The organism is Gemmobacter caeni (assembly GCF_003054195.1).
Lineage (GTDB): Bacteria > Pseudomonadota > Alphaproteobacteria > Rhodobacterales > Rhodobacteraceae > Gemmobacter > Gemmobacter caeni.
Window position 1 is genome coordinate 217,682 of record NZ_QBKP01000006.1, and the last position, 56,372, is coordinate 274,053.

General features: G+C 66.1%; 55 protein-coding genes (1 of these 55 cut by a window edge). 21 read left to right on the forward strand and 34 right to left on the reverse strand.

The features are described from left to right. Nucleotides 1–68: 68 nt before the first annotated feature. The 13 genes from C8N34_RS11550 to C8N34_RS11610 all read right to left on the reverse strand — a co-directional run bounded on the left by C8N34_RS11550 (nt 69) and on the right by C8N34_RS11610 (nt 16,214). Nucleotides 69–1,748, reverse strand: a complete 1,680-nt coding sequence (locus tag C8N34_RS11550; RefSeq protein WP_170120553.1) for a hydantoinase B/oxoprolinase family protein — start codon at nt 1,746–1,748, stop codon at nt 69–71. After that, a complete protein-coding gene (locus C8N34_RS11555) occupies nt 1,745–3,772 on the reverse strand; it encodes a hydantoinase/oxoprolinase family protein (protein WP_108128974.1) in 2,028 nt (675 codons plus the stop codon). Before C8N34_RS11555 ends, C8N34_RS11550 begins: the two co-directional genes overlap by 4 nt. Beyond that, nucleotides 3,773–4,468 (reverse strand): ABC transporter ATP-binding protein, encoded by a 696-nt coding sequence (locus tag C8N34_RS11560; protein ID WP_108128975.1) that lies wholly within the window; start codon nt 4,466–4,468, stop codon nt 3,773–3,775. Then, entirely contained in the window at nt 4,455–5,177 is a 723-nt protein-coding gene (locus tag C8N34_RS11565; protein WP_108128976.1) for an ABC transporter ATP-binding protein, read from the reverse strand. Before C8N34_RS11565 ends, C8N34_RS11560 begins: the two co-directional genes overlap by 14 nt. Beyond that, nucleotides 5,165–6,100, reverse strand: a complete 936-nt coding sequence (locus C8N34_RS11570) for a branched-chain amino acid ABC transporter permease (protein ID WP_108128977.1) — start codon at nt 6,098–6,100, stop codon at nt 5,165–5,167. Before C8N34_RS11570 ends, C8N34_RS11565 begins: the two co-directional genes overlap by 13 nt. Continuing rightward, nucleotides 6,097–6,972, reverse strand: a complete 876-nt coding sequence (locus C8N34_RS11575; RefSeq protein WP_108128978.1) for a branched-chain amino acid ABC transporter permease — start codon at nt 6,970–6,972, stop codon at nt 6,097–6,099. Before C8N34_RS11575 ends, C8N34_RS11570 begins: the two co-directional genes overlap by 4 nt. 41 nt (nt 6,973–7,013) lie before the next feature. Then, nucleotides 7,014–8,303: an ABC transporter substrate-binding protein gene (locus tag C8N34_RS11580; protein WP_108128979.1), complete on the reverse strand. Its 1,290-nt coding sequence runs from the start codon at nt 8,301–8,303 to the stop codon at nt 7,014–7,016. 85 nt (nt 8,304–8,388) lie between these two features. Beyond that, nucleotides 8,389–9,765: a hypothetical protein gene (locus tag C8N34_RS11585; protein WP_108128980.1), complete on the reverse strand. Its 1,377-nt coding sequence runs from the start codon at nt 9,763–9,765 to the stop codon at nt 8,389–8,391. After that, a complete protein-coding gene (locus C8N34_RS11590) occupies nt 9,762–10,343 on the reverse strand; it encodes an amino acid synthesis family protein (protein WP_108128981.1) in 582 nt (193 codons plus the stop codon). Before C8N34_RS11590 ends, C8N34_RS11585 begins: the two co-directional genes overlap by 4 nt. Continuing rightward, complete coding sequence (locus C8N34_RS11595) at nt 10,336–11,175, reverse strand: UPF0280 family protein (protein WP_199750663.1); 840 nt, start codon at nt 11,173–11,175, stop codon at nt 10,336–10,338. The genes C8N34_RS11590 and C8N34_RS11595 overlap by 8 nt, the downstream gene beginning before the upstream one ends. Beyond that, on the reverse strand, nt 11,172–12,611 hold the full coding sequence (locus C8N34_RS11600; protein WP_108128982.1) for a 6-hydroxynicotinate reductase: 1,440 nt from the start codon (nt 12,609–12,611) through the stop codon (nt 11,172–11,174). The genes C8N34_RS11595 and C8N34_RS11600 overlap by 4 nt, the downstream gene beginning before the upstream one ends. A 118-nt stretch (nt 12,612–12,729) precedes the next feature. Further along, nucleotides 12,730–15,384 carry a molybdopterin-dependent oxidoreductase gene (locus C8N34_RS11605; protein ID WP_108128983.1) on the reverse strand — a complete coding sequence of 885 codons (2,655 nt, stop codon included), beginning with the start codon at nt 15,382–15,384 and terminating at the stop codon, nt 12,730–12,732. After that, complete coding sequence (locus tag C8N34_RS11610; RefSeq protein ID WP_108128984.1) at nt 15,381–16,214, reverse strand: FAD binding domain-containing protein; 834 nt, start codon at nt 16,212–16,214, stop codon at nt 15,381–15,383. The genes C8N34_RS11605 and C8N34_RS11610 overlap by 4 nt, the downstream gene beginning before the upstream one ends. A gap of 161 nt (nt 16,215–16,375) precedes the next feature. Between C8N34_RS11610 and C8N34_RS11615 the strand changes: the two genes are divergently transcribed. After that, nucleotides 16,376–16,798, forward strand: a complete 423-nt coding sequence (locus C8N34_RS11615; protein ID WP_054302614.1) for a MarR family winged helix-turn-helix transcriptional regulator — start codon at nt 16,376–16,378, stop codon at nt 16,796–16,798. On the opposite strand, the gene C8N34_RS11620 is transcribed toward C8N34_RS11615, so the two are convergent. Then, the gene (locus C8N34_RS11620) at nt 16,782–17,657 is read right to left on the reverse strand and encodes an SDR family oxidoreductase (RefSeq protein WP_108128986.1); all 876 of its coding nucleotides are present in this window, start codon (nt 17,655–17,657) and stop codon (nt 16,782–16,784) included. The two genes, C8N34_RS11615 and C8N34_RS11620, sit on opposite strands and share 17 nt — an antisense overlap. Nucleotides 17,658–17,833: 176 nt before the next feature. Here C8N34_RS11620 and C8N34_RS11625 point away from each other — a divergent pair, with 176 nt between their 5' ends. From C8N34_RS11625 to C8N34_RS11635, 3 genes are all read left to right on the forward strand, one after another. Beyond that, nucleotides 17,834–19,312 (forward strand): AMP nucleosidase, encoded by a 1,479-nt coding sequence (locus tag C8N34_RS11625; RefSeq protein WP_233557055.1) that lies wholly within the window; start codon nt 17,834–17,836, stop codon nt 19,310–19,312. A gap of 146 nt (nt 19,313–19,458) precedes the next feature. Next, a complete protein-coding gene (locus C8N34_RS11630; RefSeq protein ID WP_108128987.1) occupies nt 19,459–19,746 on the forward strand; it encodes an HU family DNA-binding protein in 288 nt (95 codons plus the stop codon). A 76-nt stretch (nt 19,747–19,822) separates the two neighbouring features. Next, on the forward strand, nt 19,823–20,698 hold the full coding sequence (locus C8N34_RS11635) for a DMT family transporter (protein WP_108128988.1): 876 nt from the start codon (nt 19,823–19,825) through the stop codon (nt 20,696–20,698). Here C8N34_RS11635 and C8N34_RS11640 read toward each other — a convergent pair. Then, nucleotides 20,695–21,303, reverse strand: coding sequence for a glutathione S-transferase family protein (locus C8N34_RS11640; RefSeq protein ID WP_108129031.1), 609 nt, complete (start codon nt 21,301–21,303; stop codon nt 20,695–20,697). The two genes, C8N34_RS11635 and C8N34_RS11640, sit on opposite strands and share 4 nt — an antisense overlap. 68 nt (nt 21,304–21,371) lie before the next feature. On the opposite strand from C8N34_RS11640, the gene C8N34_RS11645 reads away from it, so the two are divergent. After that, entirely contained in the window at nt 21,372–22,073 is a 702-nt protein-coding gene (locus tag C8N34_RS11645; protein WP_108128989.1) for a helix-turn-helix transcriptional regulator, read from the forward strand. Nucleotides 22,074–22,112: 39 nt separating this feature from the next. Here C8N34_RS11645 and aroC read toward each other — a convergent pair whose 3' ends face one another. Genes aroC through C8N34_RS11665 form a run of 4 tightly spaced genes read right to left on the reverse strand, consistent with a single transcriptional unit; the run spans nt 22,113 to nt 25,654 of the window. After that, a complete protein-coding gene (gene aroC / locus C8N34_RS11650) occupies nt 22,113–23,213 on the reverse strand; it encodes a chorismate synthase (RefSeq protein WP_108128990.1) in 1,101 nt (366 codons plus the stop codon). Nucleotides 23,214–23,271: 58 nt separating this feature from the next. Further along, nucleotides 23,272–24,210, reverse strand: a complete 939-nt coding sequence (locus tag C8N34_RS11655; protein ID WP_108128991.1) for an OmpA family protein — start codon at nt 24,208–24,210, stop codon at nt 23,272–23,274. 2 nt (nt 24,211–24,212) lie between these two features. Continuing rightward, nucleotides 24,213–24,923, reverse strand: coding sequence for a GNAT family N-acetyltransferase (locus tag C8N34_RS11660; RefSeq protein WP_108129032.1), 711 nt, complete (start codon nt 24,921–24,923; stop codon nt 24,213–24,215). 11 nt (nt 24,924–24,934) lie between these two features. Beyond that, nucleotides 24,935–25,654 (reverse strand): competence/damage-inducible protein A, encoded by a 720-nt coding sequence (locus C8N34_RS11665; RefSeq protein WP_108128992.1) that lies wholly within the window; start codon nt 25,652–25,654, stop codon nt 24,935–24,937. 107 nt (nt 25,655–25,761) lie between these two features. On the opposite strand from C8N34_RS11665, the gene map reads away from it, so the two are divergent. Further along, entirely contained in the window at nt 25,762–26,571 is an 810-nt protein-coding gene (gene map, locus C8N34_RS11670; RefSeq protein WP_108128993.1) for a type I methionyl aminopeptidase, read from the forward strand. Nucleotides 26,572–26,584: 13 nt separating this feature from the next. On the opposite strand, the gene msrB is transcribed toward map, so the two are convergent. The 4 genes from msrB to C8N34_RS11690 all read right to left on the reverse strand — a co-directional run bounded on the left by msrB (nt 26,585) and on the right by C8N34_RS11690 (nt 29,089). Next, nucleotides 26,585–27,022: a peptide-methionine (R)-S-oxide reductase MsrB gene (gene msrB, locus C8N34_RS11675; protein ID WP_108128994.1), complete on the reverse strand. Its 438-nt coding sequence runs from the start codon at nt 27,020–27,022 to the stop codon at nt 26,585–26,587. 136 nt (nt 27,023–27,158) lie between these two features. Further along, the gene (locus tag C8N34_RS11680; protein WP_054302478.1) at nt 27,159–27,533 is read right to left on the reverse strand and encodes a hypothetical protein; all 375 of its coding nucleotides are present in this window, start codon (nt 27,531–27,533) and stop codon (nt 27,159–27,161) included. 13 nt (nt 27,534–27,546) lie between these two features. Then, nucleotides 27,547–28,320, reverse strand: a complete 774-nt coding sequence (locus C8N34_RS11685; protein ID WP_054302479.1) for a DUF6478 family protein — start codon at nt 28,318–28,320, stop codon at nt 27,547–27,549. A gap of 133 nt (nt 28,321–28,453) precedes the next feature. Further along, nucleotides 28,454–29,089 (reverse strand): cation transport ATPase, encoded by a 636-nt coding sequence (locus tag C8N34_RS11690; RefSeq protein WP_242013781.1) that lies wholly within the window; start codon nt 29,087–29,089, stop codon nt 28,454–28,456. Between the two features lie 164 nt (nt 29,090–29,253). Here C8N34_RS11690 and accD point away from each other — a divergent pair, with 164 nt between their 5' ends. The 9 genes from accD (at nt 29,254) to C8N34_RS11735 (ending at nt 36,757) form a co-directional block, all read left to right on the forward strand. Then, nucleotides 29,254–30,168: an acetyl-CoA carboxylase, carboxyltransferase subunit beta gene (accD, locus tag C8N34_RS11695; protein ID WP_054302481.1), complete on the forward strand. Its 915-nt coding sequence runs from the start codon at nt 29,254–29,256 to the stop codon at nt 30,166–30,168. 60 nt (nt 30,169–30,228) lie between these two features. Next, nucleotides 30,229–31,506, forward strand: coding sequence for a bifunctional folylpolyglutamate synthase/dihydrofolate synthase (locus tag C8N34_RS11700; protein ID WP_108128995.1), 1,278 nt, complete (start codon nt 30,229–30,231; stop codon nt 31,504–31,506). Continuing rightward, nucleotides 31,506–31,946: a hotdog fold thioesterase gene (locus C8N34_RS11705; protein ID WP_108128996.1), complete on the forward strand. Its 441-nt coding sequence runs from the start codon at nt 31,506–31,508 to the stop codon at nt 31,944–31,946. The genes C8N34_RS11700 and C8N34_RS11705 overlap by 1 nt, the downstream gene beginning before the upstream one ends. Nucleotides 31,947–32,006: 60 nt before the next feature. Further along, nucleotides 32,007–32,933 carry an AEC family transporter gene (locus tag C8N34_RS11710; RefSeq protein ID WP_108128997.1) on the forward strand — a complete coding sequence of 309 codons (927 nt, stop codon included), beginning with the start codon at nt 32,007–32,009 and terminating at the stop codon, nt 32,931–32,933. A gap of 12 nt (nt 32,934–32,945) precedes the next feature. Then, complete coding sequence (fghA, locus tag C8N34_RS11715) at nt 32,946–33,776, forward strand: S-formylglutathione hydrolase (RefSeq protein ID WP_108128998.1); 831 nt, start codon at nt 32,946–32,948, stop codon at nt 33,774–33,776. Continuing rightward, nucleotides 33,769–34,215: a YaiI/YqxD family protein gene (locus C8N34_RS11720; protein ID WP_054302486.1), complete on the forward strand. Its 447-nt coding sequence runs from the start codon at nt 33,769–33,771 to the stop codon at nt 34,213–34,215. Before fghA ends, C8N34_RS11720 begins: the two co-directional genes overlap by 8 nt. A gap of 69 nt (nt 34,216–34,284) precedes the next feature. After that, nucleotides 34,285–35,223: a DMT family transporter gene (locus C8N34_RS11725; RefSeq protein WP_054302487.1), complete on the forward strand. Its 939-nt coding sequence runs from the start codon at nt 34,285–34,287 to the stop codon at nt 35,221–35,223. After that, entirely contained in the window at nt 35,220–35,846 is a 627-nt protein-coding gene (locus tag C8N34_RS11730; RefSeq protein ID WP_108128999.1) for an HAD family hydrolase, read from the forward strand. The genes C8N34_RS11725 and C8N34_RS11730 overlap by 4 nt, the downstream gene beginning before the upstream one ends. After that, entirely contained in the window at nt 35,843–36,757 is a 915-nt protein-coding gene (locus C8N34_RS11735; RefSeq protein WP_108129000.1) for an ornithine cyclodeaminase family protein, read from the forward strand. Before C8N34_RS11730 ends, C8N34_RS11735 begins: the two co-directional genes overlap by 4 nt. 60 nt (nt 36,758–36,817) lie before the next feature. On the opposite strand, the gene C8N34_RS11740 is transcribed toward C8N34_RS11735, so the two are convergent. Continuing rightward, entirely contained in the window at nt 36,818–37,246 is a 429-nt protein-coding gene (locus C8N34_RS11740) for a GNAT family N-acetyltransferase (protein ID WP_108129001.1), read from the reverse strand. Beyond that, nucleotides 37,243–38,388, reverse strand: a complete 1,146-nt coding sequence (gene dapE / locus C8N34_RS11745; protein WP_108129002.1) for a succinyl-diaminopimelate desuccinylase — start codon at nt 38,386–38,388, stop codon at nt 37,243–37,245. The genes C8N34_RS11740 and dapE overlap by 4 nt, the downstream gene beginning before the upstream one ends. Before the next feature lie 289 nt (nt 38,389–38,677). Here dapE and C8N34_RS11750 point away from each other — a divergent pair, with 289 nt between their 5' ends. The 5 genes from C8N34_RS11750 to C8N34_RS11770 all read left to right on the forward strand — a co-directional run bounded on the left by C8N34_RS11750 (nt 38,678) and on the right by C8N34_RS11770 (nt 45,839). Then, nucleotides 38,678–40,261, forward strand: coding sequence for a Hint domain-containing protein (locus C8N34_RS11750; protein WP_054302492.1), 1,584 nt, complete (start codon nt 38,678–38,680; stop codon nt 40,259–40,261). After that, complete coding sequence (locus tag C8N34_RS11755) at nt 40,258–41,295, forward strand: Hint domain-containing protein (RefSeq protein WP_108129003.1); 1,038 nt, start codon at nt 40,258–40,260, stop codon at nt 41,293–41,295. The genes C8N34_RS11750 and C8N34_RS11755 overlap by 4 nt, the downstream gene beginning before the upstream one ends. Nucleotides 41,296–41,376: 81 nt before the next feature. After that, nucleotides 41,377–42,072 carry a nitroreductase family protein gene (locus tag C8N34_RS11760; protein ID WP_108129034.1) on the forward strand — a complete coding sequence of 232 codons (696 nt, stop codon included), beginning with the start codon at nt 41,377–41,379 and terminating at the stop codon, nt 42,070–42,072. A gap of 30 nt (nt 42,073–42,102) precedes the next feature. Then, nucleotides 42,103–44,346, forward strand: a complete 2,244-nt coding sequence (rnr, locus tag C8N34_RS11765) for a ribonuclease R (protein WP_108129004.1) — start codon at nt 42,103–42,105, stop codon at nt 44,344–44,346. A 227-nt stretch (nt 44,347–44,573) separates the two neighbouring features. Beyond that, nucleotides 44,574–45,839 carry a lytic murein transglycosylase gene (locus tag C8N34_RS11770; RefSeq protein ID WP_108129005.1) on the forward strand — a complete coding sequence of 422 codons (1,266 nt, stop codon included), beginning with the start codon at nt 44,574–44,576 and terminating at the stop codon, nt 45,837–45,839. Nucleotides 45,840–45,851: 12 nt separating this feature from the next. Here the strand turns inward: C8N34_RS11770 and C8N34_RS11775 are convergent, their stop codons facing one another. The 9 genes from C8N34_RS11775 to C8N34_RS11815 form a co-directional block, all read right to left on the reverse strand. Next, nucleotides 45,852–46,049 (reverse strand): hypothetical protein, encoded by a 198-nt coding sequence (locus C8N34_RS11775; RefSeq protein WP_054302495.1) that lies wholly within the window; start codon nt 46,047–46,049, stop codon nt 45,852–45,854. Nucleotides 46,050–46,173: 124 nt separating this feature from the next. Next, a complete protein-coding gene (locus C8N34_RS11780; protein ID WP_054302496.1) occupies nt 46,174–47,388 on the reverse strand; it encodes a phenylacetate--CoA ligase family protein in 1,215 nt (404 codons plus the stop codon). Nucleotides 47,389–47,402: 14 nt separating this feature from the next. Continuing rightward, complete coding sequence (locus C8N34_RS11785) at nt 47,403–48,230, reverse strand: ABC transporter ATP-binding protein (protein ID WP_054302497.1); 828 nt, start codon at nt 48,228–48,230, stop codon at nt 47,403–47,405. 54 nt (nt 48,231–48,284) lie between these two features. Next, nucleotides 48,285–49,574 carry an ABC transporter substrate-binding protein gene (locus C8N34_RS11790; RefSeq protein ID WP_054302498.1) on the reverse strand — a complete coding sequence of 430 codons (1,290 nt, stop codon included), beginning with the start codon at nt 49,572–49,574 and terminating at the stop codon, nt 48,285–48,287. 94 nt (nt 49,575–49,668) lie between these two features. Beyond that, a complete protein-coding gene (locus tag C8N34_RS11795; protein ID WP_054302499.1) occupies nt 49,669–50,745 on the reverse strand; it encodes a branched-chain amino acid ABC transporter permease in 1,077 nt (358 codons plus the stop codon). A gap of 98 nt (nt 50,746–50,843) precedes the next feature. Next, complete coding sequence (locus C8N34_RS11800) at nt 50,844–51,830, reverse strand: branched-chain amino acid ABC transporter permease (RefSeq protein WP_054302500.1); 987 nt, start codon at nt 51,828–51,830, stop codon at nt 50,844–50,846. Nucleotides 51,831–51,911: 81 nt separating this feature from the next. Then, nucleotides 51,912–52,487, reverse strand: a complete 576-nt coding sequence (locus tag C8N34_RS11805; RefSeq protein WP_145693587.1) for a hypothetical protein — start codon at nt 52,485–52,487, stop codon at nt 51,912–51,914. Then, nucleotides 52,480–53,301 carry an ABC transporter ATP-binding protein gene (locus C8N34_RS11810; protein WP_054302502.1) on the reverse strand — a complete coding sequence of 274 codons (822 nt, stop codon included), beginning with the start codon at nt 53,299–53,301 and terminating at the stop codon, nt 52,480–52,482. The genes C8N34_RS11805 and C8N34_RS11810 overlap by 8 nt, the downstream gene beginning before the upstream one ends. After that, nucleotides 53,298–55,250 (reverse strand): long-chain fatty acid--CoA ligase, encoded by a 1,953-nt coding sequence (locus C8N34_RS11815; RefSeq protein WP_108129007.1) that lies wholly within the window; start codon nt 55,248–55,250, stop codon nt 53,298–53,300. The genes C8N34_RS11810 and C8N34_RS11815 overlap by 4 nt, the downstream gene beginning before the upstream one ends. A 192-nt stretch (nt 55,251–55,442) precedes the next feature. On the opposite strand from C8N34_RS11815, the gene C8N34_RS11820 reads away from it, so the two are divergent. Further along, a protein-coding gene (locus C8N34_RS11820; protein ID WP_108129008.1) for a hybrid sensor histidine kinase/response regulator crosses the window boundary here: on the forward strand, nt 55,443–56,372 show its 5' portion. Its footprint extends 996 nt past the window's final position; only the first 930 of its 1,926 coding nucleotides appear in the window; the start codon lies at nt 55,443–55,445; its stop codon lies beyond the right edge, outside the window.

Genomic DNA, 56,372 nt, shown 5'->3' on the forward strand with positions numbered 1-56,372 from the left:
CCGTCTCGCGTCAGATCACGGTCAACACCCGCAACAAGACCTGTCGAAACACCCGCAAAGCCGGTTCGCTACCCCTGCCCCCGTCCACGGGCTGCCGCCTCATCCTTGTAGCGCCCCAGGCGCAAATCCTCGGCCACCGCTCCGGGGGCCCGCGTGGCGGGGTCGCCGTAGCCGCCACCGCCAGGGGTGCGGACACGGACGCGGTCACCCGGCTGCAACGGCACATCCTGCGCCTTGGACAGATGTGGCGGCACCCAGACCTCGGTGCCCCGGATCACCTCGACCCGGTTCACCCCGCCATCCTGCCCGCCCAGCACGCCCTGAGGCCCGCTGCGCCCATGATCCATCACAAAGCTCGCCCGGGCCGTGCCACGCCGGAGTTCGATCTCGTAATCCAGCCCGAAGCCACCCCGGTGCCGCCCCGCCCCGCCCGAGCCTTCGTGCAACGCGTAGCGGCGGTACAGCACAGGGAAGTTCTGCTCCATGATCTCGACCGGCGGCGCCTTGGAAATGCCGATGGTGGAACAGCCGTTTGACAGCCCGTCATGGTCGGCATTGCCGCCGTAACCGCCGCCGGAAATCTGATACATCACATAGTCACGGCCCTTTTCCGGGTCATGCCCGCCAAGGCCGAAATTGCCGCTGGTCCCGGCCGGTGCGGCGGTCACCTTCTCGGGCAGCGCCTGCACCATGGCGGCAAAGACGGCTTCGGCGATGCGCTGGCTGACCTCGGCGGCGCAGCCCGATACGGGGCGCGGGTAATGGGCATCAAGGAAGGTGCCTTTGATGCCCCTCACCTCCAGTGGTTCAAAAGCGCCGGCGCTGATCGGCACATCGGGAAAGATATGCCGCATCGCCAGATAGACCGAGGACAGCGTGGTGGCGCGGACCGAGTTCATCGGCCCGGCACAGGGCGCCGACGACCCTGTGAAATCGAAAACCAGCCCGTCTTCGGCCTTTGCCACCGAAAGCGCGATTTCCAGCGGTTCGTTCACCACACCGTCGCTGTCCACCCAGGCTTTCGCGGCATAAGTCCCGTCGGGCACCAGCGCGATATTCGCGCGCATCTGCCGTGCAGCCAGCGCCCGCATCTCGGCAATCGCCCCAGCCACGGTATCGTCCCCGTAACGGTCCATCAGCGCACCCAGCCGTTCGGCCCCGACCAGAAGCGCCGCCGCCTGTGCCTTCACATCCCCGATGCGCTGGCCGGACACGCGGATGTTGGAACAGATGATCTGCCAGATCTCGCGGTCCATTTCCCCCCGCTTGAACAGCTTCACCGGCGGCAGGCGCAGCCCCTCTTGCTCTGCCGCCGTGGCCGAGGCGGAAAAGCCACCGGGCACCGCGCCGCCGGTATCAGGCCAGTGGCCAGTGTTCGACAGCCAGCACCAAAGCCGCCCACCCCGATAGAAGGGCAGCGCGAAGCGCACATCCATCAGATGCGTGCCGCCAAGGTAGGGGTCATTGACGATATAGATGTCGCCGGGCTCAGGGGCCGCTGTCTCACCGCGGGCAATGCGCCCTATCAGGTGGCGGGTGGAAAATTGCATCGTGCCCACGAAAACCGGCAGCCCCCGCGCGCCTTGCGCGATCAGGCTGCCATCTTCCGCCGAATAGATACCATCGGAACGGTCATCCGCCTCGGCAATGACGGGCGAGAAGGCCGCGCGCGAAAAGGTCAGGTCCATCTCGTCGCAGACCTGCTGCAACCCCGCCTGAATGACGGCGAGTGTCACCGGATCAATCATGCGCAGCCTCCGATTTGCAGGATCAGATTGCCCATCGCATCCGTCGCCATCCGGTCACCGGGGGGCAGAAGCGTCGTCGTATCCATCTGTTCGATGATGGCGGGACCATCCAGCGCCGCATCGGCGGGCAGCCATTCGCGGCGGTAGACCGGCACATCCTGCCAGCCGCCGAACCAGACCTGCCGCCGCCCCGTCAGGGCGCCCGCCAGATCGCGCCGCCCCGTCGGGTCGATCAGGCGCGAGAGGTCCAGATCAGGGCGGCGGCCGATAACGCTGCAATTCAGATTCACCAGATTGGCACGAATCTCCGGCAGATCGACGCGGAACCGGGCGTGATAGGCGGCCTCGAACCGCGCCTGAAGATCGGCGCGCGAGGGGGCGCCATCAGGCAGCGGCACACGCAGAAGGTGGGTCTGCCCGACGAATTGCATATCTGCGGAAAACTCGGCCTCCACCCCGGTCAGCGCCACCTCCTCGGCCGCGATCAGCGCGCGGCCCTGTACCTCTTGTCCGGCCCAAAGGGCATGGACGGCATCCATATCCACCGTATCCAGCGGGCGGTTCACCGTGCGCACGAAATCGTGGCGCAGATCGGCCACCGTGCAACCCAGCGCATTGGTGATCCCCGGCCGCGCCGGGATCAGCACACGCGGAATGGCGAGTTCGCGCGCCAGTTCCGCCGCATGCAGCGGCCCCGCCCCGCCAAAGGCGAACAGCGCGAAATCGCGCGGGTCCGCCCCCATGGAGATCGAGACCATACGAATCGCCCCCGCCATATGGGTATTGGCGATGCGCAGCACCGCCTCGGCCGCCGCCTCGACCGACAGGCCCAGCGGGCGGGCGATCTGATCTTCCATCGCGGCGCGGGCGGCGTCTGCCGCCTGACCAAAGCGTACGGTAGGCAGGCGGCCAAGGATCAGGTTCGCATCCGAAATCGTGACCTGCGTGCCCCCCCGGCCATAGCAGACCGGGCCGGGCATCGCGCCCGCGCTTTCCGGCCCGACCCGCAGCATCCCCGCCGCATCGACCCGCGCGATGGAGCCACCACCGGCGCCGACGGTGCGCACATCCACCATCGGCACATGGATCGGCATGGCATATTCCACCTCGATCTCGTTCGAGACCGGCGGGCGCGCATCGCGGATCAGCGCCACATCGGTGGAAGTGCCGCCCATGTCATAGGTGATCAGGTTCACCATCCCGGCGCGCTGCCCGGTATAGCAGGCCGCCATGACGCCAGATGCAGGGCCGGACATCACGGTCTTCACCGCTTCACGCGAGACATGGGCTGCGCTGACCATGCCGCCATTGCCGTTCATCACCAGAAGCTCAGCACGGTAGCCCCTGCCCTTCAGTTCCGCCGCGAGGCGCGAGACGTAACGCTCCAGCAAGGGCTGCACCGCCGCGTTCACCGCCGCCGTCACGCCGCGTTCGAACTCGCGGCTTTCCGACAGCAGTTGATGCCCGGCGGTGATGTAGGGCGTGGGCCAGAGGCCTGCCGCGATCTCCAGCGCGCGCAGCTCGTGCGCGGGGTTGGAATAGCTGTGCAGGAAGTGGATGACCAGACTTTCGCAACCCGCCGCCACCAGCGCGGTAATGGCGTCGCGCAACGCAGCCTCGTCCAGCGGGGTGATCACGCGGCCCTCGGCATCCATCCGCTCAGGCACTTCCAGCCGCAGGTCGCGCGGGATCACCGGCACGAAGCGGCCGGTCATGCCATAGGGCTGCGGCCGGGTGCGGCGACCCAGTTCCAGCACGTCACGGAAGCCTTCGGTGGTGATCAGCCCCGTGCGGCAAAGGTTGCGTTCCAGCACCGCGTTGGTGGTGGTCGTGGTGCCATGCACCACAAGCGCCACCTGCGCCAGATCGGCCCCGGCGGCATCAAAGGCCGACATCACCCCATGTGCCTGATTGTCCAGCGTCGTCGGCACCTTGGCCAGCCGCACCGCGCCCGAGCCGGGATCGAAGATCACCAGATCCGTGAACGTCCCCCCGACATCGACCCCTGCGACCAGCCCGGCCATCTACACCCCCACCCAGGTTGCGAATTGCGGTGATTGCGGCGTCAGCCCATGGGCCGGCAACACCTCGGTCACCCGGCCCTGCGCCATGAAGGCCACGCTGTCTGCGACCTCCAGCACTGCCTCCACCCGCTGTTCCACCAGCACCACGGCGACGCCGGTCGCCTTCAGCTTCAACACCGTGTCGCGGATCAGCCGGATCATCGAGGGCTGCAACCCCTCGGTCGGTTCATCCAGCAGCAAGACCTTGGGCTCCAGGCACAGCGCACGGGCCAGCGCGAGCATCTGCTGTTCGCCCCCCGACAGCGTGCGCGATTGCTGGTTCAGCCGTTCACGCAGGCGGGGGAACAGGTCCAGCACATGTTCCCGCACCGCACGGCCCTTGCGGCGGGTCATCAGCCCGATCTCGATATTCTCGGCCACGGTCAGCGGCCCGAACAGCCGCCGCCCCTGTGGAACCAGCGCCACGCCATGACGCGGCACCTCATGCGCGGGCAGGCCATGCAGCGCCTCGCCATCCAGATGGATGGTGCCCGAGGACGCCCGCAACTGCCCCATGATCGCCCGCATCAGCGTGGTCTTGCCCGCGCCATTGCGGCCCATGACGCAGGTGACCTTGCCGGGCGCGGCGCCAAGGCCCACCCCATGCAGCACCGGCGCGCCGCCATAGCCTGCGGTCAGCCCCTCAATCACCAGCATGGCTGCCCCCCAGATAGGCGTCCTGCACCGCCCGGTTGGCGCGGATTTCGGCCGGCAGGCCCGAGGCCAGCACGCGCCCCTGATCCAGCACCGTGATCCGTTCGGCCAGCGCCATGACCACATCCATGTTGTGTTCGATCAGCAGCACAGTCGTTGCGGGCACCAGCCCGCGCACCAGCGCCATGAACCCCTCGATCTCGCCCGCCGCAAAGCCCTGCGTCGGTTCATCGAGGATCAGAAGCCGGGGATGCAGCGCAAGGCCCATGCCGATCTCCAGCAACCGCTGGTGCCCGTAGCTGAGCGTTCCGGCAATTTGCGGCAGCAGATCCTCCAGACCCACCCGCGCCGCCGCCTCGGTCACCGCGCGGGACAAGTCGCGGGTATGGCCACGCTGCACCGCCAGCGCGAGGTTGTCGAAGACCGAAAGCCCGGCATAGATCGCGGTGATCTGGAAGGTATAGCCGATGCCCCGCCGCACCCGTTCATGCGCGGGCAGGCGGGTGATGTCGGTGCCGTCAAAGCGGATGGCCCCGGCATCGGGCACCTGCCGCCCGGACAGCAGGCTGACCAACGTGGTCTTGCCCGCGCCGTTCGGCCCGATCAGCGCATGGATCTCGCCCGCGTTCAGCGCCAGATCGACGCCATCCACGGCCTTGAGCCCGCCAAAATGCCGCTTCAGCCCCTCGGCCTGCAAGATCACGGAAGCCATGATGCCAGCCCCCTTTCCCGCAGGCTGCCCAGAATGCCCTTTGGCGCGAACAGCACCAGCACCAGCAGCGCGCCGCCGGTCACAGCCAGTTGCGCCGTGGTGTGGCTTGAGGCGAGGTCGATCAGATAGAACATCAGAACGGCGCCCAGAAGTGGCCCCAGGGTCACCCCCGCCCCGCCCAGCAGAACGTAAAGCAGCGGCAGGATGGAATAGGGGATGGTCGCGAAGGTCGCGCCGACATAGCCGAACATCACCCCGTAAAAGGCCCCCGCCGCCCCGGCGTAAAGGCCGGACAGCACCATCACCCCCAGCTTCACCGCAAAGGGGTTGTAGCCCAGCATGCGGCTGCGTTCCTCGTTCTCGCGCATGGCGACCATGACGCGGCCAAAGCGCGACCGCACCAGCGCCAGATTGCCCATCAGCGCCAGCGCGAACAGGCCCAGCGCCACCAGATAGCGCGGCCCCTCTGCCGCAAGATTCAGCCCGAAAGCCACCCGCCCGGCGGCGGGCACCGGGAAACCTTCGTCCCCGCCGGTGACCGCACCGAAATACAGCAACGTCAGATACCCCGCCTGCGCGAACATCAGCGTGACGATCATCAGGCTCACCCCGGCGGTGCGCAGCGCCAGCAGGCCGGTCAAGGCGGCCATGGCCGCCCCGGCCAGTGTTCCGATCAGCAAAGCAGGCGCGGCGGTCAGCCCAAAATGCTGGATCAGCAACCCCGCACCGAACATACCCGCCGACAGGAACAACGCGTGGCCAAGGCTCAGAAGCCCCGTATAGCCGAAGGCAATGTTATAACCCATGGCAAAGACCGCCAGCACCATGATCCGCGCCAGATTGGCGTGATGATAGGCGGGCAGCACGAAATGCAGCGCCAGCAGCAGGGCCAGAACCGCCAGATGCAGCGACAGCGCCCTCATGCCCGCGCCCCGAACAGGCCCTGCGGGCGGAACACCAGCACCAGCGCCACCGCCAGCGTTGCCACGATCTTGGCCAGCGTCGGCGTGAAGAACATCGAGATGATGCCATCCGACAGCCCGATCAGCAGCGCCGCGATCAGCGTGCCCCGGATGGACCCCAGCCCGCCGATGATGACGACGATGAAGCTCAGGAGCAGCGGATCATGCCCCATCAGATAATGCGCCTGCTGGATCGGCACGATCAGCACCGCCGCCACGGCGGCCAGCGCCGCGCCCAGCGCGAAGGTGCCCGCATAGACGCGATCGACATTGATCCCGAAGGCGCGGGCGGTGTTGCGGTCCACCTGCGTCGCGCGCATCACCAGCCCCGCGCGGCTGCGTGTCATGAACAGCCAGACCGCCAGCAGGACCAGCCCCGCGGCGATCACCACGAACAGCTTGTAGCCCGAATAGCCGAACCACGGGAATTGCAGCCGCAGGCTGAACGGCGCCTCCACCGCTCGGGCATCAGGGCCAAAGAAGCTCAGCGCCCCCTGTTGCAGGATGTAGGAGATCCCGATGGTTGCCACAATGGTCGCCTCGGGGTCATAGTTCAGGCGCTTGAGGATTGCGGTATCGGCCAGCGCCGCCACCGCGCCCACCACCAGCGGGCACAGGATCAGCGCCGCGACAAAGCCCAGCGGGGCCGAGGGCACCGCCTGCACCACCACCCAGGCCAGCACGGCGCCCAGCATGAAGAACTCGCCATGCGCCACATTCACCACGCGCATGACCCCGAAGGTGAGGCTCAGCCCCACGGCGCTCAGCGCCAGCACGGCGGCCATCACCATGCCCTCAAGCGAGGCCAGCAGAAGAAACGGTCCTGTTCCCATATGTCAGCGGCGGGGACTTGAACGCCCCCGCCTGTCCCCTTTCAGAAGCTTTGCGCGGTGTAATCCACCGCATCGGGATACATGCCGTCCTCGATCGAGGTCGCATGCACCCGCATCAGCTTGCCGCCCTCGACCTTCGAGATGAATTGCTGGCCGAACACCTGATGGGTCTTGCCGTTGAAGGTCTTGGCGCCCTGCACATGATCCAGCCCGGCGTCGAAAGCCGTCATCGCCTCGATGGCCTCGACGAATTTCTGCCGGTCGGCGGTGGATTGATAGCCCGAGGCCTCCATTCCCTTCTTGATGACGAACAGCGTTTCCCAGCAGGAAAACATATGGGCATAGGTCGACACATCCCGCGCATCGCTGACCGAAGCGCCGTTGTCATCCACCCCGACGGCGGCGCGATAGGTGCTTTCCCATTCCGGCGCATCCGCCTGTTTCACCCGGCAATGGCCTTCCCAGAAATGCGTGCCTTCCAGAAACTCCAGCCCGGGTGCTGCGATATCCACCGCCTCCAGGCTGTCGATGAAGCCAAAGATCTGCGGACGGGCGCCGCTGCCGTAGAACTCGCCCAACTCCTTCACGAAGGTCAGGACGGCGGGGCCGACCATGACATGATAGAGCACTTCGGTCTCTGCCGGGATCTGCGGCAGATAGCGGGTGAAGCTGGTCTCGGTCGGCGGGATAGCGATCTGGGCGATCACCTCGCCGCCCTGCGCCTTCACCGCCTCGGTGAAGAAATCGCGGTGGTCATGGCCGAAGGCATAGTCAGGGAAAACCATCGTGACCTTCTTGCCGAGGTTCTGCATGACCCAGGGCGCCATGGAGCTGACCTGCGCGCGCACATCGGTAATGCCCGGTTGCAGCGTCCAGCGGTTCAGCATGCCGCTGGCAACGTGATAGCCTTCGGAGCAGACCAGATAAGGCACCTTCAACTCGCCCGCGCGGGGGGCAGAGCCGATGACGACATGGCTGAACAGCGGCCCGAGGATCAGGTCGCACCCGGCCTGCGTCGTCAGCTTTTCCACCACTTCGGCGCCGCGTTTGGGGTCGGTGCCGTCATCCTCGAACACGATTTCGACCGGGCGACCATTGATGCCGCCCTGATCGTTCAGGAGCTTCAGCGCCGCTTGCGTGGTGCGTTCATACCAGCGGCCATAGGCGGCGCCGATTCCGGTGCGGTGGAGCTGGAATCCCAGCTTGATCGGGGCCGAGGATTGCGCCTGCACGAAGCGGGGCGCCGCGCCCAGCATCAGCGCGCCCCCGGCGGCAAGGCCGCCCAGAACGGTGCGGCGGTTGGTCTTGAGGCCTGCGAGGTCGGTCGTCATTATCGTCTCCCCTGTTGGCCGGGCGTGCTGCCCGTATGATTTGTATGCCTGCAAATAAAAACAGCATTATTTGCAATGACTTGTTTCACACCCCCCTGGGCGAGGACAAGAGCCAGAGTCCAAGAACCGTGTATCCTACCATCAGCGCGGTCATCGGCAGATGCGCGATGGCGCGGGTATCGCCCAGCCGCGCCGACAGGTGCAGTGCCAGCAGCAACGCCAGAAGATGCGCGCCAAGGATCAGGGCGAACTGGCTGTTCCAGATCGCCGTCATCGCCGCCTGATCGGTCAGGAAGCCGAAGCCCACGAAGAACGGCTCCAGCCCCAGGAGCGCGTCCCCCCGGAAGAACGGGTCATTCATCGCCGCCAGCACATACTGACCCGAGGTCAGCAGCGTCACCAGATAATGCGCCGCGTGATAGCCCGCCGCGATGGCAAGGAAGGCCAACATCGCCGGCCCCGCACTTGCCCAGAACGGCCCGGTGTGTCGCCCCAGCCGCCGCCCCAGCGCCAGTGCACCCAGAATGCTGCCCGCCGTCAGCGCCCAGACCGCCAGCAGACCCAGCGTGTTCACCCCCTGCACGGCGGATCGGCCAGTAAATTCCAGCGGGTTCTCGCCGATCAGCGCCATCCAGAAAAAGGTCTCCATCAGCCCGTCGAAGGTCAGCCCGGCCAGCGCCAGCGTGACGAAGATCACGGCCGAAGGCGTCAGCGGCGGCAGGCGCAGGATCTGCGTGCCGGGCAGGCCCGCGTAAAGCCGCGCGCGGCGGCCATCGATCTCCAGCCAGAGGGGTGCGATCCGGGCGAGGAAACCAAGGTAGAGGGTCATGAACTCGCCCTCCTGCACCCAATGCTCGCCCTCCAGCACCGCAAGCAGGAACACGACCAGCCAATAAGCCCCGATCACCTGCGCCAGCACCAGCGGATCATCGGGTGACAGCGCGACAAGCTCGAACCACAGGAAGGCCAGCAGCCCCGCCACAGCAGGCCAGTGGCCAAGGCGTGAAAGGCCGATGCCTCCGGTGCGCCCGATCAGATGCCGCACCAGCCGCACAGGCCCGGTCCAGGGGTTCAGGGCCCGCCACAGGTTACCGAAGATCAGCGAGGCCAGCGGCAGCGCCACCCAGATCCCGGTCCAGAACACCAGTGTCAGCAGGTTGTGCACCGGGTCGCGCGTGCCGGTGAAGCCAAGAAATACCAGCCCCATCAGCGCCAGAAAGCTGAGATAAGAGGTCAGCGTTTCGGGCAGCAGCACGGGCCGTTCCAGCACCAGTCGCGCCCGGAAAACCGGCAGCCGCCGCGCGGCCCCGCCCCAGAGCGCGGTCAGAACCACAACAGCCGCCGCCCCGGCCATGTAGTGCCCGGTCGGCAGCGTCAGGATGATCGACGGCGGCAGCGCACAGGCCAGAGCCCCCGCCGGGGCGAGGGCAAGACCAAGCGCAAGGCCGCCGCGCCGGATCATCGCAGCCCGTCCTCCCCCTTCACCTGATGCACCTCCAGGCCGCCCATCCGGGCATGGATGCGCGGCCCCTTGGCCATGACGAGGATGAAGGCGATCTCGTCCGGCTTTGGCGCATCGGGAACCGAGACCTCCATCGCATCGAAATGGCTGCGGACATAGGCCGCGTTGATATGGCCGATCGGAATGTCGATGCTGGCACCCATCGGCCCCAGCTTCTTGGTCGAGGGCACGATGGCGCGGCTTTCGCCGAGCCGCTCTCGCATCGCATAGCCGCCCGGAACGTGCCAGAGCGCGCCATGCTCCAGCTCGCCCCCTGCGCCGACGATGGCGCCCTTGCCATAGGCGTCGATCCCCTCGCGCCCGCCCAGCGCGGCGATCAGCCGGTCGGTCATGGCAAGACCCAGCGATTTCAGGTCATCCATCGCCGCTTGCAGGTTGGGCTCAAAACGACCAGCAAAGGGGTTTTTCACCACCGCAACAACAGCGCCGCGCAGGCGCGGCTGGTCGGGCACGGGGCCGCCATCGTGGCGGATCTCTTCTGTCAGGGTCACGATCTTGCGGATGGGAAAATCAGCCAAGGCAGGGCTCCGGCATGGGGGCCAGCAGCGGCTGGCCGAGGGTTTGCAGGCAAGGGTGGAGGAAAAGCGCCGCTCCGGCAATTACTTCTGCGGCGATCAGGCGCCGGGCAAGCGCCGCCCCCCGCGCCAGCGCCAGCGCAGCCTCTGTCGCGGTCAGGGGGGCGACCGAGGTCGTCACCGGCAGATCGCCAAGGTCGCTGTCGTGTCTCACCTGCCGCGCAGGCAGACGGGTGATGCCGGGGTGGCCCGGCAGGTCCACCGCATTGGCGATCATCGTCGCGGCGGCATCGGCGGCGGCGGCGCTGGCCGCGAGCACCGTGACGGCATCGGCAATGCCAAGCGACTGGCTGCGCCCGCACCAGCCCGATGTGGCGATGCCGCGCACCGGATCGGCGTGATGGATGGTCACGCGCGTCTCGCTGCCCGCAAAGGCGGCACTGTAGCTCGTGCCGGGCGTCAGATGCAGCGCGATGTCTCCGCCATTGTTCACATGGGCGCGGGTCAGGCCGGGACGCGGCATCACTGCCAGCACCGTCTCGGCCACCGCCCCGGCCACTGCGGCCATCGGCGTGATGAAGGCCGGGCGATGCGGCGCCACGGCCCGCGCCATACGGCGGGCGGTGGCGCCGCGCAGGGGCTGTGGCGTGGCACTGCGCAGGGCGGGCAGTTCCGCCACCAGTTCATCCAGCAGCGGTGCAAAGCGCACGGCGGCGGCGGCAAAAGCGGCCTCCACCGCCTCCGGCGTGCCATCGGCGCCAAGGATCAGATCCATCGGGCCATGATGCAGATGCAGGCGACCATCGGGCAGGCGGCGGGCTTCGGCGGGCATCATGCCTCCCCCCGTGGCCGGATGCGCGCAGCGGTCGGGTATTCACCGCCCTTACGCAGGATGTCGGGCAGGTCGCGGATTGCCCCGGCATGGCCGCCCAATGCCAGATAGGCGTCGCGCGGCAGGGTGAACTCCAGCGGAGCCACCAGCGCCGGGGTCGGCACATAGCCGAAAGCGCCGGGCGGCAGGCGCGTCACATCCACCATGAAGGTGATACCACCGCCGGGCCAGATGTAGCACTCGGCCCCACCCGAGGTCAGCACGGTTTCCCCGGTCTGAACCGAGCGTGTCAGCTGCACCGGGTTGCGCGTGACGCCCGCCCGCAGGCTGCCCCCCGCCCCGCCCATGAACAGCACTGTGCAAAGCGAGGGTTCACAGTTTTCCGCGATCAGATCGACAGTGGCGCGCAGCGCCTCGGGCAACGGCGTGGGTTGCGGGGTCAGGCTGTCATCAAGGATGTAGAAGCCCCAATCCTCACCCGTGGTGGAAACCATCAGGAGGCTCAACCCAGGCCGCGCGCCCTTCTTCGCCTCCCACGGCCCGAGGATCTCCAGCGGGTCGGTCAGCCGCGTGCCGCCCCAGCCAAGGCCGGGGTCCGAGACGCGGAAATAGCGGCCGGGGGTCGACCGATGCCCCTTTATGCGGATGCCGGTAGGTGGCCAGCCAATCACCTTGCCCGCCTGATGTTCCGATACCACGCCGGTAATATGGTCATCCACCACCACCACCTCATCCACCAGCCCCTGCCATTGCGCCGCGAACATCCCGATGGTGGCCGAGCCGCAGCCGACACGCATCCGGTGCTCGGGCTTGCCATCCACAATCGGCGCGCGCCCCGCCTGCACAATGACGGTTGAGCCGCCGTCGATTGCCAGTTCCACCGCCTCGCGGTTGCAGAGCGCGAGCAGGGTGGAACAGGTCAGCCGCCCCTCGGGTTTGGAGCCGCCGGTAAGGTGATGCACCCCCCCCAGTGACAGCATCTGCGAGCCATATTCGGCCGTGGTGACATGCCCCACCGGCTCGCCCCCCGCGCGGACCGTGGCGCCCTCGGGGCCAAGGAAGCGGTCGGTGTCGATCTTCACCTTGACGCCGCAGTAGGAAAAGATCGCCTCTGTCACCACGGTCACCATGTCCGCACCTTCGGGGCGGGAGGCGATGATGAAGGGCGCGGGTTTGAAATCCGGGTAGGTGGTGCCTGCGCCGATGGCAGTGACAGTCGTATCCGCCGGGGTCAGCGCGCCGTCCCAACCGGCACCTGCGAAGGGGATGACCGGCGTTCCGGATGCCAGAGCCTGCGACAGCATCACCAGGGGATCAGTGCGGACGATGCGACCCGAGTCATTGGCATAGCGGTCGCAGGCGCCGGTCTGGCCGGGGGCGATGTAGCACATCACCGGGCAGGCATCGCAGCGGATCTTCTCGGGCGCGGCGCTGGTCATGGCATGGCCTCGGATGGCGGGGTTCGTGGGGGCTGTCTGCCCGTCGCCGGTCGGGCTTGAACCGATGGCGCCCAACCGGCGACCCCCGAAGGATATTTTTGCCAAGATGAAAGCAGCCTCATGCCCGGCACCCCTTAATCGCCGTGCGCAGCCGGTGCGGCAGCACCGGAACACGGGCCAAGGTGATGCCGGTGGCGTGGCGGATCGCGTTCAGGATCGCAGGCGCGGTGGGGATCAGCGTGTGTTCGCCCAACCCCTTGGCACCGAAGGGGCCTTCCGGGTCCGGCACCTCGATCAGCAGGCTTTCTATGGGCGGCACGTCCGAAGTGGTAGGAATCAGGTAATCATGCAGGTTCTCGGTCCGGCCGGGCAGATATTCTTCCATCAGCGCAAGGCCGATGCCCTGCGCGATACCGCCCTCGATTTGCCCTCGCGCCAGCAGCGGGTTGATGGCGCGGCCAAGGTCATGCGCCGCAGTGATCTTCAGGAGCCGCACCGCCCCCAGCGCGGCATCGACCTCAAGTTCCACCATCTGCGCGCCGAAGCCATAGACGGCATAGGGAATGCCCTGCCCGTTTTCATCCAGAGTTGTAGTGGGCGGGTCATAGCTTTCCTCGGCCATCAGCACATAGCCGAAGGGGTCTTCCGGCAGCGCGGCAAGGCTCAGCCGCGCGGTCTGGCCGTTTTCAGTGCCGGTCAGCGTGACGCCCTCCAGCGCCAGCCGCGCGCCCTGCCCCATGTTCAGCCGCCGCAAAATCTCGGCCCGCAGCGCGGCCCCAGCCGCCTGTGCCGCGCGGCCCGAGACGAAGGTCTGCCGGCTGGCTGAGGTCTTGCCCGCATCCGGCGTCAGCGCGGTATCGGGGCCGATCAGGCGCAAGGCGGCCAGCGGCAGGCCCAGCGCCTCTGCCGCGATCTGCGGGATGACGGTGTTGGACCCCTGCCCGATGTCGGTCGCGCCCTGATGCAGCACCGGCACACCCGCACGGGTCAGGCCCAGCCGCATGGTCGAAGGATTGGGCAGCGAGGTATTGCCGCAGCCATACCAGCAGGTCGCCAGCCCCACTCCGCGCCCCGGCACCTGCGCCTCGGCCAAGGCGCGCTGCCAGTGCGGGCGCAGCGCGGTCAGGCATTCATGGATGCCCGGCGCGGCGAGGCGCTGGCCTGTGACGGTTTCGTCGCCGGCGCGCAGGGCGTTGCGCAGCCGGAACTCCAGCGCGTCGATGCCCGCCGCCTCGGCCAGCCGGTCGATCAGCGTTTCCGACAGCAACATCGCCTGCGGCACGCCGAAGCCCCGGAAGGCGCCGGAAACCGGACCATGGGTATGCACCGCCCGCGCCTCGGCCGCATAGGCGGGCATCCGGTAGGGACCGGAGGCATGGACCGGCACGCGATTGGCCACCGTCGGCCCCCAGCTTGCATAGGCGCCGGTGTCGAAACTGCCGTCGAAGGTCATGCCCGTCAGTCGCCCTTCGGCATCGCAGCCCAGCGCCGCGCGCATCCGCCCCGGATGGCGCTTGGTGGTGGAAGTCATGCTTTCGCTGCGGCTGTAGGTCATCCGCACGGGCCGCCCGGTGCGCAGCGCCACCAGCCCGATCAGCGGTTGCAGGCTGACATCCAGTTTCGAGCCAAACCCGCCCCCCACCGCCGAGGGCAGGATGCGCACCCGCTCCGGCGGCAGGCTCAGAACGGCGGCGGTATCGTCGCGGTCCATCACCGGCGCCTGGGTGCAGGCACGGATGCAAAGCGTGTCGCCTTCCATCCAGGCTGCACCCGCCTCGGGCTCGATATAGGCATGTTCGACGAAAGCGGTCTGCATCTCGCCCTCGACCACGAAGGCGGAATCCGCCAGCGCGGTAGCGGCATCGCCGCGCCGCACACGGCCCGCAATCAGGATATTGCCGGGACGCGAGGGATGGACCAGCGGCGCGTCCGGCGCCTCTGCCTCTGCCATCGTGACCGGCGGCAAGGACTGCCAGTTGACCGGGAAGCTGGAAAGGTCTGGTTCCGCCCCATCCTCGAAAGCCACCAGTGCCACCGCCTCGCCCCGAAAGCGGGCGGTGCCCTCGGCCAGCGCGGGTTGGTCTGCGAAGGCCGGGATGACGCCAAAGGCATTGCGGCCGGGGATGTCGGCAGCGGTGAACACCTGTGCCTGCTGCGCCGCGGCCCAGGCCGCCAGATCGCCGAAAGTGAAGCGCGCATGCGGATGAGGCGACCGGATCGCCCGCGCCACCAGCCCGCCCTTCTGCCAGACATCGGCACCGAACAGATCGCCCGCCACCTTGGCCGCACCATCCAGCCGGGGAATGGCCTGCCCCACCCGCCCCTCGGGCGCAGCGGGCGGCGGCGTGGTATCGCAGACTGCCGTGATGATGGCCTGATAGCCGGTGCAGCGACACAGAACACCGCCCAAGGCGGCCTCAGCCTCGGCGCGCGAGGGCGCGGGGTTCCGGCGCAGCAGCGCCAGCGCCGTCATCAGCATACCGGGGGTGCATATGCCGCACTGTGCCGCACCATGGCGCAGAAAGCTGGCGCGGAGCGCCGTCAGCAGCAGATCGTCGGCCTCGATGGTGGTGACATCGCGGCCCTTGGCGCGGGCGGTGGGCGTGAGGCAGGCGCAAACCGGCGCGCCATCCAGCAGCACGGTGCAGGCGCCGCAATCACCGGCATCGCAACCGACCTTGGTGCCGGTCAGCCCCGCCTCCTCCCGCAGCGCATCCGACAGGCGTCGGGTGGTGCCGATGAAGGAGACAGGCTTGCCGTTGACGCAGCTCATGCCACCGCCTCCATCGTCGCGCGGCGGGTCAGTTCTGCCGCCGCCTCCAGCCGATAGGCGGCGCTGCCGCGCACGTCGTCGATTGGGGCAAGGTCAGCAGCCAACAGATCGGGCGTGATGCGCGCCAGTGCCTCGGCCAGCGGCAGACCCCGGCAGGCCGTTTCCGCCGCTGCCAGACGACGCGCGGTCGGCGCACAGGCCCCGGCGGATAATGCAAGCTCGGCAATCACCCCGCCCTCCAGCCGCAGCCGCGCCGCCACCATGGCAATGGAGATCACCAGATGCGCCCGCGCACCCAGCTTCTGAAAGGCCGACCGCCCCGCCAGCGCCTTGCGCGGCAGATGCAGGGTCAGCAGCAGTTCATCCGCCGCCAGCGCGGTTTGTCGCGCGCCGGTCAGAAATTCGACCAGTGGAAGGCGGCGCGGACCACGGGGCGAGACAAGCTCCAGCTCTGCCTCCAGCACAAGCAGCGGCGGCGCACCATCGGCGGCGGGCGAGGCATTGCAAAGATTGCCACCCACCGTGCCTGCATTCTGGATCTGCCACCCACCCACCTGCCGCGCCGCCTGTTGCAGGCCCGCACAGGCGGGCGGCAAATTGGCAGCGGCCAGAGCGGACCATGTGACCCCCGCGCCGATATACAGCCCCTCGGGGGTTTCGGTGATCGCGGTCATCCCCGGCAGCGCGGTCAGGTCCAGCGCGGCAAAGCCCAAAGCCTGTCGCTGTGTAGCGGGATAAAGATCCGTCCCCCCCGCCAGCACACGCCATCCGCCCGCGGCCAGAAGGCCAAGCGCCTGGTCAAGCGTATCGGGGCGCGCGTAATCGGTCACAAACGGCCTCGCGGGTTGCGGGTCGGGGCGGGAACGGCGTGTAGATTGTTTGTATGCAAACATCCTGCGGCGATCTGCCGCCCGCTGTCAACGATTTTGATGGCAAGGGTTTTGATGGCAAAGCGCTTGCCCCCGCCGTCCCCCGCCGCTATCGGAGAGGGGTGAGCGAGGAAACCGAACCCTATGTGCTGGACGATCAGGTCGGTTACCTGCTGCGGCGGGTGACGCAGCGCCACCTTGCGATCTTCTCGCAGCACATCCCCGAAATCACCGCCATGCAATTCGCCTGCCTGGTGCGGCTGCACCAACAGGGGCCGCTGAGCCAGAACCATCTGGGCCGCGCGGCCTCGATGGATGCGGCGACGGTGAAAGGCGTGGTGGGCCGCCTGGAAAAGCTGGGCCTTGTGACCCGCGCCGCCGATCCGGGCGACAAACGCCGCCTGACCGTCACACTGACCGAGGCGGGCGCAGCACTTGTCTCTGCGCGCTATGCCGACGGGCTGCGCATCAGCGCCGCCACGATGGAACCGCTGAACCGGGCAGAACGGGCGCACCTTATGGCGCTCCTCAATCGCCTGACCTGAGGTGTTCGGCCAATAGCGCCGCCAGCCCCTCCCGGTAGGTCGGATAGGCAAGCTGCACGCCAAGATCGCGCTTCATCCGGTCATTCCGCACCCGCTTGCTTTCGGCATAGAAACTGCGGGCCAGCGGCGTCATCTCAGCCTCGTCGACCGGCACGACCGGCGGCAGGTCCACTCCCAGTAACTCGGCCGCATGGGTCAGCACGTCCTGCGGCGGCGATGGGTCGTCGTCACAGACATTGTAGATCGCCCCCGGCTCGGGCTGGTTGATCGAAGCGTCCAGCACCTGCGCGATGTCCTCGACATGGATGCGCGAGAAATATTGCCCCGGCTTCACGATCCGCTGCGCAGTGCCGTCCCTGACCTTGCGGAACGGGCCACGACCGGGGCCGTAGATCCCGGCAAGGCGGAATATATGCAGGGGCAGCCCCTGAGCGGCGGCCAGCGCCTGCCAACCAGCCTCAGCCGCGACGCGCTGATGGCCGCGCGTGGTGCCGGGCGTCAGGGGTGTCGTCTCATCCACCCAGCCGCCCGCGTGATCGCCGTAGACCCCGGTGGTGGATAGATACCCCAGCCAGCGCAGCCCCGGCAGCGGCCGGTCGAACGCCTCCGGCGCCGCCGTCAGAACCGGATCGCCCGCCGCATCCGGCGCGGCGGAAAGCAGGATATGGCTTGCCCCCGCCACGGCTCCGGCCAGATCGACGCCGGGCCAGATCAGCGGCGTTACGCCCTCTGCCGCCATGGCCGCCGCGCGGTCGGCACTGCGGGTGGTGCCGGTGACCTGCCAGCCCTGCGCCAGAAGCCGCCGCGTCAGTGCCCGCGCCGAATAGCCGTAACCGATTGCCAGTAAATGCCGTTCCATCCTGCCCCGCCCTTCCCGTTCTCCCCGTTTTCGGCCCTGTCGCCGCCCTTGGCAAGGCGTGGTGGCGCGACCGCATGTCACGCGGCTTTCACCAGCCTGCGTTAGCGCCCCCATAACAGACTTGATTTGCCCCCCGGCAAAGGTGCAAAAAGGGCGATCAAAAAATGGAAAAAGATGTGACGCAGTTTACCGAAACGCAAAACGCGCCGGCCGATCCGGCGCAGGAATATTTCACCGATCCGACCGCCGCCGTTGACCGGCTGCAAGACCTTTACGATGCCGCCGTCGCGCATCTGACCGCCGGTTTCAATGCTGTGATGCAGGGCAACCGCCCCGAGACGCGGCTGCGCGCCTGCTATCCTGAGATCCGGCTGGTCACCACCAGCTTTGCCAAGGCGGATTCGCGGCTATCGTTCGGCCATGTGGCCCAGCCCGGCACCTATGTCGCCACGATCACCCGGCCTGACCTGTTCCGTAACTACCTGATCCAGCAGCTTGGCCTGCTGATCGAAAACCACGGCGTGCCCATCGCCATCGGCCCGTCGCAAACCCCGATCCCGGTGCATTTCGCGCTGGCCAACCGCCCCGGCGTTCTGGTGCCGCAGGAGGGCGTGCTGGACTTCCCGCTGCGCGACGTGTTCGACGTGCCGGATCTGGCCACCACCAACGACGACATCGTGAACGGCGTGCTGACCGAGTATCCCGACGGCTCGCGCCCGCTGGCGCCGTTCACAGCGCAAAGGGTGGATTACTCGCTCGCGCGGCTTTCGCATTACACCGCGACCGATGCCGGGCATTTCCAGAACCACGTCCTGTTCACCAACTACCAGTTCTATGTGGATGAATTTGAGGCCTATGCCCGCAAGGTTCTGGGTGATCCGGCCTCGGGCTATTCCTCGTTCGTGGCGCCCGGCAATGCCGAGATTACCACGCCTGACGGCGATCTTGTGGTGCTGCCCAAGATGCCGCAGATGCCGACCTATCACCTGAAGCGCCCCGACGGGCAGGGCATCACGCTGGTCAATATCGGCGTCGGCCCTTCGAACGCCAAGACCGCGACCGACCATATCGCCGTGCTGCGCCCACATGCCTGGCTGATGGTGGGTCACTGCGCCGGCCTGCGCAATTCGCAAAGCCTTGGCGATTTCGTGCTGGCCCATGCCTATCTGCGCGAGGATCACGTTCTGGACGACGATCTGCCGATCTGGGTGCCAATCCCGGCGCTGGCGGAAATCCAGATCGCACTGGAGCGCGCGGTGGAACATGTGACCCAGTTGCAGGGTTACGAACTGAAACGGATCATGCGCACCGGCACGGTTGCCACCATCGACAACCGCAACTGGGAACTGCGCGACCAGTCCGGCCCGGTGCAGCGGCTCAGCCAGTCGCGCGCCGTCGCACTGGACATGGAAAGCGCCACCATCGCCGCCAACGGCTTCCGCTTCCGGGTGCCCTATGGCACGCTGCTCTGCGTCTCGGACAAGCCGCTGCATGGCGAGCTGAAGCTGCCCGGCATGGCAACCGATTTCTACCGCAGTCAGGTTGCGCGCCATCTGCTGATCGGCATTCACGCCATGGAACAGTTGCGCGACATGCCGGTTGAACGTATCCACAGCCGGAAGTTGCGCAGCTTCGAGGAAACCGCCTTCCTGTAACGCTGCGATGCAGTAGCGCGGCAGGGCGCGCATCCCGGCATTCTGGGCTTGCACTTTGCCGCGAAAACCTGTGTAGCACTGTCCATCAATGCCCCGAGGGGCTTATTCTCCGCCCAAAGGCGGGGACAAGACCAAAGGAAAGAAAAATGTCGAAACCGATGACCAAGACGCAACTCGTGGCCGCCCTGTCCGACGCGATGGGCGCAGACAAGAAGACCGCCGGCGCCGCGCTGGATGCGATCGCCGCCATCGTGGCGCGGGAAGTGGCCGCCGGTGGCGCCGTCACGCTGCCGGGCCTTGGCAAGGTCGTCTGCCGCGCCCGCCCGGAACGTCAGGTGCGCAACCCGGCCACCGGCGAAACCGTGACCAAGCCGGCCGACAAGCAGGTGAAATTCACCATCGCGAAAGCGCTGAAAGACAGCGTGAACGCCTGATCGGCCCCGCGCCGTTCGCCAAGGCCGCCCGCGAGGCGGCCTTTTTCTTGCGCCCTTCCTTTGCCCGGATTGCCCCGTGAACCTGCGCGCCCTTGTCACCGGCCTGTGCTTCGCCCTGATCTGGTCTTCGGCCTATGCCGTAGCCCGCATCATCGTGGCCGAAGCACCGCCGCTGCTGTCGCTGGCGCTACGGTTCAGCATCTCGGGCGTGGTTGCGGTCGGCATCGGCCTGCTGCTGGGGCAAAGCCTGCGCCTGACGCGCGCACAATGGCGGGCCACGCTGATCTTCGGCCTGTGCCAGAACGCACTGTATCTGGGTCTTAATTTCATCGCGATGCAATGGATCGAGGCGTCGCTGGCCGCGATCATCGCCTCTTCCATGCCGCTGATCGTTGCGGCCCTGGGCTGGGCCTTCCGGGGGGAGCGGCTGTCGCCACTGGGCGTACTGGGCCTTGGCCTCGGTTTCAGTGGCGTGGCGCTGATCATGGCGGCGCGGCTGACCGGCGGAGCCGACCCGCTGGGCGTGGTCTTCTGCCTTGCCGCCGCGCTGGCGCTGGCCACCGCAACGCTGACCCTGCGCGGCGCGGCGTCGGGCGGCAATCTGTGGATCATCGTCGGGCTTCAGATGTGGGTCGGGGCGGCGGTTCTGTGGGTCGCGGGCGGGCTGCTGGAAAGCTGGCACCTGCCGACGAACCCGCAGTGGATTGCCGCGATGACTTATCAGATTTTCATGCCCGGCATCGCGGCGACGGTGCTGTGGTTCGCGCTGGTGCACCAGATCGGCGCGGTGAAGGCATCGAGCTTTCACTTCCTCAACCCGTTCTTTGGCGTGGCCATCGCGGCCGCGCTGCTGGGCGAACAGATCCGGGCCACCGACATTGCCGGGGTCGTGGTGGTCATGGCCGGTATCCTTGCCGTGCAGCGCGCCCGCGAGACCCGCGCGCGGCCCTAACCCGCCATCAGCGCCGCATCCCGCGCCAGCATCGCTGCCACCGCCGGGCGCGCCTGACACCGCGCCACCCAGTCGCGGATCGCCGGGTCGTCCGGCGTCGCCTCGCGGAACCAGGCATAAGGCGAATGCACCAGCAGATCGACCGCCGAATAGCGATCGCCCAGCAGCCACGGCCCGCGCGCCAGCGCCGCCGAAATCCGCGCCGCCACCTCATCTGTGCCGCGCCATGTGGCGGTGAAGGCCGGATGCGACAGCCCGCTGCGCGCCACGATCAGCGCGGGTTCCATGACTGCACCATACCAGAACAGCCAGGTCAGAAACGCGCCCCGCTGCGGATCGCCAGGCGGCGGCGCCATGCCCCCCTGCGGGAACAGTGCCGTCAGATAAAGCATGATGGCCGCCGTTTCCGAGATCAGTGTCCCGTCATGGTCCAGCAGCGGCACCTTGCCCTCGGGATGCGGATTCGCCGCATCCGGTCCGCCGGAACCGTCAAACCGGCGGATCGTGACGGGACGCAGCGCCACCTCATCCCTGATCCCCATCTCCTCGATCAGGGTCAGGATGCGCGAGGACCGCGAATTGGGCGCGTGACAGAGGGTCAGCATGGCAGGCTCCTTTTCTTTCTGCATGCCCCTGTTATGCTGCACCCCTCCTGACGAAAGCTGTCAGCATCATGGCCCGATCCGACCGCCTGTTCCGCCTGCTGGATGCCCTGCGCCGCCTGCCGCCGCCCGCGACAGCCGCGCGGCTGGCAGAGGAACTTGAAGTCTCGCCGCGCACGCTTTACCGCGACATCGCCAGCCTGCGAGCGGCAGGAGCGCGGATCGAGGGCGAGGCCGGAGTAGGCTACACGCTGACCGAAGATCCGGCCCTGCCCCCACAGATGTTTACCCGGATGGAGGTCGAGGCGCTGATGCTCGGGCTGGCCGAGATCCGCCTTGCAGGCGACCCGGCACTGGCCCGCGCGGCTGAAACCGCCGCCGCCCGCATCATCGCCACCCTGCCCGAACGGGTGCAGCGGCAAGCGCTGCATGCCGCACAGGAAATCTACCGCTTCGAGCCGCGCCAGCCCGCCCCGCCTCATCTGGGCCTGATCCGCGAGGCGATCTGGGCCGAATGCGCGCTGGACCTGCGCTATGAGGATAATGCGGGCCAAAACAGCCAGCGCCGGATCTGGCCGCTGTCGGTGGTCTGGCTGGACAAATCACTGATGCTGCTGGCCTGGTGCTGTTTGCGCAACGACTTCCGCCGCTTCAAGCTGCACCAGATGTCAGAGGTCACGCAAAGCGACGAAAGCTTCCGGCCCCGCCGCGTGCCGCTGCTGCGCGCGTTTCACACCCGCCTGCGCGGTCAGGGCAAGGCGCAAATTCGTTGATCAACGAATTTGCAAATCTTTTCGCAAAAGATTTGCGCCTCACCCGACGGTGCCGCGCACACCGCCGGTCTGGCCGCGATCCAGCAGCAGGTGATCGAGCAGCACGCAGGCCATCATCGCCTCGCCCACCGGCACGGCGCGGATACCGACGCAGGGATCATGGCGGCCCTTGGTGATCAGTTCGATCTCCTCGCCTGCCTGATTGACCGTCTTGCGCGGCGTCAGGATCGAGGAGGTCGGCTTCACTGCAAAGCGCACCACCACATCCTGCCCTGTGGAAATACCGCCCAGAATGCCGCCCGCGTGGTTCGACAGGAATTCCGGCCCGTTCGGCCCCATGCGCATCTCGTCGGCGTTTTCCACCCCGGTCAGCGCCGCCGCCGCCATGCCCTCGCCGATCTCCACCGCCTTCACCGCGTTGATCGACATCATCGCCGCCGCCAGATCGCTGTCGAGCTTGCCGTAAAGCGGTGCGCCCAGCCCCGCAGGCACGCCGGAGGCCACAACCTCGATCACCGCACCCACCGAATTGTGGTTCAGCCGCAGGTCATCCAGATAGCCGGCCCAGCCTTCCGCCGCCACAGCATCGGGACACCAGAACGGGTTCCTCTCGATCTCGGTCGCATCGAACCGGCTGCGGTCGATCCCGTGCGGGCCGACCTGCACCATATAGCCGGTGATGGTCAGCCCCGGCACCAGCGCGGCCAGCGCCGCGCGCGCGACGCCCCCTGCCGCCACCCGTGCCGCGGTTTCGCGGGCCGAGGACCGGCCACCGCCGCGATAATCGCGCAGGCCATATTTCAGATGATAGGCCAGATCGGCATGGCCGGGGCGGAAGGCACGGGCGATGTCGCCGTAATCCTTCGACCTCTGGTCCGTATTCTCGATCATCAGCTGGATAGGCGTGCCGGTCGATCTCCCCTCGAAGACACCCGAGAGGATCTTCACCGCATCGGCCTCTTGCCGCTGGGTGGTGAACTTGTTTTGGCCTGGCTTGCGCCGGTCGAGCCAGTGTTGCAGCGCCGCCGCCCCGATCTCCACCCCCGGCGGGCAGCCGTCGACCGTGGCGCCCAGCGCAGGGCCATGGCTCTCGCCCCAGGTGGTGACGCGGAACAGGTGACCGAAGGTGTTCAGGCTCATGGGCGCACTCCTTTGCGCAGTGCCTTTACGCCAAAGCGCGCGGCGTGGGAAGGCGCCGCTATTCGGTTGAGGTCAGGATCGCCTCGACCCGCCGGTTCGCCATCCGCCCGGCTTCGGTCAGGTTGCTGGCGCGGGGTGCCAGATAGCCCACGCCCTGCGCCTCGATCCGCGCACCATCGGCCCCGGCGGCGATCAGCGCCTGCCGCACCGCCGCCGCGCGCTGCTTCGACAGCGCCAGATTGGTGGCGAGATTGCCCGAGGCATCGGTATGGCCGACCAGAGCGATGCGCCGCGACGGGTTGGCCGCCAGCCAGTCGGCCAGCGCCTGCAAGGCCGGATTGCCCGCGGTTTCCAGCCGGGCCGCGCCCGAGGCGAAATCCAGCCCCTCCAGCACCGCATGGCCCTGTCCCTCCAGCGCGGCACCGATATCCGGGGCCTCACCCGGAACACCCGCGGGCGGTGTTTCGGCTTCGCCAAGGTCAACAGGCTGCAACCCGGTTTCCTCTGCGACAGCGCCGGGCTGAACCCGCGTCATCTGCACAAACCCCGAGGCCTGCGACCGGCTGACCATCAGGCTCAGCACCTCATCCCCCTTCGCCGCGGCGAGATAGCGGAAATCGCCCAGATCGACATGCATGTCCGGCTCGGTCATCAGGAGCAGATCATAGCGGAAATCGAAGCCGCCACAGGCATCGGTTTCGCATTCGTAAAGCACTTGCCAGCCCGCCGCCTGCAGCTGTTTGCGCAGGGGCGCGAGCAGGTCCAGCGTGGATACAGGACCGGCGATGCGCCAGGCCACCTGTTCAACCGTCCCTTCTGCCACACGGGTTTTGACCCGACCGTCCTGCCACGGGCCGAGCGGCATCCGGTAGCTGGCGCCGGGTTCCGTGATGCGGGCGGTCTCGGTCGCCGGGCCGGGCAGGCGCAGCGACAGCGGTGCCGCAGCCATAGCACCCGGCAGCAGCGCAAGCGCCAGCCCAAGGCAGAACCGCCGCATGGTCAATCCCTCAGCCGGTAGTGATAGCGCCCGGCCTCGACCATACCCAACCGCGCGTAAAGCGCGCGCGCCGGGGCATTGGCCTCGGTCACCACCACGGCGAAGGTGGTAGCCCCCTGCATCACCGCCCAGCCCGCCGCAGCCCGCATCATCACCGCCGCCGCACCGCGCCGACGCATCGTCACCGGCACTTCCAGCGCATGCAGCATCGCAACCGGGCCAGACACCGCGACAAAGGCGGCACCGGCAGGCGTGTCATCGGTCCGACCAAGGATCGCCACTTTCGGCCCCGATACCCGATCCATCACCGCCAGGCGGGCCGGGCCAATGCCCCCGGCCGCCCAGATATCGGCGGCAATCGCAAGCGGCGGCCAGTGCAGGAAAGCCGCCATGCCGCTGACCGGCTGCGCCAGATCCTCGGCAGGGGCGGCATAGGCCACCACAGGGTCATTGATCCGGTAGCCCCGTGCGTCCAGCGCCGCATCCAGCGCGGCATCGCCTGCGCGGATCAGGAAGAGGTGCTTCTGCCCCAGCGCGGTCATCGCGGTTTCGGCCTGAAGCAGATCGGCTTCGGTCCAGGCCCCCTCCGCCGTGGTTGCCGACACCCTCTGACCACCACCCTGCCCGTCGCGCAGCCGCCACGGACCCTCAACGAAGCTGCGGGCGGGCGGCCATGTCGTCTCCATCACCCCGGCGAGCCCTTCCGGTGTCAGAAGCCCGCCCATCACGAGAACAACGCGCAAAGCTTGGTCATCGCCGCATCCAGCTGCGCCGGGTCGGTGCCCCGGATGACCAGATTGGTGCCATGCGCACCGTTCTGGATGAACGGATAAGACCCCATCGAGAGGTCGGGGAATTCAGCCGCCAGCGCGGCGAAAGGCCCCGCGATCTCGCCCTCGCCACGATTGACGCGCAGCGACTGGCTCAGCAGCGGCTCCCCCCCGGTCAGTTTGGGCAGCACACTTGCCACCATGGCCTGAAAGATGTTGGGAACGCCCGCCATCACATGCACATTGCCCAGCGTGAAGCCGGGCGCTGTGCTGACCGGATTGTCGATCAGGGTTGCCGTATCCGGTATGCGCGCCATGCGCTGCCGGGCCGTGTTGAACTCCAGCCCCGCGCGGTCGTAATGCGCCTGCAACAGCGCCATCGCATCGGCGCGATGGCTGATACCCAGACCGAAGGCCGCCGCCACCGCATCGGCGGTGATATCGTCATGCGTCGGCCCGATGCCGCCGCTGGTAAACAGATGATCCCAGCGCCCGCGCAGATCATTCACCGCCTCGACGATGGCCGCATGGTCATCGGCCACCACGCGCGCCTCCATCAGCCGGATTCCGCGCTGCGTCAGTTCCCCCGCAAGATAATGCGTATTGCTGTCGCGCGTGCGCCCCGACAAAATCTCGTCGCCGATCACCAGCATCGCGGCTGTGGGGTTGGTCATGACGGTCTCCTTGACGATCCGCGCCGCGCCTGCCTGAACACGCCCGGCTCTGGCCTTTTGCTGCCCGAGGCTTTATCTAGACGCAAGCCTTAAGGAAAGGATACCCCGTGAAAGAGACTCGCGGCCGCGTGACCAAGGATGGCATCCGCATCTATGACCCGGCCGATTTCGCCGGGATGCGCGCCGCCGGGCAGGTGGCGGCCGAGATCCTCGACGCGGTAATCCCGCTGGTGAAACCGGGCGCGACAACGGGCGATCTGGATGAGTTCATCACCGCCGAGGTTGAACGGCGCGGCGTGATTTCGGCCACCATTGGCTACAAGGGCTATCGCCATGCCTCGTGCATCAGCGTCAACCATGTGGTCTGCCACGGCATCCCCGGCAACAAGGTGCTGGCGGATGGCGACATCCTGAATATCGACGTCACTGTCATCGTGGATGGCTGGTATGGCGATACCAGCCGCATGTTCGTGGCAGGCAATCTGGGCCGTAAGGCGGAGCGGCTGATCGAGGTCACGCACGAAGGTTTGATGCGCGGCATCGCGGCGGTAAAACCCGGCAATACCTTCGGCGACATCGGCAACGCGATCCAGACCTATGTCGAGGCAAGCCGCATGTCGGTGGTGCGCGATTTCTGCGGCCACGGCCTTGGCCGGGTGTTCCACGCCCCACCGAACGTGCTGCACTACGGCCGCGCGGGCAGCGGTGCGGTGCTGGAGGAAGGCATGTTCTTCACCATAGAACCGATGGTGAACCTCGGCCGCCCCGAAACCAAGGTGCTGGCCGACGACTGGACCGCGGTCACCCGCGACAAGTCACTTTCGGCGCAATACGAGCATTCAGTGGGTGTGACGGCAGAGGGCTGCGAGATCTTCACCCTGTCCCCCGCCGGCAAATTCTTCCGCACCTGGGCGTGAAGCGACCCGGGGGTTACACCCGGTCGAGCCAGTCGCCATAGCCTTCCTCTTCCATCCGGTCCTTCGGGATGAAGCGCAGGCTGGCGGAATTGATGCAGTAGCGCAGCCCGCCCATTTCATGCGGACCATCTGGAAAGACATGGCCCAGATGGCTGTCGCCATGGGTTGAACGCACCTCGGTGCGGATCATGCCATGTGTTGTGTCGCGCAGTTCCACCATATGCGCCTCGTCGATGGGACGGGCAAAGGCAGGCCAGCCACAACCGCTGTTGTATTTGTCAGCCGAAGAAAACAGCGGTTCGCCCGATACGATATCGACATAGATGCCAGGCTCGAAATGATGGTCATAGGCGCCGGTGAACGGACGCTCGGTGCCATTTTCCTGCGTGACGCGATATTGTTCGGGGGTCAGCCGGGCGACGGCCTCGGCGGTCTTGGCAAAGCGGGACATGCGGCCTCCTGATCCTGTCGGGGATGAATCTGGTCACCCCGGCCGGAAAGTCCAGAGCCCGCAAATTTCTTTGAAGAAATTTGCAAAAGTTTTCAGAAAAACTTTTGCCCGCGCCCGGCAGACGCGGTGGCGTGCCTCAGCCCGTGGTTTCCAGGCAGTGCCGCCGGAAAGCGCGTTTCAGCATGTCGAGTTCGGCGCGCAGCAGGTCAACTTCGGCCCGCAGGTCATCCTCCATCGCCACCCCGGTGATGATGGTGAAATGGCCCAGCTTGTCGCCCGTGATGGCATCGCGGAACAGGAAAGTCTGCACGCCCTCGGTCAGCACCGAAGCGGGGATGGGCAGGCGCACCGCATAATGGCCGGGCTGACCGGGCACTTCGGTCACGCTCAGCCCCGGCAGTTTCTGCTCCAGATGCAGCACTTCCAGCGCGGGCGCGCCGCCCTCGGCCGTCAGCAGCCCCTCCCAGACCCCGGCCCGGACTTTCGTCTTTGTCAGCTTGGCCTCTGCCATGGCAGGCGTCCTTTCAAATATCCGCGCGGGGCCGCCGTGACAGCGTCACGTCGCGCAGGATGATCTGGTTCATCTCCGGGCCTTCGAAGATCAGGTCGATCCACATTTTCTCGACGCGTTTCTCGCTCATCTTCGTATAGGCGAGGTCGAATTCGACCATGACCTCTTCTTCGGCAAGCGGAAGTTCGCGCACGATCTGTTCGACGTTCGGGCCATGCCGCACGTTGAGACGGGCAAAGATTTCCAGCGGCTTCTCCATCTCGACGATCACGTCAAGCCGGATCAGATGGCGCAGGCGCAAGCCCTGCACCGACTCGGGCGGCAGGTCGAGCACCAGCGACAGGAACGAGCCGTCAAAGCGGAACACATCCATCCGCAGCCCGAAGGGGGCAAGATCGGCCTCGCGGGTATTGCGCACCTGCCGCACGGTCAGTTCCGAGCGGCGGCAATCGTGGAACAGCGTCGCCCCCTCGCAAACCGGCTGTTTGGAAGGGACAGAGGAAAAGCCCGGCACCGGAATTTCGCCCTTCCACAGGTCAGGACGCCAGACCCAGTCGGACCCCATGGGTTTGCGCAAGGCGTTGGAGCCGATCACCGGCAGGGCGAGCCGGTGTTCCGCAACATGGATCACACGGTCCAGCTGGCGGCGCGCGGCGCGGGCACGGCCCCGCAGGTCGCGCAGCTCTTCCAGCCCCATCTGGGTGGCGCGATCCGCCCATCCCGCCCAACGCCGTTCGAACCGGCGCTGGATCAGTCGGTCGAGAAGATTGTCGAGTTTGTTGCCCATGTCACCGTTGATGATGCGCCGGACGGTCCGCACCGCCGGTTAAACCGTTTCATGCCAAGAAACGATTCGTTTATCACCCTAAATAATTAAGAACGCCACCCCAAGCCGCCGGAATTTCGCGCCTTTTCGTCCCTCAGCCTGCCGGCTTGCCCGCAGGATTGGCACGCTGCACCGCCCTGACGAAAGCTTCCAGCAGGGCCCGGCCTTCAGCGCGGTCCAATCCGCCCTGTCCGGCGACCCCGGTGACCGACAGGCTGACCAGCCGTCCCCGCAGCGTCAGGATGGCGCGCCAGCTTTCCGGTTGCATCGTGGCCCCCCTGGCACCGCGATCCTCGAACCGCAGAAGGAAGGCACCGGGAATACCCAGCGCCTGATGCACGGTCACGTCCCCGGCCCGTCCGCGACGGCTCAGCGCCGCCCGACCGCGATCAGACCGGAAAAACGCTGCGAATTCCCGCCCGCCCGAGGCAACATCCAGCCCCGCAGCAGATCCTGCCGCCCCGACGCTGGCGGTCAGAACCGCCGGGTCCTGCGTCGCGTCCCCGGCACAGCGGCCCAGCAGCAGCACCGCGCTGTCGGCACGCTCCACCACCGAGGCCGGTTCGATGCAGTAGCCGGTCGGTGCCGCCACCGCGACTTTCGCGGCGGTCACGACGCGCTGCCGGTAGTCCCCCGCAGGCCCGGTTGCGGGCATGACGCAGCCCGCAAGCAACAGCGCGGCGGCAGCGAGCAGGGCGGGAAGGCGAAAGGGGCGCGAAACAGCGGTCAAGGCACAGCTCTCCGGAAAACCGGAACGTCATACTGCGCGCGCCACAGCCGGGCAAGCGGGAGCGCCACGACCACCCGCCCCGTCGGCAAGACAGCGCGCGCGATTGCAATTCCGCCCCTCGCGGCTTATTTCGGAACGCGACCGAGAAAGAGGGGCCTGCCCGTATGAACTGGATCAGCAACTACGTCCGCCCGAAGATCAACTCGCTGTTCTCGCGCCGCGAGGTACCCGAGAACCTGTGGACGAAATGCCCCGAATGCGGGACGATGCTGTTTCACCGCGAATTGGCGGAGAACCTGAACGTCTGCACCCATTGCGATCATCATATGGCGATCACGCCGCGCGCGCGCTTCAGCGCGATGTTCGACGGCGGCATCTTCGTCGAGGTGAAAGTACCTGAGCCGGTCGCAGATCCGCTGCATTTCCGCGACCAGAAGAAATATCCCGAACGCATGAAGGCCGCGCAGAAAGCCACCGGCGAAAAGGATGCCATGCTGGTGGCCGAGGGCGAGATGCTGCGCACCCCGGTTGTTGCCGTGGCACAGGATTTTTCCTTCATGGGCGGCTCGATGGGCATGTATGTCGGCAATGCCATCGTGGCAGCGGCTGAACGTGCCGTGGCGCTGAAGCGGCCGCTGATCCTGTTTTCCGCCGCCGGTGGCGCCCGGATGCAGGAAGGTATCCTGTCGCTGATGCAGATGCCGCGTTCGACCGTGGCGGTGCAGATGCTGAAGGAAGCGGGCCTGCCCTATATCGTGGTGCTGACCCATCCGACGACCGGCGGCGTGACGGCCTCTTACGCGATGCTGGGCGATGTGCAGATCGCCGAGCCGAATGCGCTGATCTGCTTCGCCGGGCCGCGCGTCATTGAACAGACCATCCGCGAAAAGCTGCCCGAGGGGTTCCAGCGCGCGGAATATCTGCTGGATCACGGCATGCTGGACCGGGTGACCCACCGCAAGAAACTGCGGGAGGAACTGGTCACCATCCTGCGCATGCTGACCGGGCAAACACCCGCCGTGCATGGCGACCTGCCCCCGGCGCAGCCTGTGGAACAGCCCGCCCCTGCGCAGGGCTGAGCTTTCGCGGGCCAGAACTGGCCCGCCCTCCCCCTTCAACATTCCGCCTTCGAGGCCGCGATGACCGATACCAGCCGCTCCGACGCGATTCTGGCGCGTATGATGGAGTTCCACCCCAAGATCATCGACCTCACGCTTGACCGGGTGCACCGGCTTCTGGCGGCCTTGGGGCATCCCGAACGGGCACTGCCGCCGGTGATCCATCTGGCCGGGACCAATGGCAAGGGTTCGACCCAGGCGATGATCCGCGCCGGGCTGGAGGCCGACAGCAAGCTTGTCCACGCCTATACCTCGCCGCATCTGGCGTGGTTCCATGAACGTATCCGGCTGGCGGGCGAACTGATTTCCGAAGAGGCGCTGGCCACGCTGCTGGATGAATGCGTCGCGGCGAATGGCGGCGAGGAGATCACGTTTTTCGAAATCACCACCTGCGCCGCGCTGCTGGCGTTTTCCCGCACCCCAGCGGATTACACGCTGCTGGAAGTGGGGCTTGGCGGGCGGCTGGATGCGACGAATGTGGTGGATCGCCCGGCGCTGACGGTGCTGACGCCCATTTCCATCGACCATCAGCAATATCTGGGCGAAACCCTGCCCGAGATTGCTGGGGAAAAGGCCGGTATCCTCAAACGCGGCGTGCCCTGCGTGGTCGGCCCGCAGGAAGATGCGGCGCTGGACGTGATCGAGACGCGCGCCGCCCGGCTGGGGGCGCCGCTTCTGGTACATGGCCAGCACTGGCATGTGACCACCGAACGCGGGCGGCTGGTGTTTCAGGATGAAACCGGGTTGCTGGACCTGCCGCTGCCCAACCTGCCCGGCCCGCATCAGATCCAGAATGCCGGGGCGGCGCTGGCCGCGCTGCGCCATCTGGGCGCGTCGGAGACCGCCTGCGAGGCGGCAGTGACCCGCGCCTTCTGGCCCGCCCGGATGCAGCGTCTGCGTCAGGGTCCGCTGGTCGATCTGGCGCCGGGGGTGGAGCTGTGGCTTGACGGCGGCCACAACCCGGCGGGGGGCGAGGCCATTGCCGCGACGCTGGCCGCCATGTCTGCGCGTCCGACCTTCGCCATCTGCGGTATGCTGAACACCAAGGATATCGGCGGTTACCTGCGCCCGCTGGCACCGCATCTGGCAGAACTGCATGCCGTATCGATTCCGGGCGAGAAGAATACGCTGCCTGCCGAAGTGACGGCCGAAGCCGCGCGCAAGGCGGGCATCGTGGCCGCAGAGGCCGAAAGCGTGGGCGCTGCGCTGGCCGGAATCGCCGACCGCAACCCGCAGGCACGGGTGCTGATCTGTGGCTCGCTTTACCTTGCGGGCACCGTTTTGAAAGAGAATGGCTGATGGAGCCGCAGGCGCTTGCCGAAGCCTGCGCCGCAACCATGTGGGCGGGGGACGAAGCCAACCGGACCCTTGCCACACGGCTGGCCGAGGTGGCGCCGGGCCGGGCTGTGATGTGCCTCGATCTGGGGCCGCAGCATCTGAACAGCCATGGCATCTGCCATGGCGGGTTCATCTTCGCGCTGGCCGACAGCGCCTTTGCCTATGCCGCCAACAGCCATAACGTGCCGATGGTGGCACAGGTGAACCAGATCACCTTCGTCAGCCCGGCGCGTGGCGGCGAGACGCTGACCGCCACGGCGACCGAGCTGTCACGCAGCGGTCGCAGCGCGATTTATGACATCATGGTCACCGGCGGCGACGGGCGGCTGGTGGCGACCCTGCGCGCCAATGGCCACAGCCTGCCCGGCCAGCATATTCCCGACGCGCAGACGCAAGGCTGAACCCGCCTTGCATCCGCCCGCGCGGCGTGAAAGCTTGGGCCAACGCTCGGACCCCGGAACATGCTGCCGATACTTGTGAAAACCCTGCCCTTCTTCGCCCTGATCGCGGTGGGGTATCTGGCTGGCCGGAAACGGTTTTTCCCGCCCGAAGGCGTGGCCTGGCTGACCAAATTCGTGTTCTACTTCGCGTTGTCGGCCATGTTGTTCCGCTTTGCCGCGAACCTGAGCCTTGCGGAAATCTTCGACCTGCCCTTCGTGCTGGCCTATCTTTCGGCCTCGCTGCTGCTTTATGCGGCGGTCATGGCCATCGCCATGGCACGCGGTCGCGGGGTCGAGGAAGCGGCGATGGAGGCGCAATGCGCGCAATCGGGCAATACCGGCTTTCTGGGCGTGCCCATGCTGGTCGTGCTGCTGGGCGCGCAGGCGGCCGGGCCGGTGCTGATGGTGCTGACGGTGGATATGGTGGTGTTTTCGTCCCTCATCACACTGATCATCACCGCCGCGCGCGGCGGGCGACCGGGGTTGCAGACGCTGCTCATGCTGGCAATGGGCTGGCTGAAGAACCCGATGGTGGTGTCGATCGTGCTGGGGCTGATCTGGTCCGGAGCGGCGCTGCCGGTGCCCGGCCCGGTGAACGAGTTTCTGGGCATCCTCGGCGGTGCCGCCACCCCCGGCGCGCTGTTCGCCATCGGCGCCTCGCTGGCCGGGCGCGGGGCGGAACGGCTGGGCGTGGCGATCTGGCTGTCCTTCGCCAAGCTGGTGCTGCATCCGGCGCTGGTGGCGCTGGCGGCCTTCGTGATCTTCCCGGTCGATCCGTCGGCGGCGGGCGTCATGGTGGCGGCGGCGAGCCTTCCGGTCGCGGGCAATGTCTATATCCTAGCGCAACATTACGGCGTGGCCCCGCAACGGGTGTCCACTGCCATTCTTGTATCCACGGCGGCCAGCATCCTGACCGTCACAATGATCATCGCCTGGATCACGGGCTAAGGAGGACCGACGATGAAAACCGTTTCCGAAAACCGCGCCTATGGCGGCGTGCAGGGCGTCTACAGCCATGGCTCCACCGCCTGCGGCTGCGACATGACCTTCGGCCTGTTCCTGCCGGAAGAGGCCGAACGCGGCCCTGTGCCGGTGATCTGGTATCTCTCGGGCCTGACCTGCACGCATGAGAATGCGATGGTGAAGGCGGGTGCGCAGAAATGGGCGGCCGAAGCGGGCGTTGCGCTGGTCTTCCCCGACACCTCGCCGCGCGGCGCCGATGTGCCGAATGACGAGGCCTATGATCTGGGTCAGGGTGCAGGCTTCTACGTCAATGCGACGGAAAAGCCGTGGTCCACCCATTTCCGCATGTGGGATTATGTGACGGAAGAACTGCCCGAGCTGATCTTCAAGGCCTTCCCCGTAGCCGAGGAGCGGCAGGCGATCACCGGGCATTCGATGGGTGGCCATGGTGCCCTGACGATCGGCATGAGCTTTCCGGGCCGGTTCCGCTCCGTCTCGGCCTTCGCGCCCATCGCCAACCCTTCGGGCAGCGACTGGGGCCGCAAGCAGTTCACAGCCTATCTGGGCGCGGACGAGGCGAAATGGGCGCCGCATGACGCGACGCTGCTGATGCGCAAGCGCGGCTTCGACGGCCCGATCCTGATCGACCAGGGCTCGGCCGACCAGTTCCTTGACCTGCTGAAACCCGAGGCGCTGGCCGAGGCAATGGCGGCGCGGCGGCAGGGGGGAATCTTCCGCATGCAGAAGGGCTATGACCACAGCTACTTCTTCGTCTCCAGCTTCATCGAGGATCACATCGGCTTCCACGCCGCGGCGCTGTATGACTGAGCGCCGCATCCTCATCGACGCGGATGCCTGCCCGGTGAAGGCCGAGGCGGAAACGGTGGCGACGCGCCACCGCATCCGCATGGTGCTGGTGTCGAACGGCGGCATCCGGCCCTCGGCCAATCCGCTGGTGGAAAGCGTCTTCGTCGCCGAAGGCCCGGACGAGGCTGACAAATGGATCGCCGCCACCGCCGGACCCGGCGATGTGGTGGTGACGGGCGACATCCCGCTGGCGGCGAAATGCGTGGCAGCAGGCGCGGCGGTGCTGAAACCCAACGGCGAGGCACTGACCACCGCGAACATCGGCATGGCGCTGGCCACGCGCGACCTGATGTCCGACCTGCGCAGCGCCGATCCCTTTCGCCAGGGCGGCGGGCGGCCTTTCGCCAGGGCGGACCGCTCGCGCTTCCTCGATGCGCTGGAACGCGCACTGCGGCGGTGACGCGAATGTTCCGTCCCGCCGTCGCGGGCGGAACAGACGGAACGCGCGGCACACGGCTAGGCTTTGGCCATGATTTCGCAGGCTTCCCCCCGCACCACCCTGTTGGGCATCCTTTGCGCCATCGGCGGCGCCTCGGTCCTGTCGATCAACGATGTGGCGATCAAGGCGCTGTCGGGCGGCTATCCGCTGCATCAGGTGATCCTGACCCGGTCGGCCATCAGCATGGCCTTCATCCTGACCTTCATCGGCCTGACCGGCAGCTTCCGGCAATTGCGCACCCGCCGCCCGCGCGGGCATCTTCTGCGCGTCAGTTTTGTCATGCTGTCGAACATCACCTATTTCCTTGGTCTCGCCGCACTGCCGCTGGCCGATGCGGTGGCCATCGCCTTCATCAGCCCGCTGGTGGTAACCCTGCTGTCGGTCGTGGTGCTGCACGAACATGTCGGCCCGCGCCGGTGGGCCGCAGTGGCGGCGGGTCTGGTCGGTGTGCTGATCATGATGCGCCCCGGCGCGGGCGCACTGCATCCGGCGGCGGTGCTGGTGTTCATTTCGGCCTTCACCTATGCCTCGACCCATATGATGACGCGGCGCCTGCGCGATACTGAAAGCGCGGCGACGCTGAACTTCTATGTCCAGTGCGGTTTCATTGTGGTCAGTACCTGCATGGGCCTGATCGTGGGCGACGGCCATCTGGCGGGCGGCGGCAATGCCTCGCTGGAGTTCCTGTTCCGCCCCTGGGTCTGGCCGCCCCCGCAGGACTGGCCGGTGTTTCTGGCGACCGGCCTTGCCGTCGGCATCGGCGGGCTGATGGTCAGCCAGGCTTACCGGCTGTGCGAGGCGGCGCTGATCGCGCCCTTCGAATATGTCGCCATGCCGTTGGCGATTGTCTGGGGCGTGACCGTTTTCGGCCAGTGGCCCGATGCAACCGCTTGGGCCGGGATCGCCCTCATCTGCGGCGCCGGGCTTTATACGCTGTGGCGTGAAACCGTGAACAGGAGACGCACATGACCGCACCGCAGGCCGTGATCTTCGACATCGGAAATGTGCTGCTGGAATGGAACCCCGAACGGTTCTACGACTGGCAGATCGGCCGCGCCCAACGTGAGGCGCTGTTCGCCGAGGTCGACCTGCATGCCATGAATGAAGCCATCGACGCGGGTGCGCCCTTCCGCGATACGATCTACGATCTGGCTGACCGCACCCCCGACTGGGCCGATGAAATCCGCATGTGGCATGACAACTGGCTCGACATGGCCTCCCCGCGCATTGACGGGTCCGTCACGCTGCTGCGGGCATTGCGGTCGCGAGGTGTCGCGGTATTCGCGCTGACGAATTTCGGCATCGGCAGCTTCGATTACGCGAAAACCCGCTATGATTTCCTGTCGGAATTCGACCGGGCCTATGTTTCGGGCCATTTGGGGGTGACGAAACCCGACCCGCGCATCTATGAACGGGTAGAGGCCGATTGCGGCCTGCCGCCCGGAGCGCTGCTGTTCACCGACGACCGGGAGGCGAATATCGCCGTCGCCCTGCAACGCGGCTGGCGCTGCCACCTGTTCGAGCGCTGGCAGGGCTGGGCGCGGCGGCTGGTGACGGAAGGATTGCTGAACGAGAAGGAGGCAGGATTGTGACAGTGGAGATCATCGGGCGCGAGGCGGAAGCCGAACTGGACTGGCTGACGCTCTGCGACGCGATCGAGGCAGGCCACGGACTGCCGCGCGCCGAAATCGCCGATGCCCTTCTCTATCGCGGCAAGGATACACTGCTCAATCGCGCCGCATGGATCGACGGGCTGGGTCAGCTGGTGAAATGCGCGACCGTATTTCCGGGCAACGGTGCCCTTGGCAAACCCAGCGTCAATGGCTCGGTCACGCTTTATGCCGATACGACGGGCGAGCTGGAGGCGGTGGTCGACTTCCATCTGGTCACCAAGTTCAAGACGGCGGGCGACAGTCTGGTGTCTGCGCGGCGACTGGCCAGACCCGAATCGCGCGAGATTCTGATTGTCGGCGCGGGCACTGTGGCGCGGTCGATGGTTGAGGCCTATCGGGCCGGCTTCCCCGATGCACGGTTTCACATCTGGAACCGCAGCCCGGGCGGGGCCAATGCGCTGGCGAGGGAAACCGGCGCAGAGGTGGCCACCGATCTGGCGGCGGCGGTGTCGGCGGCTGACATCATCGGCACCTGCACCATGAGCACCGAGCCGGTGGTGAAAGGCGAATGGCTGCGCCCCGGTCAGCATCTGGACCTGATCGGCGCCTATCGCCCCGACATGCGCGAGGTTGATGACGAGGCCCTGAGCCGCGCGCAACTGTTCGTGGATTCCCGCGCGACGACAATCCATCATATCGGCGAGCTGAAAGACCCGATTGCACGCGGCGTCATTTCGGAAGCGGACATCCAGGCCGATTTCTACGACATCCCGCAGGGGCTTTACCGCTGCCGTTCCGCCGAAGAGATCACCATTGCCAAGAATGGCGGCGGCGCGCATCTGGATCTGATGACAGCGGCCTATATCCTCGCCGCCTGGCGCGGTCGGTGAGGCCGGGGGTTTTGCACCCCCGGCCCCCCGCAGGATATTTATGCCTGGGTGAATGGCGCTTCAGCGCGACAGCGGCAGCGTCATGTCGCGGTGCGGAATGCCCGCATCATCATAGGCCGGGCCTTCGGCAGTGAAGCCGAGCTTTTCGTAGAAGCCCAGCGCGGGCACCTGCGCGCTGAGACAGACCTTGTTGAAGGATGGATCGGCCGTGAAATGCCCGATGCCCGCGCGGATCAGCGCCGCGCCAAGGCCGGTGCCGCGCGCCTCGGGCAGCACGCAGACCCGGCCGATCTTGCCGGTTGCGCCCTTGCGCAGCAGGCGGGCGGTTCCGACTGGCCGGGCATTGATTGTAGCCAGCAGGTGAATCGCCTGATCGTCGAGGTCGTCCAGTTCATCCGCCTCGGCGATGCCCTGTTCCTCGATAAACACTTTGCGTCGCAGAGCGACACAAGTGGCAATATCGGTGGTTTCCACGATGACCGGGGTCACGCGAAATACTCCCGCAGGATGCGGCTGTAGATCGTCTTGAGCTGTTCGATCTGCGCCACTTCGACCCGTTCATCGACCTGATGCATGGTCTTGCCGACAAGACCGAATTCCACCACCGGGCAATGATCCTTGACGAAACGCGCGTCCGATGTGCCGCCCGAGGTGGAAAGCTCGGGCCGGCGGCCGGTTTCGGCTTCCACCGCGCGCGCGATCAGATCCGACAGCGGGCCGGGCGGCGTCAGGAAACTTTCGCCCGAGATCTGCACCCGCATCGCGATGCGGACGCCGGTTTCCGCCTCGACTACGCGGGCCTGGCTGGCGAGCCAGTCCGTGAGGCTCGCGCCCGAATGGGCATCGTTGAATCGGATGTTCACCGTGGCATGGCCGCGCGCCGGGATCACGTTGGTGGCCGGGTTGCCGCAGTCGATGGTGGTGATCGCCAGCGTCGAGGCGTCAAAATGCGCGGTGCCTTCGTCCAGCGGCTTTTCCTCCAGCCGCGCGAGCAGTTTCACCAGCGCCGACATCGGGTTCTTCGCCCGGTGCGGATAGGCGCTGTGGCCCTGCACGCCCTCCGCGGTGAACCAGCAGGTCATCGAACCGCGGCGGCCGATTTTCATCATCTCGCCCATCTCGTTGGGGCAGGTGGGCTCGCCCACGAGGCAATGCGTCATCCGTTCGCCATTGGCGGCCATCCAGTCCAGCAGCGCGGTGGTGCCATCCTCGGCATCGCCTTCCTCGTCGCCGGTAATGGCCAGGATCACCGCGCCGTCCGGCGGTGTTTCGCGCACGAAATCCAGTGCGGCGGCGGCAAAGGCCGCAACGCCCGATTTCATGTCGGTGGCGCCCCGGCCCCAGAGGATGCCGTCGATGATCTCCCCTCCGAAGGGATCATGCGTCCAGGCGGTGGCATCGCCCACCGGCACCACATCGGTATGACCGTTGAAGCCGAAGCTGCGGTTGGCACCTTTCGTGCCCCAGCGCGCGAAAAGGTTGGCAATGCCGCCGCGATCCACACGCGTGCAGGTAAATCCCCCTTCGGTCAGCATCCGCTCCAGCAGGGTCAGGGCCCCTCCCTCGGCCGGAGTGACCGAATTGCAGCGGATGAGGTCGGCAGTCAGGCGGACGGGATCGACGGGCTTCATGGCGGCCTCCTTGTTCTGGCCCTCAGGGATAAGGTGCCGGAGCGGCTGCCGCAAGCCCGCCACCGCAGCCCCCACCACTGTGGCCGGGGCGCCACCGGACAGCGCGGACCGTGGGAATGTGGCAACAATAGGGATGACATGGGGCATAATGCGGACATATCGTTCTCGTCAGATGCGGATACATGCCGCAGTAACCGACAGGGTGGATCAACCGCCCGGCCCCGAGCAGACCGGCAGATGACGGAGAAAACTCCGCAGCCGGGGGGACCTGAAAAGGTGAGACAGGCACATGGCGACCGGCGCCGAACTGACATACCAGACCAACGCCTCGGCGTTGCAGATGGCCAATGCGATTTTCGGCGATGGCGTGACCGTCACCGGGGCAAGCTATACCGGGCCAAATGCGTCTTCCGCGATCTATTCCAACGGGCATCTTTCACCCGGTGTCGTGCCCTCGGCAAGCGGGGTCATCCTGTCAACCGGCAATGTGACGAGCTTCACCCAGAGCTCGGGCGATCCCAACCGCAGCGCCAGCACCTCGACCAATACCTCGGGTGTCGATAACAACAGCCTGTTCAACGCCATCGCTGGTGCCCGCACCTATGATGCGGCCTGGCTGGATGTCGATTTCATCCCGACCGGCAACATGATGACGATGAAATTCGTCTTCGCCTCGGAGGAATACCCGGAATACGTCAATTCACAGTTCAACGATGTCGTGGGCGTCTGGGTAAACGGCACCCATGTGCCGGTCTCGGTCGGCAACGGCAAGACCGCCGTGAACAACATCAACCTGAACACCCAGCCCAACCTGACCATTTCCAACACGAATGACGCCTACAACACCGAGATGGACGGCTTCACCATCACCCTGTCGCTGGACATGAAGGTGATCGCGGGGCAGGTCAATTCCATCCGCATCGGCATCGCGGATACCTCGGATGCGAACTATGACAGCAACCTGCTGATTGCGGGCGATTCCGTGCAGACCGCGCTGGTCGCGGTGGATGACAGCATCACCATGGGCCCTGATGGCACCCGCACGCTGAATGCCCTGGCCAATGACCGTGGTCCCGGTAACAGCCAGCTTGTCATTACACAGATCAACGGCATCAACGTGGTCGCGGGACAGACCGTGACCCTTGCCAGCGGCCAGCAGATCACGCTGAACGCAGATGGCACCTTCACCATCGTCGGCAACGGCCAGACCGGAAGTTCGTCCTTCACCTACACGCTCGCCAACGGCAACGGAAAGGGCGTGACGGATGTGGGGATCGTCACCATCAACTCCGTGCCCTGCTTCGTGGCAGGCACCCGCATCCGCACGCCGGACGGGGACGTGCCGGTGGAACAGCTGGAACCCGGCGACCTGGTTCTGACGATGGATGACGGACCGCAGCCGCTGCGCTGGATCGGCAGCCGTCGTGTGGCCGCCAGCGGCGCTTTCGCACCCATCCGTATCAAGGCGGGCACCTTCGGGGCGCATGGCACGCTCTTCGTCTCGCCCCAGCACCGGGTTTTGCTGCGCGACCGGCTGGCCGAACTGCTGTTCGGAGAGGCAGAGGTTCTGGTCGCCGCGAAAGAGCTGGTGAACGGCCGCAGCATCACGGTGCAGCCGGGGGGCGAAGTGGAATATGTGCATCTGATGTTCGACAGGCACCAGCTTGTCTGGTCGGAAGGTCTGGTGACAGAAAGCTTCCTGCCGGGGCCACAGGCCGCCGAAATCCTTGACCGTCCGGTTCTGGACGAGATCCGGGCCCTGTTTCCCGAACTCGACCCCGAGACCTGGCTGGGCTACGGCCCCGCCGCCCGCCCCACCCTGCGCGGCTTCGAGGCGCAGGTTCTGCTGACCGACGCCCGGCGCGCCGCATGAACACAGCGCCGCGCCCGGGGGGATGGACCGCGCTGTCTCAGCACGACCCGACCCGTCCGGGCGCAGGCGCGGGCCGCAAGGGGCTGATGGAGCGCGGGGCGCTGGTTCTTGAACTGGCCGTGCCGCTGCGCAAGGCACAGGTTCTGCTGGATTACCATGCCGAGGCCGATGGCTGGGAACGGGCGTTTTCTATCCTGCACGATCCCGAAAGCGGCCTGACCATCCGCCATCGGCAGGGCAAGGCCGTTGCGCTGCACCGGCTCTGTGGCCCCCTGCCCGCCGAACCGGGCATCGCGCAGGTCATCCTGACCTTCGACGCCCCTGCCCGCCACTGGAAGCTGAGCTACTGCCGACCGGGCAGCGGCACCTTCCTCGCGGCGACCGGCGAGGCCCCCCTTCCACTGCCGCTGGACGATCTGGACCGGATGTGTGCGCTATCCCCTCTGGTGCGCCGGCACGAGGCGGTGCTGTGGTTCGGTGCCACCTCCCAGGCTACACCGCCCTGCGCCTCGGGCTGGGTCCATCCGCAAAGCCGGATTGCGACACCCTCTGGCTTTCGGCAGGCGGGCAGCCTTGGACCGGGCGACACCGTGTTACTGCACGACGGATCGGCGCGCGGCCTGCGCTCGGTACGGCATCTTGATCTGCCGGGGCGGGGCAGCCATACGCCGGTGCGGCTGCGCGCACCCTATTTCGTGGCCGGTCACGATCTGCTGGTCAGTGCCGATCTTCCCGTTCTGCTGACCGGCGGGGATATCGAGGATGTTTACGGGGAACCGGCCCTGCTGGTTGCCGCCCAGCACCTGACCGACGGTTTCGCCGCGATCTTCGATACAGGGCATATGGTGGTGCGGACCGTATCGCTGGATGTAGGCCCCCCGGCGGTTGTGCAGGGCGATGGCATGGCGTTCCTTTCCGCCAGTCATACCGCCGGGCAGAATGGCCCGCCCCCGCTGCGCCAGCTGCGCGGGTTCGAGGCGATGGCGCTGCTGGCCGCGCTGAACCGCGGCAACACGGGCTGGCGCGCGGCCTGAGCCGCGCCAGGCATAGCGCTTGCCATTCGCGGCCCGGAATGCTCCCCTCGCCCTGCGGCAACACCCGCGATGGGAGGCATCATGTATAAATCCGGCGAAGTGGCTTACCAGCCGCTGCCCCTGCCCGACCGCGTTCAGAAACCCGATGATCAGGCGCTGGCCGATGCTCAGGCGTTTCTGGATTACATGCGCAAGCGTCATTCGGTCCGCGATTATGCCACCCGCCCGGTGCCGGAGGAGGTCATTGCAGCCTGTATCGCAGCGGCGGGCACCGCGCCTTCGGGCGCCAATCACCAGCCCTGGCATTTCGTCGCCATCGCCGATCCGGCGATGAAGGCCCGTGTCCGCGCCGCGGCCGAGGAGGAGGAAGCCGCCTTCTACGCCGGTGGCGCGGGCGACGAATGGCTGGCCGCGCGGGAACCCATCGGCACCGGCACCACGAAACCGCATCTGACCGATGCGCCCTGGCTGATCGTGGTCTTTGCCCAGCGGTATGGGGTGACCGAAGACGGGCAGCGCTACAAGAATTACTACGTCCCCGAAAGCGTCGGCATCGCCACCGGCCTGCTGATCACCGCCTTGCATCACGCCGGGCTGGTCTGTCTGGAACATACGCCCAACCCGATGAAATTCCTCAACGAGTTGTGCGGGCGGCCCGATCACGAAAAGGCCGTGATGATCCTGCCCGTCGGCTGGCCCGCCGATCACGCCACCGTGCCGGAGGTCGCCAAGCGGAAGAAGCCTCTGGCCGAGATCCTGTCAGTGTTTCGCGGATGACGCCGCAGCGCCAGCGTGCTACGCAGGCGCATGGACCAGTTGCCCAGCAAAGACCAGATCCGTCAGTGGATCACCGACAACCCCGGCCTCGCCTCGAAACGCGACATCGCGAAGGCGTTCAGCATCAAGGGTGGCCCCGCCCGCATCGAATTGAAGCGCCTGCTGAAAGAGATGGAGCAGGAAGGTGGCATCCAGAAGCGTAAGCGCCAGTTCCGCGAGGCGGGCACCTTGCCGCCGGTATCCATCCTGCGCCTGTTGCCGCCCGATGCGGCGGGCGACCTGTTTGCCCGGCCGAATGAATGGGAAGGCGAGGACGCGCCGCTGATCCATGTCATCGCCCGCACCGGCGACCCGGCGCTGGGTCAGGGCGACCGCATTCTGGCCCGGCTGGAAAAGGTGGAGGGCGAGGCCCACGCCTATGAAGCGCGGCTGATCCGCAAGCTGGGCACCTCGGCCATCCGCGTTCTGGGCATCTTCCGCCGCGGCCACGAAGGCGGGCGCATCCTGCCCATCGACAAGGGCGCCGACAAGGAATGGCGTGTGCCCCCCGGCCTGACACTGGAGGCCGAGGATGGCGAACTGGTCGAGGCCGAACGGGCCGGACCGAAGCGCATGGGCCTGCCCAGCGCCCGCATCGTCGCCCGGCTGGGCGACCCTTCCGGGCCGAAGGCAGTCAGCCTTATCGCCATTCACCAGCACGGCATCCCCGATCAGTTCCCCGAGGCGGTGCTGGCCGAGGCCGACCGCGCCGGACCCATGACGCTGGACGCGCGCGAGGATCTGCGCCACCTCGACCTCGTGACCATCGACCCGGTGGATGCCCGCGACCGCGATGACGCGGTGCTGGCCATCCCCGACCCCGATCCCGGCAATGCCGGAGGGTTCCACCTCTGGGTCGCCATCGCCGATGTGGCGCATTACGTCACGCCCGGTTCCGCGCTGGACCGCGAGGCCCGCAAGCGCGGCAATTCCACCTATTTCCCCGACCGCGTGGTGCCGATGCTGCCCGATGTGCTGTCGGGCGACCTGTGCTCGCTGCACGAAGGCGTTGACCGGCCCTGCATGGCCGTCTGCATCACCATCGACGCGCAGGGCAGCAAGCGCGGCCATCGCTTTACCCGCGGCCTGATGCGTTCGCGCGGGTCACTGCATTACGGGCAGGTGCAGGCCGCGATCGACGGCGCGGTGGAACCGAAGCTGGAACCGCTGATGGACAGCGTGATCCGCCCGCTATACGCCGCCTATGCCGCGCTGAAACACGCCCGTGCCGTGCGGCAGCCGCTGGAACTGGACCTGCCGGAACGCAAGATCATCCTCTCGGACGAGGGCAAGGTGCTGTCAGTCGCCTTCCGCGAACGGTTCGACGCGCATAAGCTCATCGAAGAGGCAATGGTGCTGGCCAATGTCTGCGCCGCCGAAGAGCTGATCCGGCTGAAACGCCCGCTGCTGTTCCGCATCCACGAGGAACCGAGCCAGGAGAAGCTGGATGCCCTGCGCGAAGTGGCTGAGGCTTCGGGATTCACGCTGGCCAAGGGGCAGGTGTTGAAGACCGCGCATCTGAACCGGCTGCTGGCGCAGGCGGAAGGCACCGATCAGGACGAGCTTATCAACATCACCACATTGCGGTCGATGACCCAAGCCTATTACAGCCCGCAGAACTTTGGCCATTTCGGGCTGGCCTTGCGCAATTACGCGCATTTCACCTCGCCCATCCGGCGCTATTCCGACCTGATCGTGCATCGGGCGCTGATCGACGGGCATGGCTGGGGCGCGGATGGCCTCAGCGCCTGGGACGTCGAGAACCTTGACGAGACCGCCAAGCTGATCTCGGATTCCGAGCGCCGGTCGATGGCTGCCGAACGCGACACCATCGACCGCTATCTTGCCTCTTACCTCTCGGACCGCGTGGGACAGACCTTCACCGGGCGGGTTTCCGGCGTGCAGAAATTCGGGCTTTTCGTGAAGCTGGATGAAACCGGCGCCGATGGTCTTGTGCCGATCCGTGAGGTCGGACGCGAGTTCTTCTTCTTTGATGCCGACAGCCAGACCCTGACCGGCGCCGATACCGGCCTGACCATCGGCCCCGGCGCGCGCGTGACAGTGAGGCTGGCCGAGGCCGTGCCGGTGACCGGCGGGCTGCTTCTGGAACTAATCGAGATCGACGGCGGCGCCCTGCCCGCCCCGAAACGCGGCAAGGCCGGGCATGGCCGCGGACCGCGCAAACCCGCCCGCGCGGCCATCGCCAAACGCAAGGTGGTGCGCAAGCGGCGCTGAAGCAGGGGGCTGTCTGCCCCCTCGCCCCTTCGGGGCTCACCCCCGAGGATATTTGGACCAAGATGAACTTCACGCCTTCATCTTGGCCCAAATATCCTCGGGGGGAGTCTCCGCAGGAGACGGGGGGCGGAAAGCCCCCCTTCTCTCATCGCCGCCTTTCCCAGACGCAGGGTTCCCGCTACACTGGGGAGCGAGCAGACGCGAACAACCCGAAAAGGGGCCAGACCATGCGCTTTTCCAGAACCCTCATGACCCTTGCCCTGACCACTGCCCTGTCGGCATGCATCGGCGGCGGCGGCTCGGTCTCGCAATCAGGGAGCAGCCCCACGGTGATCAAATATGGCCGCGACCAGAACCCCGACCCGGCCAAGGTGGCGGGGCTGGAGCAGTGGATTGCAGCCTTCCGTCCGCGCGCGCTGGCTTCGGGCGTGTCGGCTGGCACCTATGACGCGGCCTTCCGCGAGGTGATCTATAACCCCGAGGTGATCCGGCGGTCGAACAACCAGGCCGAGTTCACGAAATCGCTGTGGGAATATCTGGAAACCGCCGTTTCCGACAAGCGCGTGGCCAATGGCCGCGCGATGCTGGCCCGGCATGCGGGTGTGCTGAACCAGATCGAGGCAACCTATGGCGTCGACAAGGAAGTCGTGGTTGCCGTCTGGGGCATGGAAAGCAGCTATGGCGAGAAGCGGGGCGATCTGCCGCTGATCGAGGCGCTGGCTACACTGTCCTATGAGGGGCGGCGGGCCGAGTTCTTTCAGGGTCAACTCATTGCTGCGCTGAAGATCCTTCAGGCCGGTGATACCGATGCGCGGCATATGCTGGGCAGCTGGGCCGGTGCCATGGGGCATACGCAGTTCATCCCGACCTCGTACCTTGCCTTCGCGGTGGATTTCACCGGCGACGGCAAGCGCGACATCTGGTCGGACGATCCGACCGACGCGCTGGCCTCGACCGCCGCCTATCTGGCGAAATCGGGGTGGCAGCGCGGGCAGCCCTGGGGGATGGAAGTCACCCTGCCGCCGGGCTTTGGCGCGGCGGTGTCCGGCAAGTCGGCCAAGCGGTCAGGGGCGGACTGGCGCGCCATGGGCATCACCCGCGCCGACGGGCGCCCGGTGCCCGACGGTCAGGCGGCGCTGCTGCTGCCCGCCGGGGTGAAGGGCGCGGCCTTCCTGATCTACCGCAACTTCCACGCCATCGAGCGTTACAATCAGGCGGATGCCTATGTCATCGCGGTCGGCCACCTGTCTGACCGGCTGAAAGGTGGTCCGGGGCTGAAAACCCCCTGGCCCGCGGGCGACAGCACCCTGCGCATGGCCGAACGGATGGAATTGCAGGAACGGCTGACCGCCATGGGCTTCGATACAGGCGGCGCAGACGGCAATGTCGGACAAAAGACCATTGCCGCCGTCAAGGCCTTCCAGACCGCGCGGGGGCTGGTGCCCGACGGCTATCCCGACCGTGAGGTTCTGGAACTGCTGCGGCGGCGCTGAGCCGCCGCCCCTTCAGGCGCGCAGTGGCAGGTTATCGGCGCGCGCCAGTTTCAGCCAGGCCACCATGCCCGAGAAGAAACCGATGGCGGCCAGAATGGCGGCCACGGTGATCTGGCCGCTGTCTTCGACCCCGGCGGAAAGCGCCAGATAGCCGAAGGCCCAGAAACCCGACCAGCTGATCACGCAGATCAGGGCAACAAGCTTGTTCATATGGTTCCTCCCAAAACCACGCGCGCGCGGGCAGGATGGGACAGATTGTCGCGGGCTGCCAGCAAAAAACACGCCGCGCTGCGGCATTTCGCCCCAGCGCGGCCAGTCGGAGGTCGTGTTGCGATCAGCCGTAGCTGCGGCGGTCCTCGATCACCTTGCCGTCATTGGGCAGGCTGCCCGGCGCCACGATTTCCACACGGCCTTTCAGCTTCAGCACATCGACGATGCTTTGTTCGTAGAGCCCGGGATTCGCGGCGCGACTTTCGACCTGCACGGTCATTGCATCCATCTCGCCCTCGCGGGTGGCGATGACACGGGCGCGGGCAACTTCTTCGTGACGGGCCACGAATTCGGCCACCTGTTCAGGGCGGACAAACATGCCCTTGATCTTGGTGGTCTGGTCAGCCCGGCCCATCCAGCCGCGAATGCGCAGATTGGTGCGGCCGCAGGGCGAGACGCCCGGCATCAGCGCCGAAAGATCGCCGGTGGCGAAGCGGACAAGCGGATAATCGCGGTTCAGCGTGGTCACCACCACCTCGCCCACCTCGCCCATCGGCACCGGATCGCCCGTACCGGGGCGGACGATCTCCACGATCACGCCCTCGTCAAGGATCATGCCCTCCATCGCCTCGGATTCGTAGGCGATATTGCCCAGATCGGCGGTGGCGTAGCATTGCAGGCACAGGATACCCCGGTCGGCATATTCCTTGCGCAGTGAATGAAACAGCGCGCCGCCGCCCACCGCCGCGCGGGTGATCGCCAGCCGCTCGCCCATTTCATCGGCGCGGTCGAGGATGACCTTCAGGTAATCCGGCGTGCCCGCATAGGCGGTCGTACCGATGTCCACAGCAGCCCGCACCTGCAAGTCGGTCTGGCCGGTGCCTGCGGGCAGCACGGCGGCCCCGACGGCACGGGCCCCCGATTCAAAGATCATCCCCGCGGGCGTCAGGTGATAGCCAAAGCAGTTCTGCACGATGTCGCCCCTGCCTACGCCGCAGGCATGCAGGAAACGGCCCATGCGCCACCAGTCGGCGGTGGTCCGGCCAATTTCATAGATCGGACCGGGCGACTGGAACACATGCTCGAAGGCACCGCCTGCGGGCAGGAAGCCCCCCATCGGCGGGCGGGCTTTCTGCGCGCCGGAAAGATCGGCCTTGCGGATCACCGGCAGGCGGGACAGCGCCTCCAGCCCCGTGATCTGCGCCGGATCGACGTCAGCGAGGCTTTCGGCCATCGCAGGGGCGGTTTTCGCATGGGCGATCAGGGCAGGCAGATCACGGGCCAGATCGGCGGCGCGCTGGTCGGCGGAACGGGTTTCCAATGTGTCGAAATAGGTCATTTGCGCCTCCCCCCTCACGACAGCCACCGCTTGCGGCGGCGATAGCTGCGCACGTCGCGGAAGGATTTGCGGCCCTTGTCCGACATGCCGAGGTAGAATTCCTTCACATCCGGGTTCTCGCGCAGTTCCTGCGCGCTGCCTTCCATCACCACCCGGCCACTTTCGAGGATATAGCCGGTATGGGCATAACGCAGGGCGACGTTGGTGTTCTGTTCAGCCAGTAGGAAGGTCACGCCCTCGCCCTCGTTCACCGCTTTCACGATCTCGAAGATCTGCTCCACCAGTTGCGGGGCCAGACCCATCGAGGGCTCATCCAGCAGGATCGTCTCAGGCCTCGACATCAGCGCACGGCCCATGGCGACCATCTGTTGCTCGCCGCCCGAGGTATAGCCCGCCTGTGACTTGCGGCGTTCCTTCAGGCGGGGGAAGTAATTGTAGACCATCTCAAGGTCGGCGCTGATCGCGCCCGCACCATCCGTCCGCGTATAGGCGCCGGTCAGCAGGTTTTCCTCGACCGTCAGGTGTTCAAAACAGTGGCGGCCTTCCATCACCTGAATGACACCGCGCTTCACCAGTTCGGCCGGGTTCAGATCCTGCACGCGGTCGCCGCGATAAAGGATCTGGCCCTTGGTCACCTCGCCGCGTTCGGAATGCAGCAGGTTCGACACCGCCTTGAGCGTCGTGGTCTTGCCCGCGCCATTGCCGCCCAGAAGCGCGGTGATACCGCCCTTGGGCACCGAAAGGCTGACCCCTTTCAGCACGAGGATGACGTGGTTGTAGATCACCTCGATATTGTTGACCTCCAGCAGGGTCTCGGCTTGGGTCGGGGTGGCGTCCAGCATGGCTTGGCTCCGGCAGGGAAAGGGGGGCCCCGGCGCGCGGGGCCCCCGGTCACATCAGTTGCAGCGTTCGGCGATGTTGTTCTCGGCCGCGAAAGCCGCCGAATCCTCGGCCACCAGCGGGTCAAGCACATCGTGATCCGGCTCGATGAAGCCGGTGATCAGGCTCCATTTCTTCGCCGCCGCATCCCATTGCTGGATCATAGCGCCACCGGCACCGCCGTGATCGGCACAAGTCGCCTTGAACGCCTGACCAAAGCCCTTCAGGCCCAGCTCTTCCAGACGCGCATCGGTGATTTCCAGCGCCTCGAACCCGTCACGCACCTGCGCCGCGTTCACCTTCGGCGTCCCTGCAAGTTCCTGCGCCTTGCGGATCGCCTCGGAAATCACGACCGCCGCATACATGCCGCGCGAATAGATCACCGAGCCGGCGGAATCGCCCGCGCCGCTGCCCTTGCCCGCATCGAAGACGTATTTCTTCAGGTCGGCATAGACCGGATAGTCGCCGCCAACACCGTTGAAGGTCAGCGCCTTGTAGCCATTGGCGCCGTCGCCAGCCGGAAGCACGTCATTTTCCGAACCCGACCACCAGATGCCAATGAACTTGTCCATCGGGAAGCGGATGTTGGCGGCTTCCTGCACGGCGACCGAGTTCATCACGCCCCAGCCCCAGAACAGCACATAGTCGGGCTTGTCGCGGCGCACTTGCAGCCACTGGCTTTTCTGTTCCTGGCCAGGGCTGTCGATCGGCAGTTCGCTCAGCGTGAAGCCATGCTTCTTGGCCAGTTCCTGAAGCGTGCGGATCGGCTCCTTGCCGTAGGCCGAGTTGTGGTAAAGCAGTGCGATCTTCTTGCCTTCAAGGCTGCCGCCGTTTTCATCCAGCAGGTATTTGATCGCCACGCTGGCGCCATCCCAGTAGTTCGCCGGGTAGTTGAATACCCATTCAAACACCTTGCCGTTGGCGGCCGAGGTGCGGCCATAGCCGGGGGTGTAAAGCGTGATGCCATCGGCCGAGACCTTGGGGATCAGCTGATAGGTGATCCCGGTGGACAGCGGATTGTAGACCAGCGCGCCCTGACCCTTGGTGGCCTCGTAGCACTCCACACCCTTTTCGGTGTTATAGGCAGTCTCGCATTCCGGCACCTGCACCTTCTCGCCGCCGATACCACCGTCCCGCTCGTTCAGCAGGGTGAAGTAGTCGTTGAAGCCGTCGGCATAGGGGATGCCGCCCGCGGCGAAGGGGCCGGTGCGGTAGCTGAGGTTCGGCACCACCAGATCGGCCAGCGCCGGGGCTGCCGTGGTGGCCGCTATGGCCGCCGCCGCCAGCATGGTAAAGGTCTTCTTCATTCGTATTCCTCCCGGTTTGTTATCTCCGGCGCCTCCCGCGCCGGGTCTGGTTTTCTCAGGCGCTTTCACGCCGGGGTTTATTCTGCCCGCCCCGTCAATGCGGGAAGGGCCAGAGCCGCAGCTTCTCTTTCGCGACCCGCCAGAGCTGCGCCAGCCCGTGCGGTTCAAGGATCAGGAAAACGATGATCAGGGCACCGACGATCATCAGTTCGATATGCGCCGCCAGATCGGTGGGCCAGCCAAGCCCGCCCACCAGCAGGTTCTTCAAGAGCACCGGCAACAGCACGAGGAAGGCCGCCCCTGCGAAAGAACCGAAGATCGACCCCAGCCCGCCGATGATCACCATGAAGAGGATGAGAAAGCTTTTCTGGATGCCAAACGCCTCGCCTACCTCGGCCGCGCCCAGATAGACCGCAAAGAACAGCGCCCCGGCGATACCGATGTAGAAGCTCGACACGGCGAAAGCCGACAGCTTGGTGGTCAGCGGGTTCACCCCGATGATTTCAGCCGCGATGTCCATGTCGCGGATGGCCATCCACTTGCGCCCCACCGTGCCCCGCGTCAGGTTGCGGGCCAGCCAGGCCAGCACGAACAGGAACACGGCGCAGAACAGGTATTTCGCCCAGGCCGGGGTGCTTGCCCCGGTCACCGCCACGCCCAGCAGCGTGCGCTCCGGCGCGGTGATCTGACCCGAGGCCGAATAGTTGTAGAACCACGGCACCTTGTTGAACAGCCAGACAAGGAAGAACTGCGCGGCCAGCGTGGCCACTGCCAGATAGAAGCCCTTGATCCGAAGGCTCGGCAGGCCGAACAGCACACCCACCCCGGCGGTCACCAGACCGGCCAGCAGCACGTTCACCGGCATCGGCATCCAGGGAAACGCCGTCATCAGCTTGTAGCAGGCATAGGCCCCCACCGCCATGAAGCCGCCGGTGCCAAGGCTGACCTGACCGCAATAGCCGGTCAGGATATTCAGCCCGATCGCGGCGATCGCATAGATCAGGAAAGGCACGAAAACCGCATTGGCCCAGTAATCGTTCATCACGAAGGGCAGGATGCCGAAGCCAAGCACCAGCACCGCGTAATAGCGCATCCGGTCGAAACGGATCGGGAAGGTCTGGCTGTCATCGACATAGGAGGTCTTGAAGTCCCCCGCCTCACGGTAAAACATCAGTCCCGTCCTCCCATCGTCCGGCTTTCATCTTGGTCCAAATATCCCGGGGGTTTGGGGGCTGGCCCCCAATCCGACACCAATCGCATACCCATCGCTCAGACCCTCTCGATGATGCGTTCGCCGAACAGGCCTTGCGGCCGGAAGACGAGGAACAGCAGCGCCAGCACATAGGCGAACCAGTTTTCGGTCGCGCCTCCGATCAGGGGGCCTGCGAAGAACTCGAACAGCTTTTCGCCCATGCCGATGATCAACCCGCCCACGATAGCGCCGGGGATCGAGGTGAAGCCGCCCAGCATCAGCACCGGCAGCGCCTTCAGCGCGATCAGCGACAGCGAGAACTGCACCCCGGATTTCGACCCCCACATGATGCCCGCGACCAGTGCCACAAAACCGGCAATCGACCAGACCAGCACCCAGATGAAGCGCAGCGAGATGCCGACCGACAGCGCCGCCTGATGGTCATCGGCCACCGCGCGCAGGGCACGGCCGTATTTGGTATACTGGCTGAACAGCGTCAGGCTCGCCACCAGCAGGGCCGCGACCACGGCAGCCACGATGTCCAGCCGGTCGATGAAGAAGCCATAGCCGAAGGCGTTGAAGGTCAGCGCGTCGATGGTTTCCGAAATGCCCTGCGGCAGGCCGACATCCAGCTTCTTGATATCGGCGCCCCACATCACGTCGCCCAGACCTTCCAGGAAATAGGCAAGGCCAATGGTCGCCATGAACAGGATGATCGGCTCCTGATTCACCAGATGCTTCAGCACCAGCCGCTCGATCAGCCAGGCCAGCCCCACCATCACCAGCGCGGTCAGCGCGATGGCGACAATGGCGGGCAGCGTCCAGCCGAAGCTGTGCAGCTCGGTCCCGAAGATCGCGTTGATGACATGCGAGAACGGGATCTGCCCCTGTTGCAGGCCCACCAGCGTCAGCGCGGCGAACAGCGCCAGCACGCCCTGCGCATAGTTGAAGATGCCGCTGGCCTTGAAGATCAGCACGAAGCCCAGCGCCACGAGGGCATACATGATCCCCGCCATGAGGCCGTTGAGCGAGACCTCCATCGCGTAAAGAAGCTGATCAGGCATGGGCGGCCCCCTTGAATGCGAATGACAGGTCCAGCTCATTGCGGGCCACGCCTGCCGGTTCGGAATGAAAGATGTTCAGCATCAGCCGCTCCCCGGTTGGCAGGGATCGCTTCGGATGTAGTCAAGCTGATTGCTGACAGAGACCGCAAATTCGGATTTCTGGCCGAAATGCGGATAGATCACCAAGGCAAAGCCCTGATCCTGGCACAGCACGGCAAAGGGCTCGACGGGGCGCGGAACCTGAAAGCTGTGCTGCTGGTAGCGCGAGGCCGGAAAGGCCGCGGCGAACTCTTTCGGCCAGGCTTTCGCCCACTCGGTCAGGCTGCGCCGATCACCCTCGACCTCTTGCACAGTGCAAAGATCCCAGATCTTGCCCGTGCGGCGGGCAAGAACAATCAGCGCCTTGGACTGGCTGTAATAGGTATAGGTTTTCGCGCCGGGCTTGCCGCTGCTGAGCGGCGCGGGCAGATAGCCGCGCAGCGGAGCCTCGGATTGCTCCAGCAACACCTTCTCGCAGGCCTGCACCAGTTCCAGACGTTCGGCGGGGGTCACCTCGGGGATGGCAGCGGCGGGCAGGGCAAATCCTGTCAGTGCTCCAGCCATCAGACAGGCCCGCGTCCAGCCGGGAAACCGGAGGAAGGACAGGCACTCAGTCATGCGAAACCCCCAGATAGGCGTTGATGACATCGGGATTGCTGCGCACCTCGTCGGGCGGGCCGTCACCGATCTTCTTGCCGTAATCCATCACGACCACGCGGTCGCTCAGGTCCATCACCACGCCCATGTCATGTTCGATCAGCGTGATGGTGGTGCCGAATTCGTCATTCACATCCAGGATGAAGCGGCACATGTCCTCTTTCTCCTCGACGTTCATGCCTGCCATGGGTTCATCTAGCAGCAGGAGCTTCGGCTCCGCCGCCAGCGCGCGGGCCAGCTCCACCCGCTTCTTCAACCCGTAGGGCAGACGGCCCACGGGCGTCTTGCGGATGTGCTGGATTTCCAGAAAGTCGATGATCTTCTCGACCTTCTCGCGGTGCTCGGTCTCTTCGCGTTGCGCGCGGCCCCACCACATCGCCTGATCCAGCATGCCGCTTTTCATCAGCGTCAGCCGCCCGGTCATGATATTGTCCAGCACGCTCATGCCCTCGAACAGGGCGATATTCTGGAAGGTGCGGGCGATACCCTGCTGCGCCACCTCATAGGGTTTCATCGGCGCGCGTTTCTTGCCGCGAAACCAGACCTCGCCCTCCTGCGGGATATAAAAGCCCGAGATGACGTTCAGCATCGAGGATTTGCCCGCGCCGTTCGGCCCGATGATGGCGCGGATCTCGCCCTCGCGGATGTCGAAGCTGATATCGGTGATCGCCTTCACACCGCCAAAGCGCAGGGTGATGTTCTTCATCTCCATCAGCACGCCGCCGATCTTGCGGCCGTCTGAGGTGACATAGCCCTCGGGGTTCATCGCGTTCATGCCGCCCTCCGCTGACCGGCGACGGTGGCCGCGTCCATCATCCTGACCGTGGCGCGGATCGCGCCCTTGCGGCCGTCCTCGTAGGTCACTTCGGTTTCGGTGTAGACGCTGTCCGCCCCGTCATAGAGACCAGCAATCAGATCGGCGTATTTCTGTTCGATGATGTTCCGGCGCACCTTGCGGGTGCGGGTCATCTCGCCGTCGTCGGCATCCAGTTCCTTGTGAAGGATGCAGAAGCGATGCACCTGACAGCCTGACAGCATCGGGTCTTCGGCGACGGAGCGGTTCACTTCCTCCACATGCGCCTTGATGGCCTCGTAGACGCGCGGATGACCGGCGAGTTCCTGATAGCTGGAATAGGCGATGTTGTTGCGTTCCGCCCAGTTGCCCACCGCTGTCAGGTCGATGTTAATGAAGGCGGTGCAGCGGTCGCGGCCATTGCCGAAGACCACGGCCTCAAGGATGTTGGGGTAGAATTTCAGCTTGTTTTCCACATATTTCGGCGCGAACAGGCGACCATCGGCCATCTTGCCCACATCCTTCGCCCGGTCGATGATCCGCAGGTGGCCGGTGGCCTCTTCAAAGAACCCCGCATCGCCGGTGGCAACCCAGCCTTCGGCATCCTTGGTCGAGGCGGTGCTTTCCGGGTTCTTGAAATAAGACATAAAGGTGCCGGGGCTGCGGTAGAACACCTCGCCATTCTCGGCGATCCGCACCTCCACCCCCGGCGAGGGCACGCCCACGGTATCCGACCGCACCTGCCCGTCGGGCTGCTGGGTGATGAAGACCGAAGCCTCGGTCTGGCCGTAAAGCTGTTTCAGGTTGATGCCCAGCGAGCGGTAGAAATCAAAGATCTCCGGCCCGATCGCCTCACCCGCCGTATAGCCCACACGCACACGGCTGAAGCCCAGCGTGTTCTTCAGCGGCCCATAGACCAGCTTGTCGCCGATCCAGTAGGCCAGGCGGTCGGCGGCGGAGACGGGCTTGCCGTCCAGGATCGCGGGACCAACGCGCCGCGCAACCGCCATATAGTGATCGAACATCCGCTTCTTCAGACGCCCCGCATCTTCCATGCGGATCATCACCTGCGTCAGCTGCCCCTCGAATACCCGCGGGGGCGCAAAGAAATAGGTCGGCCCGATCTCGCGCAGGTCGGTCATCATGGTGGCGGCGGATTCCGGGCAGTTCACGCAGAAGCCGGTCCACATCGCCTGCCCGACCGAGAAGATGAAATCGCCGACCCAGGCCATCGGCAGATAGGCCAGAACATCGTCACCGGGGCGCAGCTTGTCGAACTCGGACGAGTTCTTCGAGGTTTCGATGATGTTGCGGTTCGACAGCACCACGCCCTTGGGCTTGCCGGTGGTGCCCGAGGTATACAGCATCACACAGGTGCTGTCGTAATCCAGCTCCGCGATGCGGGTCTCAAGTTCGGCGTCAAAGCGGTAGTGACCCGCCTTGCCCTCGGCCTCCACATCGGCCAGCGCATTCATGTGGGAATGGTCGTATTTCCGCATGCCGCGCTTGTCGACATAAATGACCTGCTCGACATGCGGCAGCCGGTCCTGGATCTCCAGCACCTTGTCGACCTGCTCCTGATCGCCGCAGACCACAAAGCGTGCGCCGCAGTGATCCAGCACATAGGCCATCTCTTCGGCCACGGCGTCCTGATACAGCGGCACCGGCACCGCACCGCACATCTGCGCCGCCACCATCGACCAGTAAAGCGCCGGGCGGTTGCGGCCGATCACCGCAACATGATCCCCGCGGTTCAGCCCCAGCGCCAGAAAACCCAGAGCGATGGCGCGGATTTCCGCCGCACCTTCCGCCCAGGTCCAGCATTGCCAGATGCCGAATTCCTTTTCGCGCCACGCCGGACGGGCGCCGAACAGGCGCGCATTCCGGTCCAGCAGCGCAGGGATCGAGTTCAACCCGTCCGTCGCAGCCATACATATTCCTCCCTGCGCCCTCCTCCGGGCGGTCGGTCCGGGGCGAATCTTCTGTCGCCTTTGCCGAACGATGCAACCTTTGCCGCCAAAACTTGCGCGACTTTTTCCCAATCCTTGCGAATTGTTGCAGGGCGGGATTTCCTCTTTTCCGCGAGTGGCGGCGGGTGTTAGCCATGGCCGGGGGGATGATGCATGCCAGTCAACGATGCCCGCACCGGCCTGATGCGCGCCGGGCTGAACCTGATCCAGCAGGCGCTGTCGATCTATGACCGCGACCTGAAACTGGCGCTGTGGAATCACCGCTTTCAGGAAATGTTCGACCTGCCCGAGCAACTGGTGACGCCCGGCGCCTCGTTCGAGGATACGATCTTCTATCTGGTGGAACGCGGCGAATATGGCCCGGTGGACGATCCCTGGACCGCCGTTCAGGCGCGGGTCGAGGCGGCGCGCGCCTTCCAGCCACACTATATGGAACGCGAACGCCCCGGCGGGCGCTGGATTTCGGTCGAAGGCGCCCCGCTGCCGCAGGGCGGCTGGGTCACGGTCTATACCGACATCACCGAAGTGAAGCTGCAGGAAAAGATGCTGCGCAACCGTTCGGCGGAACTGTCGGACGAGGTGCTGGCGAATGCCGAACGGCTGGCGCAGGCCAACCGCGCGCTGGCCGCGACCAATGCCGCGCTGGCCGAGGCCAAGCGGGAACTGACCGAGATGGAGGCCCGCACCCGTCTGACGACGGAAATGATGCCCGCCCATATCGCCCATGTGGATTGCGATCTGCGCTATACCTATTCCAACCGCAGACTGGGCAGCGTGATGCCCGGCCGGTCGGCCGAAATCATCGGGCTGACCGGGCGTGAGGCTTTGGGCGATCTGACCTTCGGCAAGATCCTTCCCTATCTGAACCGGGCGCTGGCCGGGGAGGCGTCGGTGTTCGAGTTCACCGACGAGGAATCCGGTCGCCGCATCCGTGCGGCCTTCACCCCCGATCAGATCGACGGCGGGCCGGTGAACGGCGTCTATATCCTGTCGACCGATGTGACGGCGGAAACCCAGGCCCGTTCGGCACTGGCACAGACCCGCAAGCGCGAGCTTGCGGCGCAGTTCACTTCGGGCATGGCG

Excerpts from the sequence above, each read along its gene's own strand:
- C8N34_RS11550 (WP_170120553.1), bottom strand. The coding sequence starts at position 1,748 with ATGATTGATCCGGTGACACTCGCCGTCATTCAGGCGGGGTTGCAGCAG.
- C8N34_RS11555 (WP_108128974.1), bottom strand. The coding sequence starts at position 3,772 with ATGGCCGGGCTGGTCGCAGGGGTCGATGTCGGGGGGACGTTCACGGAT.
- C8N34_RS11560 (WP_108128975.1), bottom strand. The coding sequence starts at position 4,468 with ATGCTGGTGATTGAGGGGCTGACCGCAGGCTATGGCGGCGCGCCGGTG.
- C8N34_RS11565 (WP_108128976.1), bottom strand. The coding sequence starts at position 5,177 with ATGGCTTCCGTGATCTTGCAGGCCGAGGGGCTGAAGCGGCATTTTGGC.
- C8N34_RS11570 (WP_108128977.1), bottom strand. The coding sequence starts at position 6,100 with ATGAGGGCGCTGTCGCTGCATCTGGCGGTTCTGGCCCTGCTGCTGGCG.
- C8N34_RS11575 (WP_108128978.1), bottom strand. The coding sequence starts at position 6,972 with ATGGGAACAGGACCGTTTCTTCTGCTGGCCTCGCTTGAGGGCATGGTG.
- C8N34_RS11580 (WP_108128979.1), bottom strand. The coding sequence starts at position 8,303 with ATGACGACCGACCTCGCAGGCCTCAAGACCAACCGCCGCACCGTTCTG.
- C8N34_RS11585 (WP_108128980.1), bottom strand. The coding sequence starts at position 9,765 with ATGATCCGGCGCGGCGGCCTTGCGCTTGGTCTTGCCCTCGCCCCGGCG.
- C8N34_RS11595 (WP_199750663.1), bottom strand. The coding sequence starts at position 11,175 with ATGATGCCCGCCGAAGCCCGCCGCCTGCCCGATGGTCGCCTGCATCTG.
- C8N34_RS11600 (WP_108128982.1), bottom strand. The coding sequence starts at position 12,611 with ATGACCAGCGCCGCGCCCGAGAAGATCCGCTGCGATGCCTGCCCGGTG.
- C8N34_RS11605 (WP_108128983.1), bottom strand. The coding sequence starts at position 15,384 with ATGAGCTGCGTCAACGGCAAGCCTGTCTCCTTCATCGGCACCACCCGA.
- C8N34_RS11620 (WP_108128986.1), bottom strand. The coding sequence starts at position 17,657 with ATGGAACGGCATTTACTGGCAATCGGTTACGGCTATTCGGCGCGGGCA.
- C8N34_RS11630 (WP_108128987.1), top strand. The coding sequence starts at position 19,459 with ATGTCGAAACCGATGACCAAGACGCAACTCGTGGCCGCCCTGTCCGAC.
- C8N34_RS11640 (WP_108129031.1), bottom strand. The coding sequence starts at position 21,303 with ATGCTGACCCTCTGTCACGCGCCCAATTCGCGGTCCTCGCGCATCCTG.
- C8N34_RS11645 (WP_108128989.1), top strand. The coding sequence starts at position 21,372 with ATGGCCCGATCCGACCGCCTGTTCCGCCTGCTGGATGCCCTGCGCCGC.
- aroC (WP_108128990.1), bottom strand. The coding sequence starts at position 23,213 with ATGAGCCTGAACACCTTCGGTCACCTGTTCCGCGTCACCACCTGGGGC.
- C8N34_RS11655 (WP_108128991.1), bottom strand. The coding sequence starts at position 24,210 with ATGCGGCGGTTCTGCCTTGGGCTGGCGCTTGCGCTGCTGCCGGGTGCT.
- C8N34_RS11665 (WP_108128992.1), bottom strand. The coding sequence starts at position 25,654 with ATGACCAACCCCACAGCCGCGATGCTGGTGATCGGCGACGAGATTTTG.
- msrB (WP_108128994.1), bottom strand. The coding sequence starts at position 27,022 with ATGTCCCGCTTTGCCAAGACCGCCGAGGCCGTCGCCCGGCTGACCCCC.
- C8N34_RS11680 (WP_054302478.1), bottom strand. The coding sequence starts at position 27,533 with ATGGCAGAGGCCAAGCTGACAAAGACGAAAGTCCGGGCCGGGGTCTGG.
- C8N34_RS11685 (WP_054302479.1), bottom strand. The coding sequence starts at position 28,320 with ATGGGCAACAAACTCGACAATCTTCTCGACCGACTGATCCAGCGCCGG.
- accD (WP_054302481.1), top strand. The coding sequence starts at position 29,254 with ATGAACTGGATCAGCAACTACGTCCGCCCGAAGATCAACTCGCTGTTC.
- C8N34_RS11700 (WP_108128995.1), top strand. The coding sequence starts at position 30,229 with ATGACCGATACCAGCCGCTCCGACGCGATTCTGGCGCGTATGATGGAG.
- C8N34_RS11705 (WP_108128996.1), top strand. The coding sequence starts at position 31,506 with ATGGAGCCGCAGGCGCTTGCCGAAGCCTGCGCCGCAACCATGTGGGCG.
- C8N34_RS11710 (WP_108128997.1), top strand. The coding sequence starts at position 32,007 with ATGCTGCCGATACTTGTGAAAACCCTGCCCTTCTTCGCCCTGATCGCG.
- fghA (WP_108128998.1), top strand. The coding sequence starts at position 32,946 with ATGAAAACCGTTTCCGAAAACCGCGCCTATGGCGGCGTGCAGGGCGTC.
- C8N34_RS11720 (WP_054302486.1), top strand. The coding sequence starts at position 33,769 with ATGACTGAGCGCCGCATCCTCATCGACGCGGATGCCTGCCCGGTGAAG.
- C8N34_RS11725 (WP_054302487.1), top strand. The coding sequence starts at position 34,285 with ATGATTTCGCAGGCTTCCCCCCGCACCACCCTGTTGGGCATCCTTTGC.
- C8N34_RS11730 (WP_108128999.1), top strand. The coding sequence starts at position 35,220 with ATGACCGCACCGCAGGCCGTGATCTTCGACATCGGAAATGTGCTGCTG.
- dapE (WP_108129002.1), bottom strand. The coding sequence starts at position 38,388 with ATGAAGCCCGTCGATCCCGTCCGCCTGACTGCCGACCTCATCCGCTGC.
- C8N34_RS11750 (WP_054302492.1), top strand. The coding sequence starts at position 38,678 with ATGGCGACCGGCGCCGAACTGACATACCAGACCAACGCCTCGGCGTTG.
- C8N34_RS11755 (WP_108129003.1), top strand. The coding sequence starts at position 40,258 with ATGAACACAGCGCCGCGCCCGGGGGGATGGACCGCGCTGTCTCAGCAC.
- C8N34_RS11760 (WP_108129034.1), top strand. The coding sequence starts at position 41,377 with ATGTATAAATCCGGCGAAGTGGCTTACCAGCCGCTGCCCCTGCCCGAC.
- rnr (WP_108129004.1), top strand. The coding sequence starts at position 42,103 with ATGGACCAGTTGCCCAGCAAAGACCAGATCCGTCAGTGGATCACCGAC.
- C8N34_RS11770 (WP_108129005.1), top strand. The coding sequence starts at position 44,574 with ATGCGCTTTTCCAGAACCCTCATGACCCTTGCCCTGACCACTGCCCTG.
- C8N34_RS11775 (WP_054302495.1), bottom strand. The coding sequence starts at position 46,049 with ATGAACAAGCTTGTTGCCCTGATCTGCGTGATCAGCTGGTCGGGTTTC.
- C8N34_RS11780 (WP_054302496.1), bottom strand. The coding sequence starts at position 47,388 with ATGACCTATTTCGACACATTGGAAACCCGTTCCGCCGACCAGCGCGCC.
- C8N34_RS11785 (WP_054302497.1), bottom strand. The coding sequence starts at position 48,230 with ATGCTGGACGCCACCCCGACCCAAGCCGAGACCCTGCTGGAGGTCAAC.
- C8N34_RS11790 (WP_054302498.1), bottom strand. The coding sequence starts at position 49,574 with ATGAAGAAGACCTTTACCATGCTGGCGGCGGCGGCCATAGCGGCCACC.
- C8N34_RS11795 (WP_054302499.1), bottom strand. The coding sequence starts at position 50,745 with ATGTTTTACCGTGAGGCGGGGGACTTCAAGACCTCCTATGTCGATGAC.
- C8N34_RS11800 (WP_054302500.1), bottom strand. The coding sequence starts at position 51,830 with ATGCCTGATCAGCTTCTTTACGCGATGGAGGTCTCGCTCAACGGCCTC.
- C8N34_RS11805 (WP_145693587.1), bottom strand. The coding sequence starts at position 52,487 with ATGACTGAGTGCCTGTCCTTCCTCCGGTTTCCCGGCTGGACGCGGGCC.
- C8N34_RS11810 (WP_054302502.1), bottom strand. The coding sequence starts at position 53,301 with ATGAACGCGATGAACCCCGAGGGCTATGTCACCTCAGACGGCCGCAAG.
- C8N34_RS11815 (WP_108129007.1), bottom strand. The coding sequence starts at position 55,250 with ATGGCTGCGACGGACGGGTTGAACTCGATCCCTGCGCTGCTGGACCGG.